Source organism: Kitasatospora arboriphila (assembly GCF_039528095.1).
Taxonomy (GTDB): Bacteria; Actinomycetota; Actinomycetes; order Streptomycetales; family Streptomycetaceae; genus Kitasatospora; species Kitasatospora arboriphila.
This window is the reverse complement of the sequence record NZ_BAAALD010000008.1, coordinates 1-57,671: the sequence shown is the minus strand read 5'-3', so window position 1 is coordinate 57,671 and position 57,671 is coordinate 1. Positions and strand designations below refer to the sequence as shown.

General features: G+C 74.2%; 45 protein-coding genes and 1 pseudogene (1 of these 46 running past the window's edge). 29 read left to right on the top strand and 17 right to left on the bottom strand.

The features are described 5' to 3' along the window. Positions 1–773, top strand: partial view of a sacsin N-terminal ATP-binding-like domain-containing protein gene (locus ABD353_RS06585; protein WP_344622525.1) — the final stretch only. The gene continues 2,518 nt to the left of window position 1, outside the view; 773 of the gene's 3,291 nt are visible here — the last part of the coding sequence; the start codon falls outside the window, past its left edge; its stop codon occupies positions 771–773. A 53-nt stretch (positions 774–826) separates the two neighbouring features. On the opposite strand, the gene ABD353_RS06580 is transcribed toward ABD353_RS06585, so the two are convergent. Beyond that, positions 827–3,256 carry an HAD-IC family P-type ATPase gene (locus ABD353_RS06580; RefSeq protein WP_344622524.1) on the bottom strand — a complete coding sequence of 810 codons (2,430 nt, stop codon included), beginning with the start codon at positions 3,254–3,256 and terminating at the stop codon, positions 827–829. Between the two features lie 53 nt (positions 3,257–3,309). Further along, a complete protein-coding gene (locus tag ABD353_RS06575) occupies positions 3,310–3,618 on the bottom strand; it encodes a DUF2530 domain-containing protein (RefSeq protein ID WP_344622523.1) in 309 nt (102 codons plus the stop codon). 263 nt (positions 3,619–3,881) lie between these two features. Here ABD353_RS06575 and ABD353_RS06570 point away from each other — a divergent pair, with 263 nt between their 5' ends. Beyond that, positions 3,882–5,348 (top strand): NCS2 family permease, encoded by a 1,467-nt coding sequence (locus ABD353_RS06570; RefSeq protein ID WP_344622522.1) that lies wholly within the window; start codon positions 3,882–3,884, stop codon positions 5,346–5,348. 389 nt (positions 5,349–5,737) lie between these two features. After that, entirely contained in the window at positions 5,738–7,429 is a 1,692-nt protein-coding gene (locus ABD353_RS06565; RefSeq protein ID WP_344622521.1) for a hydrogenase maturation protein, read from the top strand. A gap of 69 nt (positions 7,430–7,498) precedes the next feature. Here the strand turns inward: ABD353_RS06565 and ABD353_RS06560 are convergent, their stop codons facing one another. Beyond that, the gene (locus ABD353_RS06560; protein WP_344622520.1) at positions 7,499–8,467 is read right to left on the bottom strand and encodes an MHYT domain-containing protein; all 969 of its coding nucleotides are present in this window, start codon (positions 8,465–8,467) and stop codon (positions 7,499–7,501) included. Between the two features lie 268 nt (positions 8,468–8,735). Between ABD353_RS06560 and ABD353_RS06555 the strand changes: the two genes are divergently transcribed. From ABD353_RS06555 to thpR, 3 genes are all read left to right on the top strand, one after another. Further along, the gene (locus ABD353_RS06555) at positions 8,736–9,170 is read left to right on the top strand and encodes a MarR family winged helix-turn-helix transcriptional regulator (RefSeq protein ID WP_344622519.1); all 435 of its coding nucleotides are present in this window, start codon (positions 8,736–8,738) and stop codon (positions 9,168–9,170) included. A gap of 131 nt (positions 9,171–9,301) precedes the next feature. Next, positions 9,302–10,825 (top strand): MFS transporter, encoded by a 1,524-nt coding sequence (locus tag ABD353_RS06550; RefSeq protein WP_344622518.1) that lies wholly within the window; start codon positions 9,302–9,304, stop codon positions 10,823–10,825. 137 nt (positions 10,826–10,962) lie between these two features. Beyond that, on the top strand, positions 10,963–11,556 hold the full coding sequence (gene thpR / locus ABD353_RS06545; protein ID WP_344622517.1) for an RNA 2',3'-cyclic phosphodiesterase: 594 nt from the start codon (positions 10,963–10,965) through the stop codon (positions 11,554–11,556). A 165-nt stretch (positions 11,557–11,721) separates the two neighbouring features. Here the strand turns inward: thpR and ABD353_RS06540 are convergent, their stop codons facing one another. Further along, positions 11,722–13,497 carry a glycoside hydrolase family 35 protein gene (locus ABD353_RS06540; protein WP_344622516.1) on the bottom strand — a complete coding sequence of 592 codons (1,776 nt, stop codon included), beginning with the start codon at positions 13,495–13,497 and terminating at the stop codon, positions 11,722–11,724. A gap of 173 nt (positions 13,498–13,670) precedes the next feature. Between ABD353_RS06540 and ABD353_RS06535 the strand changes: the two genes are divergently transcribed. Continuing rightward, positions 13,671–14,525 (top strand): AraC family transcriptional regulator, encoded by an 855-nt coding sequence (locus ABD353_RS06535; protein WP_344622515.1) that lies wholly within the window; start codon positions 13,671–13,673, stop codon positions 14,523–14,525. A 178-nt stretch (positions 14,526–14,703) separates the two neighbouring features. On the opposite strand, the gene serC is transcribed toward ABD353_RS06535, so the two are convergent. Both serC and ABD353_RS06525 read right to left on the bottom strand, forming a co-directional pair. Next, on the bottom strand, positions 14,704–15,822 hold the full coding sequence (serC, locus tag ABD353_RS06530) for a phosphoserine transaminase (RefSeq protein ID WP_344622514.1): 1,119 nt from the start codon (positions 15,820–15,822) through the stop codon (positions 14,704–14,706). A 119-nt stretch (positions 15,823–15,941) separates the two neighbouring features. After that, positions 15,942–17,042 (bottom strand): citrate synthase 2, encoded by a 1,101-nt coding sequence (locus tag ABD353_RS06525; protein WP_344622513.1) that lies wholly within the window; start codon positions 17,040–17,042, stop codon positions 15,942–15,944. Positions 17,043–17,441: 399 nt separating this feature from the next. On the opposite strand from ABD353_RS06525, the gene pdxH reads away from it, so the two are divergent. The 7 genes from pdxH (at position 17,442) to ABD353_RS06490 (ending at position 28,294) form a co-directional block, all read left to right on the top strand. Then, positions 17,442–18,065, top strand: coding sequence for a pyridoxamine 5'-phosphate oxidase (gene pdxH / locus ABD353_RS06520; protein ID WP_344622611.1), 624 nt, complete (start codon positions 17,442–17,444; stop codon positions 18,063–18,065). Between the two features lie 190 nt (positions 18,066–18,255). Next, positions 18,256–18,438 (top strand): FxSxx-COOH cyclophane-containing RiPP peptide, encoded by a 183-nt coding sequence (fxsA, locus tag ABD353_RS06515; RefSeq protein ID WP_344622512.1) that lies wholly within the window; start codon positions 18,256–18,258, stop codon positions 18,436–18,438. A gap of 6 nt (positions 18,439–18,444) precedes the next feature. Then, positions 18,445–20,850 carry an FxsB family cyclophane-forming radical SAM/SPASM peptide maturase gene (locus ABD353_RS06510; protein WP_344622511.1) on the top strand — a complete coding sequence of 802 codons (2,406 nt, stop codon included), beginning with the start codon at positions 18,445–18,447 and terminating at the stop codon, positions 20,848–20,850. Positions 20,851–20,881: 31 nt separating this feature from the next. Then, the gene (locus ABD353_RS06505) at positions 20,882–21,790 is read left to right on the top strand and encodes an AAC(3) family N-acetyltransferase (RefSeq protein WP_344622510.1); all 909 of its coding nucleotides are present in this window, start codon (positions 20,882–20,884) and stop codon (positions 21,788–21,790) included. A gap of 92 nt (positions 21,791–21,882) precedes the next feature. Then, entirely contained in the window at positions 21,883–23,229 is a 1,347-nt protein-coding gene (locus tag ABD353_RS06500; protein ID WP_344622509.1) for a TIR-like protein FxsC, read from the top strand. A gap of 92 nt (positions 23,230–23,321) precedes the next feature. Further along, complete coding sequence (fxsT, locus tag ABD353_RS06495; protein ID WP_425555090.1) at positions 23,322–27,239, top strand: FxSxx-COOH system tetratricopeptide repeat protein; 3,918 nt, start codon at positions 23,322–23,324, stop codon at positions 27,237–27,239. A gap of 56 nt (positions 27,240–27,295) precedes the next feature. Further along, on the top strand, positions 27,296–28,294 hold the full coding sequence (locus tag ABD353_RS06490; RefSeq protein ID WP_344622508.1) for a 2-hydroxyacid dehydrogenase: 999 nt from the start codon (positions 27,296–27,298) through the stop codon (positions 28,292–28,294). Here ABD353_RS06490 and ABD353_RS06485 read toward each other — a convergent pair. The 3 genes and pseudogenes from ABD353_RS06485 to ABD353_RS06475 form a co-directional block, all read right to left on the bottom strand. After that, positions 28,257–29,098: pseudogene (locus ABD353_RS06485) on the bottom strand (alpha/beta hydrolase). The gene ABD353_RS06490 and the pseudogene ABD353_RS06485 sit on opposite strands and share 38 nt — an antisense overlap. A 17-nt stretch (positions 29,099–29,115) precedes the next feature. Further along, positions 29,116–30,087 (bottom strand): DUF4231 domain-containing protein, encoded by a 972-nt coding sequence (locus ABD353_RS06480; protein ID WP_344622507.1) that lies wholly within the window; start codon positions 30,085–30,087, stop codon positions 29,116–29,118. 242 nt (positions 30,088–30,329) lie between these two features. Next, entirely contained in the window at positions 30,330–31,085 is a 756-nt protein-coding gene (locus tag ABD353_RS06475; protein WP_344622609.1) for a sugar isomerase domain-containing protein, read from the bottom strand. Positions 31,086–31,276: 191 nt separating this feature from the next. Between ABD353_RS06475 and ABD353_RS06470 the strand changes: the two genes are divergently transcribed. Next, on the top strand, positions 31,277–31,966 hold the full coding sequence (locus ABD353_RS06470) for an iron-dependent transcriptional repressor DtxR (protein ID WP_030268918.1): 690 nt from the start codon (positions 31,277–31,279) through the stop codon (positions 31,964–31,966). A gap of 568 nt (positions 31,967–32,534) precedes the next feature. Here the strand turns inward: ABD353_RS06470 and ABD353_RS06465 are convergent. Continuing rightward, complete coding sequence (locus ABD353_RS06465; protein ID WP_344622506.1) at positions 32,535–33,236, bottom strand: bifunctional DNA primase/polymerase; 702 nt, start codon at positions 33,234–33,236, stop codon at positions 32,535–32,537. Between the two features lie 314 nt (positions 33,237–33,550). On the opposite strand from ABD353_RS06465, the gene ABD353_RS06460 reads away from it, so the two are divergent. Together ABD353_RS06460 and ABD353_RS06455 are read left to right on the top strand one after the other, a co-directional pair. Further along, positions 33,551–34,927: an NsdA family TPR-like regulatory protein gene (locus ABD353_RS06460; protein ID WP_344622505.1), complete on the top strand. Its 1,377-nt coding sequence runs from the start codon at positions 33,551–33,553 to the stop codon at positions 34,925–34,927. A gap of 274 nt (positions 34,928–35,201) precedes the next feature. Next, on the top strand, positions 35,202–36,296 hold the full coding sequence (locus ABD353_RS06455) for a hypothetical protein (protein WP_344622504.1): 1,095 nt from the start codon (positions 35,202–35,204) through the stop codon (positions 36,294–36,296). 105 nt (positions 36,297–36,401) lie between these two features. On the opposite strand, the gene ABD353_RS06450 is transcribed toward ABD353_RS06455, so the two are convergent. Beyond that, on the bottom strand, positions 36,402–37,715 hold the full coding sequence (locus ABD353_RS06450) for an ABC transporter substrate-binding protein (protein WP_344622503.1): 1,314 nt from the start codon (positions 37,713–37,715) through the stop codon (positions 36,402–36,404). Between the two features lie 264 nt (positions 37,716–37,979). Between ABD353_RS06450 and ABD353_RS06445 the strand changes: the two genes are divergently transcribed. After that, positions 37,980–38,417: an SCO4402 family protein gene (locus ABD353_RS06445; RefSeq protein ID WP_344622502.1), complete on the top strand. Its 438-nt coding sequence runs from the start codon at positions 37,980–37,982 to the stop codon at positions 38,415–38,417. 110 nt (positions 38,418–38,527) lie between these two features. Then, positions 38,528–39,394 (top strand): formyltetrahydrofolate deformylase, encoded by an 867-nt coding sequence (gene purU / locus ABD353_RS06440; RefSeq protein ID WP_344622501.1) that lies wholly within the window; start codon positions 38,528–38,530, stop codon positions 39,392–39,394. A gap of 44 nt (positions 39,395–39,438) precedes the next feature. Here the strand turns inward: purU and ABD353_RS06435 are convergent, their stop codons facing one another. Next, positions 39,439–40,551, bottom strand: a complete 1,113-nt coding sequence (locus ABD353_RS06435; RefSeq protein ID WP_344622500.1) for a zf-HC2 domain-containing protein — start codon at positions 40,549–40,551, stop codon at positions 39,439–39,441. Beyond that, a complete protein-coding gene (locus tag ABD353_RS06430; protein ID WP_344622499.1) occupies positions 40,548–41,189 on the bottom strand; it encodes a sigma factor in 642 nt (213 codons plus the stop codon). The genes ABD353_RS06435 and ABD353_RS06430 overlap by 4 nt, the downstream gene beginning before the upstream one ends. 581 nt (positions 41,190–41,770) lie before the next feature. Between ABD353_RS06430 and ABD353_RS06425 the strand changes: the two genes are divergently transcribed. Continuing rightward, positions 41,771–42,244, top strand: coding sequence for an ATP-binding protein (locus ABD353_RS06425; protein WP_344622498.1), 474 nt, complete (start codon positions 41,771–41,773; stop codon positions 42,242–42,244). Positions 42,245–42,540: 296 nt separating this feature from the next. Here ABD353_RS06425 and ABD353_RS06420 read toward each other — a convergent pair whose 3' ends face one another. After that, entirely contained in the window at positions 42,541–43,617 is a 1,077-nt protein-coding gene (locus ABD353_RS06420; protein WP_344622497.1) for a GlxA family transcriptional regulator, read from the bottom strand. Between the two features lie 86 nt (positions 43,618–43,703). Between ABD353_RS06420 and ABD353_RS06415 the strand changes: the two genes are divergently transcribed. From ABD353_RS06415 to ABD353_RS06395, 5 genes are all read left to right on the top strand, one after another. Beyond that, a complete protein-coding gene (locus tag ABD353_RS06415) occupies positions 43,704–44,957 on the top strand; it encodes an MFS transporter (RefSeq protein WP_344622496.1) in 1,254 nt (417 codons plus the stop codon). Between the two features lie 100 nt (positions 44,958–45,057). Next, complete coding sequence (locus ABD353_RS06410; protein WP_344622495.1) at positions 45,058–46,368, top strand: MFS transporter; 1,311 nt, start codon at positions 45,058–45,060, stop codon at positions 46,366–46,368. 59 nt (positions 46,369–46,427) lie between these two features. Then, positions 46,428–46,967 (top strand): GNAT family N-acetyltransferase, encoded by a 540-nt coding sequence (locus ABD353_RS06405; RefSeq protein ID WP_344622494.1) that lies wholly within the window; start codon positions 46,428–46,430, stop codon positions 46,965–46,967. A 117-nt stretch (positions 46,968–47,084) separates the two neighbouring features. Further along, positions 47,085–47,414, top strand: a complete 330-nt coding sequence (locus ABD353_RS06400; protein WP_344622493.1) for a DUF4229 domain-containing protein — start codon at positions 47,085–47,087, stop codon at positions 47,412–47,414. Positions 47,415–47,416: 2 nt separating this feature from the next. Further along, complete coding sequence (locus tag ABD353_RS06395) at positions 47,417–48,415, top strand: LacI family DNA-binding transcriptional regulator (RefSeq protein WP_344622492.1); 999 nt, start codon at positions 47,417–47,419, stop codon at positions 48,413–48,415. Between the two features lie 51 nt (positions 48,416–48,466). On the opposite strand, the gene ABD353_RS06390 is transcribed toward ABD353_RS06395, so the two are convergent. Further along, a complete protein-coding gene (locus ABD353_RS06390; protein ID WP_344622491.1) occupies positions 48,467–49,675 on the bottom strand; it encodes an MFS transporter in 1,209 nt (402 codons plus the stop codon). A gap of 345 nt (positions 49,676–50,020) precedes the next feature. On the opposite strand from ABD353_RS06390, the gene ABD353_RS06385 reads away from it, so the two are divergent. Both ABD353_RS06385 and ABD353_RS06380 read left to right on the top strand, forming a co-directional pair. Beyond that, a complete protein-coding gene (locus ABD353_RS06385; RefSeq protein WP_344622490.1) occupies positions 50,021–51,328 on the top strand; it encodes a dicarboxylate/amino acid:cation symporter in 1,308 nt (435 codons plus the stop codon). A 250-nt stretch (positions 51,329–51,578) separates the two neighbouring features. Beyond that, on the top strand, positions 51,579–53,633 hold the full coding sequence (locus ABD353_RS06380; RefSeq protein WP_344622489.1) for a glycosyl hydrolase family 28-related protein: 2,055 nt from the start codon (positions 51,579–51,581) through the stop codon (positions 53,631–53,633). 93 nt (positions 53,634–53,726) lie between these two features. On the opposite strand, the gene ABD353_RS06375 is transcribed toward ABD353_RS06380, so the two are convergent. Next, positions 53,727–54,866, bottom strand: coding sequence for a L,D-transpeptidase (locus tag ABD353_RS06375; RefSeq protein ID WP_344622488.1), 1,140 nt, complete (start codon positions 54,864–54,866; stop codon positions 53,727–53,729). A 417-nt stretch (positions 54,867–55,283) separates the two neighbouring features. Beyond that, a complete protein-coding gene (locus tag ABD353_RS06370) occupies positions 55,284–55,487 on the bottom strand; it encodes a cold-shock protein (RefSeq protein ID WP_030268950.1) in 204 nt (67 codons plus the stop codon). Between the two features lie 350 nt (positions 55,488–55,837). Here ABD353_RS06370 and ABD353_RS06365 point away from each other — a divergent pair, with 350 nt between their 5' ends. Both ABD353_RS06365 and ABD353_RS06360 read left to right on the top strand, forming a co-directional pair. Beyond that, a complete protein-coding gene (locus ABD353_RS06365; RefSeq protein ID WP_344622487.1) occupies positions 55,838–56,722 on the top strand; it encodes a menaquinone biosynthetic enzyme MqnA/MqnD family protein in 885 nt (294 codons plus the stop codon). Between the two features lie 72 nt (positions 56,723–56,794). Further along, the coding region (locus tag ABD353_RS06360; protein WP_344622486.1) for a serine/threonine-protein kinase at positions 56,795–57,671 on the top strand (877 nt) is incomplete at its 3' end.

Below are 57,671 nucleotides of genomic sequence, written 5' to 3'. Positions count from 1 at the left end.
TCCTGCACGCCCTCGGGGTGCGCACCACGCTGGCCGCGCTGCTCGCCGAACCGCACGGCCCGGAGGAGCTGCTCGACCGTCTGGTGGACGACGCCTCCGACGTGACCCACCGCCAGCTGCACGGCATCCACACCCAGCTCGCCGCGCTGCCGGCCGGGCGGGTCGAGCCGCTGGACGTCGTCCGGGCGCTCGCCCCGCTGGACCCGGAGACCGGCCGCCGCCCCGACACCACGGTGATCGTGGACGCCGCGCAGGCGGTCGTCGCCGACGCGCCGGACCTGGTCGAGCTGCTGCACGACCACCCGGTGCTGCCGGTCGCCCCGGAGCTGGCCGCGGCCCTCGCCGAGCGGCTGAACGTGTCGCTGGCCAGCGAGGTGGCGGGTGGCCGGGTGCTCTCCGACGGCGTGCTGCACCGGGTGCCGGCCGTGGTCCGCGAGCTGCTGCCGGGCTGCCCGGCCGCCTACGAGGAGCACGAGGAGCTGCTGGTGGTCGGCCCGGACGGCGGGGAGGCGCACGTCGACTGGCGCTGGGACGCGGCCGCCGGCACGCCGGAGGTGCCGTACGCCCCGGAGGACGCCGAGGCGGGCGACGAGGACGACGAGTTCGAGGTGCCGCCGGTGCCGGGCCTGCTGCACGCGGCCACCCCGGAGGGCCTGGCGGCCGGCCTCGCCTGGTCGGTCGGCCAGTGGCACCGCCGGTTCGAGGTCCTCGCCGCGCTGGCCGAGCCGGACCGCGCCTACGAGCTGCTGAACGCCCGCGACTACGAGTCCTGACCGGCGCCGTGCCGGGGCCCGCACCCGCGGGTCCCGGCCGGCCCGGACGGGCCTCAGTCCACGCCGTTCCCGGCGGGCTCGGAGCGGAGCACGATCACCCGCCAGCTGATCTCCAGCAGCACGCCCGCGATCCCGGCGATCACCACCCCGAGCCAGGGGTCGCGGACGCCGGCCAGTTCGAGCTGGAAGAAGTCGGAGAGCCAGGGCACCGTCAGCACCAGTGCGAACGCCCCTCCCATCGCCGCGATCAGCAGGATCCGCCACCAGGAGTACGGCCGGGCGACGATCGCCAGCACCCACATCGCCACCAGGAAGAGCGTCAGCGTCGCCACGCTGGTGTCCGCCTTCAGGTCGGTGCCGTCGTCGGCCCGGGCCAGCATGTACGAGGTGAAGGTGGCGGCGCCGGCGATCACCCCGCCGGGGACGGCGAACCGCAGCACCCGCCGGACGAAGCCCGTCCTGGCCCGCTCGTTGTTGGGTGCGAGGGCGAGGAAGAAGGCCGGCACGCCGATGGTGAGGGTGGAGAGCAGGGTGGAGTGCCGGGGCAGGAACGGGTACGGCACGTGGGTGAAGACGACCAGCAGGGCGAGCAGCACCGAGTAGACGGTCTTCACCAGGAAGAGGGTGGCGACCCGCTCGATGTTGCCGATCACCCGGCGGCCCTCGGCGACCACCGAGGGCAGGGTGGCGAACGAGTCGTCGAGCAGCACGATCTGGGCGACCGCGCGGGTGGCGTCGCTGCCGGTGCCCATGGCGACGCCGATGTCGGCGTCCTTCAGCGCCAGCACGTCGTTGACGCCGTCGCCGGTCATCGCCACGGTGTGCCCGCGGGACTGCAGCGCGCCGACCAGGTCGCGCTTCTGCTGCGGGGTGACCCGCCCGAAGACGGACGCCATGTCGGCGGCGTCGGCGAAGGCGGCCGGGTCGTCGTGGGGGAGGGTGCGGGCGTCCACCGGCTGGTCGGCGCCGGGCAGGTCGAGGTGGCCGGCGACCGCGCCGACCGCCACCGCCGCGTCGCCGGAGATCACCTTGGCCCGGACCTTCTGCCGCTCGAAGTAGCGCAGGGTGTCGGCGGCGTCCGCGCGCAGCCGCTGCTGGAGCACCACCAGGGCGAGCGGCTCCAGCCCGGCCGCCGGGTCGGGGTCGTCCAGCGGCACGGGTGAGCGGCCGAGCAGCAGCACCCGCAGCCCGCGGGCGCCGAGCCCGTCGGCCTCGGCCAGCGCCGGGTGCCCGGCCGGCAGCAGGACGTCGGGGGCACCGAGCAGCCAGCTGCCCTCGCCGCCCTGCGGTTCGGCGAGCCGGGCCGCGCTCCACTTGCGGGCGGACGAGAACGGCACGGACTCGACCACCCGCCAGTGGCCGTCCGGCGGGGGGCCGTAGGCCTCGATGACGGCCTGCATGGAGGGGTTGGGGCGGGCGTCCGCGGCGCCGAGCGCGCCGAGCGCCTCTCGGAGGGTCTCCGGTGCGCCGTGCCGGGCCCGGCCGTCGGCGAGCGGCCGCAGCTCCAGCAGGTCCATCCCGCCCTCGGTGAGGGTGCCGGTCTTGTCCAGGCAGACGGTGTCGACCCGGGCGAGCCCCTCGATCGCGGGCAGCTCCTGCACCAGGCACTGGCGGCGGCCGAGACGGATCACGCCGATCGCGAAGGCGACCGAGGTCAGCAGCACCAGGCCCTCGGGCACCATCGGCACGATCCCGGCCACCATCCGGCGGACGGCCTCCTGCCAGTCGTTGCGCTCCACCGCGAGCTGGCTGACGATCAGGCCGAGCGCGGTCGGCACCAGCAGCCAGGTGATGAACTTGAGGATCTCGTCGATGCCGCTGCGCAGTTCGGAGCGGACGAGGGTGAACTTGGCGGCCTCCTCGGAGAGCCGGGCGGCGTAGGCCTCCCGGCCGACCTTGGCGGCGGTGAACGCGCCCGCGCCGGCGACGACGAAGCTGCCGGACATGACCTGGTCGCCGGGGCGCTTGAGGACGGAGTCGGGTTCGCCGGTGAGCAGCGACTCGTCGATCTCCAGGCCGTCGGCCTCGGTGACGGTGCCGTCGACGACGACCTTGTCGCCGATGCCGAGCAGCACGGTGTCGTCGAGCACGACCGCGGAGGTGGCCACGGCCAGCGCGGCGCCGTCCCGGCGGACCTGCGGCTTGGCCTCGCCGATCAGCGCGAGGCTGTCGAGGGTGCGCTTGGCCCGCAGCTCCTGGACGATGCCGATCGCCGTGTTGGCCACGATGACCAGGCCGAACAGGCCGTCCTGGATCGGGCCGACCACCAGGATGATCGCGAACATCACGCCGATGATGGCGTTGAAGCGGGTGAAGACGTTGGCCCGGACGATCTCGCGGACGGAGCGGCTGGAGCGCACCGGGACGTCGTTGACCTGCCCGCGGGAGACCCGCTCGGCGACCTCGGCCGCCGTCAGCCCGCCCCGACGCCCGGACGGCCCCGGGTGTCCTGCCTCGGCCGTGCCCTCCGCGGGATGCGTCATGGGTCCGACTCTAGGTGGGGCCCCGGGCCGGTGCCGCTCCGCCGAGGTGGCGGTCAGTCCAGACGAGTGGCGGGGCCCTCGGGGCTCTGCGCGCCCGTCGCGGCCCCGGTCGCGGCCTCGGCGGCCCGGGCGCGGCGGATGGCGTCCCGGCGGGCGCGGCAGTACCAGAGGCCGATCAGGCCGAGCAGGCCGCCGGAGAGGCAGATCCACGGCCAGGTGCCGTGGCCGTGCTGCTCCAGGGTGCCCTTGAAGGGCAGCAGGGCGAGGAAGGCGACGAACCACAGCGCCGTGCCGCCGCCGACGATGGCGACGTCGTTGGCCTCCAGCGGCGGGGGCGAGGGGCGCAGCGGGGTCTTGGGCATGGCCCCTAGGGTACGGGGACGAGGAGCCTCCGGTGCAGGGGTGGCGGGCGCCCGACGACCGATTCTGCGGGTGGATGGCCGTAAGGGCCTTCTTCTACGCGCGAAGATGGCGTGCGAACGAGCGAAAACTCATACTTGGGCTTCCGGTTGCTGCTACGCGCGTCATTCCGCCCGTCCGGCAGGCCGCCGGTGGACCGGGTCAGTGCCGCCCCGGGTCCCGCCGTCACCACCCCCGTCCGTGCCCCCACCCGACGAGGACCCGCATGTCTCCGCAGGCCCAGCCGACGTCCGCGCTCGACGCGCCGTCCGTGCCCTCCGCCGCACCGCAGCCCCCCACCGGTGTGCTCGACCGCTTCTTCCGGATCACCGAGCGCGGCTCCACGCTGCCCCGGGAGATCCGCGGCGGCGTCGCCACCTTCTTCACCATGGCCTACATCCTGGTGCTGAACCCGATCATCCTGGCCAACGCCACGGACATGACCGGCGCGCACCTCGACAGCGGACAGCTGGTCACCGCCACCGCGCTCACCGCAGGCCTCACCACCCTGCTGATGGGCGTCATCGGCAACGTGCCGATCGCACTCGCGGCCGGCCTCGGCGTCAACAGCATCGTCGCCCTCCAGCTCGCCCCCCGGATGACCTGGGCCGAGGCGATGGGCATGGTCGTGCTGGCCGGCTTCGCGATCCTGCTGCTGGTCGCCACCGGCCTGCGCGAGCGCGTGATGAACGCCGTGCCGCTCGGCCTGCGCAAGGCCATCGCGATCGGCATCGGCCTGTTCATCGCCCTGATCGGCCTGGTCGACGCCGGCTTCGTCAGCCGGATCCCGGACGCCGCGCACACCACCGTCCCGCTGCAGCTCGGCGGCAGCGGCCACCTGCTGGGCTGGCCGGTGCTGGTCTTCGTGCTCGGCCTGCTGCTCACCCTGGTGCTGCTGGTCCGCAAGGTGCCCGGCGCGATCCTGATCGGCATCGTCGTCGCCACCGTCGTCGCCCTGGTGATCGAGCAGGTCGTCGGCCTCGGGCAGGGCTGGGGCCTGACCGTCCCGACCTGGCCGGGCAGCCCGGTCGCCGCCCCGGACTTCGGCCTGATCGGCAAGGTCGACCTGGTCGGCGGCTTCCACCACGCCGGTGCGCTCACCGGTGTGCTGTTCGTCTTCACCGTGCTGATGTCCTGCTTCTTCGACGCGATGGGCACCATCCTCGGCGTCGCCGACGAGGCGCACCTGCTCGACGAGAAGGGCGACCTGCCGGGCATCAACAAGATCCTCATGGTGGACGGCATCGCCACCGCGGCCGGCGGCGCCACCTCCTGCTCGGCCAACACCTGCTACGTGGAGTCCACCGCGGGCGTCGGCGAGGGCGCCCGGACGGGCTTCGCCTCGGTCGTCACCGGCGTGCTGTTCCTGTTCGCGCTGTTCCTGACCCCGGTGGCCACCATGGTGCCCGCGCAGGCCGCCACCCCGGCGCTGGTCGCGGTCGGCTTCCTGATCCTGGCCAACTCGATCAAGGAGATCGACTGGGCCGACCACACCATCGCGATCCCGGCGTTCCTGACCATCGTCCTGATGCCGTTCACCTACTCGATCACCAACGGCCTGGGCATGGGCTTCATCGCCTTCTGCGTGCTGCGCCTGGCGGCCGGCCGAGGCCGCGAGGTGCCCGCGGCGATGTACGCGGTGTCCGCGGTGTTCGCCTTCTACTACCTGATGCCGGCGCTCGGCCTGCTCTGACCTCCGCCGCCGTACGGGCCCTCCCACCGGATCCCCGGGGGAGGGCCCTTCGCGTTCCCGGCGCCGGCGGCGTGCGCGCCGCGCCGGCCCGGGGGGAGCGGACCGGCGCATTCGGGGGCGTACGGGTGGCGATCCGGCGTCGATTCGAGGGAGGGGTCGGCCGTTCCGGGCGGGTGTTGTGCAGGGGCCGTCGACCCGTCCCGATCTGGCAACTTGCGTGTGCATGACCATGCTTGGATGGCCCGACCCCGCCCGGCGGCGGCCCGTCCGGCCCACCCCGGGGCGCGGATCCGGTGACGCCGGCAGCGCTCCCGGGTAGGCATCTGCGTCATCCGGAGCCGACCGGCCGGGACACCCCCACCACCGTGACATGTCGTCGGAGGGCCACCTTGCGCATCCTGCTGGTCGCCAGCGCGTTCAACAGCCTCACCCAGCGTGTCCACACCGAGCTGCGCGACCGGGGCCACACCGTGGCCGTCGAGCTCGCCCTCGGTGACGAGCCCGTCCGCGCCGCCGTCGGACGGTTCGAACCCGACCTCGTCCTCGCGCCCATGCTGACCCGGGCGGTGCCGGAGGACGTCTGGCGCAGGCTCCCCGTCCTGATCGTCCACCCCGGCCCCAAGGGCGACCGCGGGCCGTCCTCGCTCGACTGGGCCATCCACGAGGGCGCCGAGGAGTGGGGCGTGACCGTCCTGCAGGCCGTCGCCGAGATGGACGCCGGGCCGATCTGGGCGTCCGTCCCCTTCACCCTGCCCGCCTGCGGCAAGAGCGAGGCGTACCGCACCGAGGTGGCCGACGCCGCCGTGGAGGCCGTGCTGCTCGCCGTCGAGCGGTACGGCAGCGGCTGGTTCGAACCCGAGCCGCTCGACTACGCCCGCTGGGACGTCCGCGGGAAGCCGCGGCCGTACCACGCACAGGAGTACCGGCGGATCGACTGGGCCGCCGACGACACCGCCACCGTGCTGCGCAAGCTGCGCTCCGGCGACTCCCAGCCCGGCGTCCTCGACGAGCTGTACGGCCGCGAGCACTTCCTGCACGGCGGCCACCCCGAGGACCTGCTGCGCGGCGCCCCCGGCACCGTCCTCGCCACCCGCGAGGGCGCGATCTGCCGGGCCACCACCGACGGCGCCGTCTGGATCCCGCAACTGCGTCCGCGCCGCACCCCCGGCGGCCCGGCCACCTTCAAACTGCCCGCCGCGCAGGTGCTCGGCAGCCTCCTCGACGGCGTGCCCGAGGTGCCCGTCACCCCCTACGACGCCGCCCGCCGCCGCACCTGGTCCGAGCTGCGCTACCGCGAGGAGGCCGGCGTCGGGTACCTGGAGTTCGCCTTCCCCGGCGGGGCGATGAGCACCGGGCAGTGCCGCCGGCTGCTCGCCGCCTACCGGGAGGCCTGCGCCCGGCCCACCGCGGTGCTGGTGCTCGGCCCGGCCCGGGACTTCTTCTCCAACGGCATCCACCTCAACACCATCGAGGCGGCCGCCGACCCCGCCGAGGAGTCCTGGCAGAACATCAACGCCATGGACGACCTGGTCGAGGCGGTCCTGACCACCACCGACAAGCTCACCGTCGCGGCCCTGGCCGGCAACGCCGCGGCCGGCGGCCTGATGCTGGCGGCCGCCGCGGACGAGGTCTGGTGCCGGGCCTCCGCCGTGCTCAACCCGCACTACCGGCTGATGGGCCTGTACGGCTCCGAGTACTGGACGTACACGCTGCCCCGCCGGGTCGGCGAGGAGACCGCCCACCGGCTCACCACCGCCGCGCTGCCGGTCGGCGCCCGGGAGGCCGAGGCGGTCGGACTGGTCGACCGGGCGCGCCGCGGCGGCGCCGCCGAGTTCCGCCGCTGGGTCGAACGGGAGGCCGCCGCGCTCGCCGACGCGCCCGAGCTGGGCGCCCGGCTGCTGGAGAAGAAGCGCCGCCGGGCCGCCGACGAGGCCGCCAAGCCGCTCTCCGCCTACCGTGCCGAGGAACTGGCCCGGATGCGGCGCAACTTCACCGCCCCCGACGAGCCGTACCACCGGCTGCGCCGCGACTTCGTGCACAAGGTCTGCCCGGCCGCGACCCCGGAGCACCTGCGCGGCTGACCCGGCGAACGGCCGAGGGCCGGCCCGCCCCCCGTGGCGGACCGGCCCTCGGCCGTGGGTGCTGCGTGCTCAGTACTGCGGCTTCCCGTCGGCCTGCGGGCCCGACCAGGCGGGCACGACCCGGCCGCTCACCGGCGCGGACTGCGCCGGACGGGCCCGGCGGCGGCCGCTCTGCGCGGTCTGCCCGGCACCCGGGACGAACAGGTCCGGCCCGGCACCGCCGTCCTGCAGCGGCCACTGCGGCCAGTCGTCCGGCGCGCGCCGGGCAGCGGAGGGACGGGACGGCAGCGGTGCGGCCGGCCCGGTCACCACCGGGCGGTGCTTGCTCGGCGCCACCGCGAAGGCCAGCGCACTGATGAAGACGTACGTGCCGAAGCCGACCGCGAGCGGGAAGACGAACTGCAGCGCGACCGGGCCGGGCGGGGCGTGCTCGGTGTCCGAGAGCCGGACGGAGACCGCCAGCATGCCGGTGTAGTGCATGGCGCACACGGCCACGCCCATCACCGGGGAGGCGGCCAGCACCGCCGCGGTGCCCCGGATGTTGAGGGCGGCCCAGAGCGCCGCCGTGGCGGCGAGGACGGCGATGCCGATCGAGGCGCCGACCAGCACCGGGTCGTAACCGATCCGACCGGGCAGCCGCACCGCCGCCATGCCCAGGTAGTGCATGGCGGCCACGCCGAGCCCGGTGGCGACGCCGCCGACCAGCACGGCGCTGCGCCGGTGGGTGCTCTGGCCCACGGTGAAGATGCCGATGCCGACGAAGCCGATGGCGACCAGCAGGCTGACCAGGGTCAGCGGGACGTCGTAGTGGATCTCGACGCCGCTGACCGCGAAGCCGAGCATGGCGACGAAGTGCATGCTCCAGATGCCGCCGCCGAGGGAGATCGTGCCGAGCAGCAGCCAGTTGCGCCGCGAGCGGCCTTCGGTGATCAGTGCCCAGCGGGTGCTGCGCAGCGCCACCAGGGCGCCGAGACATGCGACGAGGTACGAGAACGCCGGTGTCACCCAGCCGTAGACAGCGTGGTGGATGTGACCCAAGAGGACTCCCGGGGCGGAGTAGGGGTGCACAGTGCCGGCGTGCTGTGTTCCTGACAAGCCCGAACCCTAGCGACCCGCTCCGCTCGTGGGCAACGCCGGGAGATTCAGTGAACTCGCAGGTCAGTAGCGGTACTTCACGTTTGGCCCAAGATCTTGTCACCGGAGGTCGACACGATGTCCCGCCGGTCTTCGCACCGCGGCGGGCGGTGCGGCGACACCGGCGGAAAAGGATTTTCCTTAGCGAGAGTAATGACATAGGCTAAGGACCATGCCCGAGATGTCCGAGGACGATCTCGCAGCCGTCAGCCAGCTGCGGTCGTCCACGATGCGCCTTGCCCGCCGGCTGAGACACCAGCGTGTCGAGGAGTCGCTGAGCCCCACCGAAATGGGGGTCCTCGGCACCCTGGCGCGCTGCGGCAAGGCCACCCCCGGCGAGCTCGCCCGCCGCGAGCACGTCCAGCCTCCGTCGATGACGCGGATCATCGCGATGCTGGAGGAGAAGGGGCTGGTACGGCGCGAGCCGCACCCGGACGACCGCCGACAGGTGGTCGTCAGCAGCACCGAGCAGGCCGAGGCGATCCTCACGGAGAGCCGACGCCGGCGGAACGCCTGGCTGGCCGAACTGGCCGAAGGGCTGAGCAAGGAGGAGTGGGCGCTGATCCGCGCAGCGGCACCGGCCCTCTCCAGACTCGCCCACCTCTGACGCGCACCCCGACCGGCACGACGTCTCACGGCAACCGAACGAAGGAGCACCGCATCACCGCAGGACACATCCGAGAGAACAGCCGCGCGGCGACGAACCTGCCCGTCGCCGCGCCCCGAGGGGAGACCACCTTGACACCGCCGGCCGCAGCCAGCGCCGCCGCCACCCGCACCGACGACCTCGCCGCAGACCCCGCAGCCGACCGCGCTGCCACCGCCGAGAGCCAGGCGCCCGCCCCCGTGGGCCTGCCCGGCACCGGCGACGACGACCCCGACGAACGCCCCGCGGCGGTCACCCCCGCCGCATCCGCCCCCGCCGCCACCCGAGCGGGGGACGGCCCCACCGGGGCCCGCTTCACCCGGCCCGGAGGAATGTTCTCCTCCCTCCGGATCCGCAACTACCGGTACTACTTCGCCGGCCAGGTCGTCTCCAACACCGGCACCTGGATGCAGCGCATCGCCCAGGACTGGCTGGTGCTGAGCCTCACCGGCAGCCCCTTCGCGGTCGGCGTGACCACCGCCATGCAGTTCCTGCCGATGCTGCTGCTGGGCCTGTGGGGCGGCGTGCTCGCCGACCGGCTGCCCAAGCGCCGGCTGCTGCTCGCCACCCAGGGCGCGATGGGCCTGCTCGCCGCCGGGCTGGCCGTGCTCACCGTCACCGGCGCCGTCACGGCCGGGTACGTCTACGTCTTCGCGCTGCTGCTCGGCCTGGTCACCGTCGTCGACAACCCGACCCGGCAGGCCTTCGTCAGCGAGATGGTGCCCGCCAAGGACCTCGCCAACGCGGTCAGCCTGAACGCCGCCAACTTCCAGACCGCCCGGCTGGTCGGACCGGCCGTCGCCGGCCTGCTGATCGCCGCGGTCGGCAGCGGCTGGGCCTTCGCGGTCAACGCGCTCTCCTTCGCCGCCGTCCTCGGCGGCCTGCTCGCCATGCGCGAGAGCGAGCTGCGCCCCTCCACCCCGGTCGCCCGGCAGAGCGGCCAGTTGCGCGAGGGCCTGCGCTACGTCCGCGAGCGGCCCGAGCTGCTCTGGCCGATGGTGCTGGCCGGGTTCATCGGCACCTTCGGCTTCAACTTCCCGACGCTGCTCTCCGGCTTCGCCTACGACACCTTCAAGGTCGGTGCCGGCGAGTACGGGCTGCTGAACACCGCGATGGCCGTCGGCTCGCTGGCGGGCGCCCTGCTCGCCGCCCGCCGCGGCGCCCCCAGGCTGCGCCGGCTGGTCGGCGCGGCGGTCGCCTTCGGCACGCTGGAGGTGCTGGCCGCGCTCGCCCCCGGCTACTGGACCTTCGCCGCGCTGCTCACCCTGATCGGCGTCTTCGGCCTGACCTTCAACACCTCGGTCAACTCGGCGCTCCAGCTGGGCACCGACCCCGCCGTGCGCGGCCGGGTGATGGGCCTGCTGGTGCTGGTCTTCACCGGCGGCACCCCGATCGGCGCCCCGCTCGTCGGCTGGGTCACCGCCGCCTACGGGCCCCGGCTCGGCCTGCTCGCCTGCGGCCTGGTCTCGGCCGCCGCCGCGGCCGTGATCGCCGTGGTGCTGGCCCGCGCCGCCGACCTGAAGGTCCGGGTCGACCTGCACCCGGGTGCGGGCCGCCGGGTGGTCGCGGTGGTGCCGCGCACCCTGCCCAAGAAGGACCTGGCCACCGCCTGCTGAGGCCCGGCCCGGCTGGCCCCCGTCCACCGGGGCCTGCCGGGCCGCCGTCACGGTCGTCACCGTCCTTGGAGCCCCCGGTTCTGAGCCGGCCCCGCGGAAGGGCTCCGACCGGGAAGGCCGACGGGGAAGATGGGCCCATGAGGCTCTTTGTGGCGGTCAACCCGCCGAGCGAGGCGGTCCAGGAACTGGTCGACGCCGCGGCCGCGCTCCGCGAACGGCCCGGCGCGGACCGGCTGCGGTGGAGCGGGGTCGACGGCTGGCACCTCACCCTGGCCTTCCTGGGCGAGATCCCGGTCACCGAGGTGCCCGCCCTGGAGGCCGTCCTCGCCCGCACGGCCGGCGAGAACGGCGCCCACCGGCTCCGCCTCGCCGGCGGCGGCACCTTCGGCGACCGGGTGCTCTGGGTTGGCGTGGACGGCGAGGTCTGGGCACTGCGGCGGCTCGCCGAGGCCGTCCGGGGCGCCGTCGGCGAGGTCGGCGTGGAGACCGACCAGTACGGCTTCCACCCCCACCTCACGCTCGCCCGCGCGGGATCCAGCCGCGGGCGTCGGCGGGCGGAGCAGCGGGTCGCCGCGGCCGAGCTGCAGCACCTCGCGGCGGGGCTGGACGGGTTCCGCGGGCTGGAGTGGGAGGCGGGGGAGATCCACCTCGTCCTCAGCGAGACCGGCTTCGGCCCCTCCCACTACCGCACCCTCACCACCTGGCCCCTCGCCCACTGGCAGGCGGAATAGCCCCAGGGGCGCGGGGAACTGCGCAATCCGGACGTGGCGTCCTTTCGGGTCCGGTGGTGCGAAATCAGGGGCGCGGGGAACTGCGCACCTCGGATGCGGAGCACCTCGCGGGTATGACCGTTCCCGGATTGCGCAGTTCCCCGCGCCCCTGGGGGTTTTTCCCGTTCAGCCCAGGGTGGGGGTGGGGCGGAGTTCGATCTTGCAGGGGTGGGCGTCGCCGAGTTCGAGGAGGGTGAGCTCGTTGCGGCCGGGGCGGAGGAGGGGCTGCGGGCAGTAGAGCGTGGTCTGCGGGCCCCGGGCGTCGTAGCGGCCCAGCAGGAATCCGTTGACCCAGAGGTAGCCGCGCACGCCTCCCGGCACCGCGAGGAACGCGTCCCCGGTGTCCGTCAGGTCGAGCACCCCGCGGACGAGGCGTGCCGCGTCCCCCGTCCCGTCCGCCGGTTCCGGCCCGAAGTCCGCCGCCGGCAGCGGGTCGAGCCGCAGCGGTTCGGCCTGCCACCCGTGCAGGTACTGCCGTTCGTGCCGGACGCCGTCGACGCCCTTGGTCTCGCCCACCAGCGGCCCGTAGTTGACCCGGCCGAGCGATTCCGCCAGCAGCTCGACCGCGACGCCGCCCGGCACCGCGAGCTCCGGCCGGGCCACGCCGCGTTCCAGGTCGGCCACCCGGACGCCGTCCACCCGGAGCACGGCCCGGTCCCGCAGTCCTTCGACGGTGAGCGGCAGGTCCGGCCGTCCGGCCGGCACCCGGGCGGTGTAGCGGACGAGGCCGTGTTCCAGTCCGAGTTCCTCGAAGCGCGGCGGCACCGGCGCGTGGACGGCCGGGCCGAACGGCAGTGCGGCCGATTCGGTGAGGGCGACGGCCGGTGCCTCCAGCACCGGCGGCAGCTCGGGCAGTGCCGGTGCCCGGCCGTCGAGGAAGCGCGCCTCGTCGGGGTGGGCCGCGGCGAAGTCGGCCAGCACCTCGCGGAAGAGCGCGTACTTCGCGGTCGGCGCGCCGCGCTCGTCCAGGGGGGCGTCGTAGTCGTAGGAGGTGGTGACCGGCTGGTAGGGCGAGTGGGTCCAGGCGGTGGAGTTGAACGGCGGGTCGGCGTGGTTGGCGCCCGCGCCGGTGCCGAAGTTGGTGCCGCCGTGCGCCATGTAGAGGTTGACCGAGGCGCCGGCGGCGAGGATGCGGCGCAGGGTGTCGGCGGCGTCCTGCGCGTCGCGGGTGTGGTGCGGGCGGCCCCAGTGGTCGAACCAGCCGTTCCAGAACTCCATGCAGAACGGCGGGTCCTCGGGCCGGTGCCGGCGCAGGGCCGCGAAGCCGTCCTCCGGGGCGGAGCCGAAGTTCACGGTGGCGAGCACGCCGGGCAGCGTCCCGCCGGTGAGCATGTGGTCCTCCGGTCCGTCGGAGGTGAACAGCGGGACGGTGACGCCGCGCCGCAGCAGGCCGTCCGCGAGGTGCCGCAGGTAGCCGGTGTCGCTGCCGAAGGAGCCGTACTCGTTCTCGACCTGCACCATCAGCACGTTCCCGCCCCGGTCGACCTGCCGGGCGACCACGCCGGGCATCAGCTCGTCGAGGAAGGCGTCCACGGCCGCCAGGTACTCCGGGTCGGACGTCCGCGCCCGCCGTCCGACCCGTGCGGTCAGCCAGCCGGGCAGGCCGCCGTTGTCCCACTCGGCGCAGATGTACGGGCCCGGCCGGACGATCGCCCACAGCCCCTGCCGGGCCGCCTCGTCGAGGAAGGCGCCGAGTTCCGCCGTCCGCTCGTACCGGCCCGGCGCCGGCTCGTGCAGGTTCCAGGCGACGTACGTCTCGACGGTGTTCAGGCCCATCGCGCGGACGGCGGCCAGCCGGGCGGGCCACTGCTCGGGGCGGGTGCGGAAGTGGTGCACGGCGCCGGACAGGATGCGCAGTGGGCGCCCGTCCAGCCGGAAGCCCGCGGAGTCGTAGGTCAGCATGCCCCCAGCCTGCCGGGGCGCCCCGGCCGCGGCCATGGACAAACCCCGGGCGGGTGTTGGACTGTCGTCCCCGACCGTCGCCCGCGGTCCCCGTCCCCCGACGGCCGCCCGCGGTCCCCGTCCCCCGACGGCCGCCCGCCCGTTCCCCGACCGCCCGTCCCCGGAGGTGAGCCGTGCAGCGCTGGTGGCACTACCTGACCCCCGGTCCGGCCCAGCTGGCCACCGGGCTCGCCTGCCTGGGCGTCGGCATGCAGCGCGGCCCGCTGCCGGTGGTCGGGCCGCGCACCCTGGACCGCTGGGTGGCCGTGGTGGTCACCGCCGGCCGCGGCTGGTACGCCGTGCCGGACGGCTCCCGCCGCCCGGTGGCCGCCCCCGCGGTGGTCTGGCTGCGGCCGGGCGTGCCGCACCACTACGCGCCGGACGCCGGCGGCTGGTCGGAGTCCTTCGTCGACTTCACCGGCCCGGCCCTGGCCGGTTACGCCGAGCTCGGCCTGCTGCCGGACGAGGCGGTGGTGCCGCTGATCGCCGCGGACCGCGCCCAGCGGGTGATCGCCCGGATCGCCGGCGCGTGCCGCCGCGGCGGACCGCTGGTGGACACCGAGGCCGCCGCCGCGGTCCACGAGCTGCTGGTCGAGCTGCACCGGCAGCGGGCCGACCTGGACCCGCGCGGCGGGACCGTGCTGGAGGCGCTGCGCCGGGACGCCTTCCTGCCGCTGCCGGTGGCCGAGCACGCCCGCCGGGCCGGGCTGACGGTGGCCGGGCTGCGCCGGGCCGTCCGCGCGGTGGGCGAGACCGGCCCGAAGGAGTACCTGCTGGCGGTGCGGCTCAGCGAGGCCAAGCTGCTGCTCGCCGCCGGGGAGCTGCCGGTGGCGGCGGTGGCCCGCCGGGTGGGCTACGAGGACCCGGCGTACTTCACCCGGCTTTTCACCCGCCGGGTCGGCGTCGCCCCCTCGGTCTTCCGGGAGCGCGAGCAGCGGGGGGAGCTCCCGCCACGGGGCAGTGCCGGGGCCGGGGCGGCGACCGACTAACCTCGAAGCGTGGACCCGAAGACTCGCATGCGGATCGTGACCGGCGCACTGGTGCTGCTGCTCGTGGTGGTGGTCGTCAGCTCGCTCGTGGGCAAGTGACCGGAGCCGGGCCCGCCCGGCACCGGACGGCGAAGGGCCACCGCCCGGAGGCGGTGGCCCTTCGGTGCGTCCGCGGACGTCAGAGCCGGTCGACCACGTAGTCGATGCAGGCGGTGAGCGCCTGGACGTCCGACGGCTCCACGGCCGGGAACATCGCGATCCGCAGCTGGTTGCGGCCCAGCTTGCGGTAGGGCTCGGTGTCGACGATGCCGTTGGCGCGCAGCGCCTTGGCGATCGCCGCGGCGTCGATCGAGTCGTCGAAGTCGATGGTGCCGACGACCTGCGAGCGCTCCTCGGCCTTGGCGACGAACGGCTGCGCGAAGGAGGACTTCTCGGCCCAGGAGTACAGGATCGAGGAGGACTCCGCGGTGCGGGCCACCGCCCACTCCAGGCCGCCGTTGCCGTTCAGCCACTCCAGCTGCTCGGCGAGCAGGAAGAGCGTGCTGATCGCCGGGGTGTTGTACGTCTGGTCCTTCGACGAGTTGTCGATCGCCGTCGGCAGGTCGAAGAACGGCGGGATGTAGCGGCCGGAGCCGGCGATCTCCGCGGCGCGCTCCAGCGCGGCCGGCGAGAAGGTGGCCAGCCAGAGGCCGCCCTCGCTGGCGAAGGACTTCTGCGGGGCGAAGTAGTAGACGTCGGTCTCGGTGATGTCGACCGGCAGGCCGCCGGCGCCCGAGGTGGCGTCGACCAGGACCAGCGAGCCGGCGTCCGCGCCCTCGGGGCGGCGGATCGGCATGGCGACACCGGTGGAGGTCTCGTTGTGGGTCAGCGCGTAGACGTCCACGCCCGCCTCGGCGATCGGCAGCGGGTGGGTGCCCGGCTCGGTCTTGATCACCGACGGCTCGGACAGCCACGGGGCCGCCTTCACCGAGGAGGCGAACTTGGACGAGAACTCGCCGAAGTTCAGGTGCTGGGACTTCTCGCGCACCAGACCGAAGGCGGCGATGTCCCAGAAGGCGGTGGAGCCGCCGTTGCCGAGCACCACCTGGTAGCCCTCGGGGAGGGAGAACAGGCTGCTCACGCCCTCGCGCACGCGCTTGACCACGTTCTTGACCGGGGCCTGGCGGTGGGAGGTACCCAGCAGGGAGGTTCCGGTGGCGGCGAGGGCACTCAGGGCCTCGGGGCGCACCTTGGACGGGCCGCAGCCGAAGCGGCCGTCGGCGGGCTTGATGTCAGCGGGGATCTGGATCTGGGCCACGGCGGCAGCCTACTGCCCCGGGTGGTGCCGCGGGGGCGGTCGTCCGCCCGCTGAGATGTGATCTACGCACGGAACGGGCGGGTCCGGGCACGCCCGGACCCGCCCGAAAGAGCGAAGCGTCAGTGCGCGATCGAGTCGTAGCCCTCGATCTCGCGCGGGCTGCGCGGGCCCGGGCCGATGTAGCGCGCGGAGGGGCGCACGAGGCGACCGGTGCGCTTCTGCTCCAGGATGTGCGCCGACCAGCCGGCGGTGCGGGCGCAGGTGAACATCGAGGTGAACATGTGCGCGGGGACCTCGGCGAAGTCCAGCATGATCGCGGCCCAGAACTCCACGTTGGTGGCGAGCACGCGGTCGGGGCGGCGGTTGTGCAGCTCCTCCAGCGCGGCCTTCTCCAGCGCCTCGGCGATCTCGAAGCGCGGCGCGCCGAGCTCCTTGGCGGTGCGGCGCAGCACGCGGGCGCGCGGGTCCTCGGCGCGGTAGACGCGGTGGCCGAAGCCCATCAGGCGCTCGCCCTTGTCCAGCGCCTTCTTGACGTAGCCGGCGGCGTCGCCGGTGCGCTCGATCTCCTCGATCATGCCGAGCACGCGGGACGGGGCGCCGCCGTGCAGCGGGCCGGACATCGCGCCGACCGCACCGGAGAGCGCGGCCGCGACGTCGGCGCCGGTGGAGGCGATGACGCGGGCGGTGAAGGTGGAGGCGTTCATGCCGTGCTCGGCGGCGGACGTCCAGTAGGCGTCGACGGCCTTGACGTGGCGCGGGTCGGGCTCGCCGCGCCAGCGGATCATGAACCGCTCGACGACCGTCTCGGCCTTGTCGATCTCGCGCTGCGGCACCATCGGCAGGCCCTGGCCGCGGGCGGACTGGGCGACGTACGACAGCGCCATCACGGCGGCCCGGGCGAGGTCGTCGCGGGCCTGGTCGGCGGAGATGTCGAGCAGCGGCTTGAGGCCCCAGACCGGGGCGAGCATGGCGAGGGCGGACTGCACGTCCACCCGGATGTCGCCGGAGTGCACCGGGATCGGGAACGGCTCGGCGGCGGGCAGGCCGGGGTTGAACTTGCCGTCGACCAGAAGGCCCCAGACGTGGCCGAAGGAGACGTGGCCCACCAGGTCGTCGATGTCCACGCCGCGGTAGCGCAGGGCGCCGCCCTCACGGTCGGGTTCGGCGATCTCGCTCTCGAAGGCGACGACACCTTCGAGCCCGGGTACGAAGTCGGACATCAGACGGCTCCTTCAGTGATCCGATCCGGCGCGCCGCGATGAGTGGTGCGACGGGCCGGGTGACCGTGGGTGGTTGGCACTCGGTGTCAGCCTGGCAGGCACGGCGTGCATTGCGCCATACACCACGACGGTGATGTTTGCCCCAGACGACACCCGACGGTGCGGGCGCCCGGCGTCATCGGCGGACACCCGGGAGAAAACCGGTCCATACCGGACGGTTCCCGGGGCGGCCCCCGCCCAAGCGGTGGCGTGACACCTTAACTCCCCCCGGGGTTTGCCGGGACGTAGCAGCCCGCAACGCTTGTCGTACGGGATGATGTTGCCGTGCCTACCGCGGAGCGACCCCCGACTACCCTGACCACGCCGGCCGAACCCCGGCCGGGCCCGGACCTCGCCGTCATGCGCAAGCACTACCAGCACGAGGGGCTGTCCGAGGGCGACCTGGCCGCCGACCCGGTGACCCAGTTCACCACGTGGTTCCACGAGGCGGACGAGGCGGGCGTCGCCGAGCCCAACGCCATGGTGGTCTCCACCGCGGACGCGGCCGGCCGGCCCAGCTCGCGCACCGTGCTGCTCAAGGGGTACGACCTCCGCGGCTTCGTCTTCTACACCAACTACGGCTCGCGCAAGGGCGCCGAACTCGCCGTCAACCCGTGGGCCTCGCTGCTCTTCCCGTGGATCGAGCTGGCCCGCCAGGTGATCGTCTGCGGCCGGGTCGAGAAGGTCGGCCGGGACGAGACCGCCGCCTACTTCCGCACCCGCCCGCACGGCTCCCAGCTCGGCGCCTGGGCCAGCGAGCAGTCCAGCCCGGTCGCCGGCCGCGAGGTCCTGGAGCAGCGGTACGCCGACCTCGCCGCCCGCTACCCCGAGGGCGAGGGCGTGCCGGTGCCCCCCTTCTGGGGCGGCTACCGGGTCGTCCCGGAGACGGTCGAGTTCTGGCAGGGGCGCGAGAACCGCCTCCACGACCGCCTGATCTTCGTCGCGGAGGGTGACGGCTGGCGCGTCGAGCGACTGTGCCCCTGATCGGGCATCCTGTCGACCGGGGATGCCCCAAACGATTGGGATGCCCGATTCGGAGCAGTCGAAACGCTGATGGCGCGTCAAAGTCTCTGCATAATAGGGTCGGGCCACGGGCCCTTCCCGCCAAGGTCGGGCCGCGAGCTCATGCCGTTTTCCCCATTGGCGCTTTGACCTCGCAGAATCGAGACTTCCCATGGTCGCTGCACTCGCCACCCGGCCTGTCGACGACACGTCCGCCGAGGAAGCCGTCATCCGGCCCTCCCTTGCCGCGCTCGCCGCTCTGGGAACGGACGAACTGACCGCACAGCTGCACCGCGCGCTGCCCGGCGCGGATGCCGGCCAGGTGGCCGTGGCCGCGTTCAACTCGTCCATCTGACCGGGCGTGGCAGCGTCCGGCAGCCCGCACGACGCGGCTGCCGCGCCGGTGGTGCCGTTCTCGCAGTTCGTGGTCAAGGTCCACAGTCGCTGCGACCTGGCCTGTGACCACTGCTACGTCTACGAGCACGCGGACACCAGCTGGCGGGGGAAGCCGAAGGTCGTCACGGGGGAGGTCCTCACCCGGACGGCCGACCGGATCGCCGAGCACGCCCGCACCCACACCCTCCCCGCCGTGCACGTCGTGCTGCACGGCGGGGAACCGCTCCTGGCGGGCCCCGCGGTGCTGCGCCGGGCCGCCGAGGAGCTGCACCGGGCGCTGCCCGAGGGCTGCGCCCTGGACCTGCGGATCCACACCAACGCGGTGCTGCTGAGCACCGCCTTCCTCGACCTCTTCGCCGAGTACGGCATCAAGGTCGGCGTCTCCCTGGACGGGGACCGGGCCGCCAACGACCGGCACCGCCGCTTCGCCGACGGCCGCTCCAGCCACGCCAAGGTCCTCAAGGCCCTGGACCTGCTGCGCCGCCCCGAGTACCGGCACCTCTACGCCGGGCTGCTCTGCACGATCGACGTCGAGAACGACCCGATCGCCGTCTACGAGGCGCTCACCGCCCTGGCGCCGCCGCGGATCGACTTCCTGCTCCCGCACGCCACCTGGGACACCCCGCCCCCGCGCCCCGAACGCCTCGGCCCGCACCCCTACGCCGACTGGCTGCTCGCCGTCCACGAGCGGTGGAGCGCCGACGGCCGCCCGGTGCCGGTGCGGACCTTCGACTCGATCCACCGCACCCTGCGCGGCCGCTCCAGCCTCACCGAGTCCCTCGGCCTCGACCCCGCCGACCTCGTGGTGATCGACACCGACGGCAGCTTCGAGCAGGCCGACAGCCTCAAGACCGCCTACGACGGCGCCCCGGCCACCGGCTTCACCGTGTTCGAGCACACCCTCGACCAGGTCGCCGACCACCCCGGCATGCGCGAACGCCAGTCCGGCCTCGCCGGTCTGGCCGAGCAGTGCCGCGGCTGTCCCGTCGTCCGCTCCTGCGGCGGCGGCCTCTATGCACACCGCTGGCGCACCGGCGGCAGCGGTTTCGCCAACCCCTCGGTCTTCTGCGGAGACCTGATGCACCTCATCACCACCGTCCGTGACCGCATCGGCCCGGCGGCCACCGTGCCCGCCCAGGCCGCCCCGGTCGAACCCGACCTGACGGCGGAGCAGTTCGACCAGCTGGCCGCCGGCCACGGCGACCGCGCCACCGTCGAAGCCCTCGCCGCCGCCCAGCTCGGCCTCACCCGGCGCATGACGGCCGCCCTCGCGGACGCCCGCCCGGACGCCTGGCAGCTGCTCACCGAGCTGGACGGCCGCGCCCCGCACGCCCTGGACGCCGTCCTCGCCCACCCCTACGTCCGGGCCTGGGCCGCCCGCTGCCTGCGCGGCGAGCCCGGCGCCGACCTCGGCGGGCTCGCCGAGCTGGCCGCCGCCGCCGCGATCCGCGCCGGAGTGGAGGCGGACCTGCCCGTCCCCGTCCGGGCGGGCGCCGTCCACCTGCCCACGCTCGGCCGGCTGGTCGTCGGCGGGGCCGGCGAGGCCCGGCTGACCACCACCGCCGGGGGCTTCTCGGTGCGCGGCCTGCAGGTCGGCCGGGACACCCCGCCCGGCGCCGCCTGGCAGCCCGTCCGCCGGGTCGCGCTGCCCGGCTGGACGGTCGCCCTGGAGGACACCGACCCGCAGCGCGACAGCCACCAGTGGCCCGCCGCGGACCGGCTCCCCGAGGACGAGCTGCTCGGCTGGACGGGCGCGCTGCGCGAGGCCTGGGAGCTGATCGGCCGCGACCTGCCCGGGTACGCACCGGGGCTCGCCGCGGGCCTGTCGACCGTCACCCCGCTGCGGCCCGGCCCGCCCGGCCGCGACGTGAGCGCCGCCGCCCGGCAGGCCTTCGGCGCCGTCGGCATCGCCCGGCCCGCGACGGCGCCGATCCTCGCGCTGCTGCTGGTGCACGAGTTCCAGCACGTCAAGCTGGGTGCGGTGCTCGACCGGCACGAGCTGTACGACCCCGCGGACGACCGGCTGTACCACGCCCCGTGGCGGCCCGACCCGCGTCCGCTGGAGGGCCTGCTCCAGGGCACCTACGCACACCTCGCCGTGACCGAGTTCTGGGCCGGCCGGGTCCGCGCCTACGACGGCCTGCCCGGTGCGGCCGCCGAGCACGCCCGGCTCCAGCTGGCCCGCTGGCGGGCGCACACCGCCGCCGCGGTCGAGGACCTCGCCGGCTCCGGCTCGCTCACCCCGCTCGGCGAGCGCCTGGTGGCCGGCATGCGGGAGGCCGTCACCCCGTGGCTCTCCGTGCCGGTCGGGGCCGTCGCCGAGGCCGCCGTCCGGGACGAGACGGCCGCACCACCCACCGCAGTCCGCTGACGTCAGCCGTATCCCAGGAGGAACCCCCGTCGTGTCCACCACCGTCGCCGAACCGGGCACGCCGGCACCGCCGACCCTTCCCGTGGCCGGCGGGCCACCGGTGGTCGAACGGGTCGAACGGCCGGCCGGCGGGTCGCAGCGCGACCCGTGGACGGCCGCCGACCTGACCGGCCAGCTCCGCGCGATGGGCCTGGGCCTGGGGGACACCGTCCTGGTGCAGTCCTCGCTGCGGCGGCTCGGCGAGCTCGCCGACGGTGCCGCCACCCTGCTGGACGCCCTGCTGGAGACCGTCGGCCCGGACACCGGCACGGTGGTCGTCTACACCGCCTCCCCGGAGAACAGCGACACCTCCCGGCTGGCCCGCGAGCTGACCGTCGGCATGACGCTGGAGGAGGAGTCGGCGCACAAGCGGGCGATGCCGCCGTACGACCCGGCGACCACCCGGACCTCGCCGGTGCTCGGCTGGTTCCCCGAGCACGTCCGCTCGCACGCCAAGGCCGTCCGCAGCGACCACCCGCAGACCTCGTTCACCGCCGTCGGCGCCCGGGCGGTCGAACTCATGGCCGACCACCGGCTGGAGAGCCACCTCGGGCACCACTCGCCCACCCGCAAGCTGTACGACGACCCGGCGGCCCGCGCACTGCTGATCGGCCTGCCGGTGTGGTGCTGCACCGCCTTCCACCTCGCCGAGTACCAGCTGCCGCACCCGCCCTCGCAGGTCTACGGCTGCGTGGTGCCCGACGGGGACGGCGGACACCACTGGGAGCACTTCAACGCCGTCAGGCTGGTCGACGAGCACTTCATGCCGATGGGGCCGGTGCTGGAGAAGACCGTCGCCGGGCTCGTCCGCGGCACCCTCGGCGACGCGCAGTGCTGGCTGGTGCCCGTGCGCGCCGGTGTCGATGCGGCGCGCAACTACATCGAAACGTGCGCCCGTTGACACGTTCGCGCGCTGTTCCGCCGGGGAAGGTCACCTTCCTAGACTGATCCCGTTCGGGGGTCGAGGTACGAACGGTCTCGGGGGAGGCGCGTGTGAACAGCCCGGGGGGATGGGGGAAGGACGCCTCGCGGCCGTACTTCTTCCTCAGCTACGCGCACACCCCGCGTGCCACCGGCAAGGCTGGCGACCCCAACCACTGGGTGGCCAAGCTCTACGACGACCTCTGCGAGGCCATCACCGAGCTGACCGACGTCCCCGAGGGGGTGCCGGTCGGCTTCATGGACCAGTCCATGCACCAGGGGCAGTTCTGGGCCGAACGCCTCTCCCGCGAGCTCGGCGCCTGCCGGGTCTTCGTGCCGCTCTACTCGCCCCGCTACTTCAAGAGCCACGCCTGCGGCCAGGAGTGGCACATCTTCAGCCAGCGTCCGGTCTACCAGCGCTGGCAGGACGGCGAGGTGACCAGCGGCATCGTCCCGGTGCTCTGGGTCGCCATGGACCACTACACGCTGCCCCGCTGCGCCAGTGAACTCCAGTTCAACCACGGCAGCTTCGGCCCCGACTACGCCGCCGAGGGCCTGTACGCGCTGATGAAGCTCACCGCGTACCGGGCCCAGTACGAACTCGCCGTCCACCGGCTCGCGCAACGCATCGTCGAGGTCGCCGAGCGCACCATCATCCCGGTCACCCGTCCCGCCGCGTTCGAGGACCAGCCGAGCGCCTTCGCCGGCACCGAACCGCCCGCCAACACCCTGCGGATCTCGGTGTACTCCTACCGTCGCGGCGAACAACCGCCGGGCCGCAGCCCCGAGTTCTACGGCGCCCGGCGCACCGACTGGCAGCCCTACCGGCCGGAGTCCCGCCGCCCGCTCGCCGACGACGCCGTGGACGTCGCCCGCAGCATGGGCTTCCAGGCCTCCGTCCACGAGTTCGAGACCGAGGCCACCGCACTGCTCGGCGGCGCCGAGCCGACCTCGCCCGGCATCGTCCTGATCGACCGCTGGGCCCTCTACGACGGCCGCCGGCGCGAGACCGTCCGCCGCCTCGACCAGCGCAATCCGGCCTGGATCACCACCCTCGAACCGTGGAACACCGAGGACGAGGAGAGCACCGCGCAGGACGAGGAGCTCACCCGCCTCAGCGACGACGTGCTGCGCGCCGCCCGCGCCCGGCGGCCCACCCTCCGCGGCGGCGGCTCCGGCGCGCCCGGCAGCCTGGAGGCCTTCCGCGGCGAGATGGAGTGGGCGGTGATCCGCGCCAACCAGGGCTTCGAACGCCGGGACGGGCCCACGACCCCGCACCTGCCGGCCCCGCGCAGACCCAGCCTGCGGGGCGACTTCGACACCGGGCAACGGCCCCGCACCGTGCCGCTCGACTTACCAGGGGACGACGAGGACGGCGGAGGCACCGGAAGGGCCGCGCCGGAGGGAGGACAGCCGTGAGCAACAGCCGGACCTGGCCCGCCGCGGCGGTCCGCCGCACCGGGCCCGAACCGTCCGCCGAGACCCGCTCCGACGAGGACCGCCAGGGCCGGATCGTCACCTTCTACTCGTACAAGGGCGGCACCGGCCGCACCATGGCGCTGGCGAACACCGCCTGGATCCTCGCGGCCAACGGGTTCCGGGTGCTGACCGTCGACTGGGACCTGGAGGCGCCCGGCCTCGGCCGGTTCTTCCACCCGTTCCTCAACCAGGCCGCCGTCGACGGCACCACCGGCATGATGGACCTCTTCGCCGACTACTACGACGAGGCCCGCCGACCCGTCGAGCGCGCCGTCGACTGGCACGAGGACTTCGCCCGGATCCACCCGCACGCCATCTCGCTCTCCTGGCGCTTCCCCGGCACCGGCGGCCTCGACTACGTGCCGGCCGGCCAGGTCAACCGGGACTACTCCGCCAACCGGATCGACTGGGACGACTTCTACGAGCGCTACGACGGCCAGCGGTTCCTGCAGTCGCTGCGCCAGGACATGAAGCACCACTACGACTACGTCCTGATCGACAGCCGCACCGGCCTCACCGACACCGCCGACATCTGCACCGTCGAGATGCCCGACGACCTGGTCGTCTGCTTCACCCTCAGCGACCAGAGCATCGACGGCGCCGCCCGGATCGCCCACACCGTCGACGGCCGGTACGCCGACCGCGGGATCCGCATCCTGCCGGTGCCGATGCGCATCGACGAGAACGAGAAGGAGAAGGCCGACGCCGGCCGCGCGCACGCCCGGATCCGCTTCTCCGGCCTGCCCGCCGGCCTCGCCGAGCCCGAACTCGCCCAGTACTGGGCCTCCGTGGAGATCCCGTACCGGCCGTTCTACTCCTACGAGGAGATCCTCGCCCCGTTCGGCGACGCACCCGGCCAGCCCGCCTCGCTGCTCTCCGCCTGCGAGCGGCTCACCGCCGTGCTCACCCGCGACCGGGTCACCGCGCTGCCGCCCATGGACGAGCTCGAACGGCTCCGCAACCTCGACTCGTTCATCCGGCGCAGGCCCACCGCCCCCGCCGACCTCTACCTCAGCTTCGTGCCCGAGGACCGCGTCTGGGCCGACTGGATCGCCTCCGTGCTCTCCGACGCCGGCTTCCGGGTGGTCTCCCGCGACCTCGGCGTCGGCGCCGACCCGCGCTCCTCCACCGAGCAGGGCATCGACGCCGCCTACCGCACCGTCGCCGTGCTCTCCTCCGCGTACCTCGTCTCGCCGCAGGCCCAGGCACTGTGGGAGCGCGCCGTCGGCGGCGACCCGGCCGGCACCCGCCGCCAGGTCATCCCCGTCCGGGTCGGCGACGTCCGGCTCACCGCGCCGTTCAACAACCGCAACCCCGTCGACCTGGTCGGCCGCGACGAGACCCAGGCCGCCGTCACCCTGCTGCGTGCCCTCGGGCACACCGACCCCGCACCGGTCGAGCGCAGCCCCGGCAGCCCGCGCTTCCCCGGTACCCGGCCCACCTACTGGTCGGTGCCGCAGCGCAACCCGTCCTTCACCGGCCGCGCCAAGGTCCTCGACGACCTGCGCGAGCAGCTCGTCGGCGGCCCCACCGCCGTGCTGCCCACCCCGCAGACCCTGTACGGCCTCGGCGGCGTCGGCAAGACCCAGGTCGCCCTGGAGTACGCCCACCGCTTCATGTCCCACTACGACCTGGTCTGGTGGATCGACGCCGAGCAGGCCGAGTCCGTCGTCCTCTCGCTCGCCGAACTCGCCGACAGACTGGGCCTGCGCGTCGGCGAGAGCGTCAACGAGGCCGCCGAGTCCGCCCGCGAGGCGCTGCGCCGCGGCGCCCCCACCTCGCGCTGGCTGCTGATCTTCGACAACGCCGACGAGCCCTCCGAGGTCCGCCGGTACTTCCCCGGCGGCTCCGGCCACATCCTCATCACCTCGCGCAACCAGGGCTGGTCCGGCCAGGCCGGAGTGCTCGGCGTCGACGTCTTCACCCGCGGCGAGAGCATCGACCACCTGCGCCGCCGGGTCCGCGGGCTCACCCGCCAGGACGCCGACCGGGTCGCCGAGGCCGTCGGCGACCTGCCGCTCGCCGTCGAGGTCGCCGCCGCCTGGCTGGAAACCACCCGCACCCCGGTCGACACCTACGTCGCCCAGCTGCAGGCCGAGGCCACCAAGGCGCTCGCCGCCGGCGAGACCCCGGTCGACTACCCGACCCCGGTCGGCGCCACCTGGAACGTCTCCATCACCCGGCTGCGCGAGCAGTCCCCGGCCGCCGTCCGGCTGCTGCAGCTGTGCGCCTTCTTCGCCCCCGAGCCGATCTCGCTCACGCTCTTCTACAATGAGCAGATGACCCGGGCGCTCGCCCCCTACGACGACGAGCTGACCGACAGCTTCATGCTCGGCAAGGTGATCCAGGCGGTCAGCCGCTACGCCCTCGCCAAGACCGACGCGGCCAGCAACAGCTTCCAGGTGCACCGGCTCGTCCAGGCCGTCGTCCGCAGCGGCATGACGGAGGTCGAACGCCAGGACGCCATGCACGACGTGCACCGCATCCTGGTCAGCGCCCGGCCCTCGCTCGGCGACACCGACGACCCCGGCAACTGGCCCGCCTTCGAGAAGATCTGGCCCCACCTCACCCCCTCCCGCGCCCAGGACTGCGACGAGCGAGAGACCCGCGAACTGCTCATCGACCGCGTCCGCTACCTCTGGAAGCGCGTCGACCTCGACCGCGCGATGACCCTCGCCCGCACCCTCGACGCCACCTGGACGGCCCGCTACGCCGCCGAGGCCAACAACGCCGAACGCCGCTTCCTGCGCCGCCAGATGCTCAGCCTCAACTTCCAGCTCGCCAACGTGCTGCGCTCGCAGGGCGCGTACAGCGAGGCGCTGGAACTCGACCGCGCCACCCTCGCCGGCCAGAAGGAACTCCTCGGCGACCACAACGCCTTCACCCTGATGACGGCCGGCTCGCTCGGCGCCGACCTGCGCAACCTCGGCCGGTTCCAGGAGGCGCTGATCCTGGACATCGACACCTACAACCAGTTCCGCGACCTGTTCGGCGACGACAACCCGCGGACCCTGTCGGTGGCCAACAACCTCGCCATCGACCACCGGCTGGTCGGCAACTCCCAGCTCGCCCGCGACCTCGACCAGGAGACCTTCGACCGGCGCGCCGCGGTGCTCGGCCCGCGCCACCCCTACACCCTCTCCAGCAAGTCCAACCTCGCCCGCGACCTGCGCGAGATGGGCGACTACAAGGGCTCGGTCGAACTGCTCCGCGAGGTCACCGAGGTCCTCGACGAGATCCTCCAGCCCGACGCCCCGGAGAACCTCCGCAACGCCAAGTCCCTCGCCGTCTCGCTGCGCCGGGCCGGCGAGGTCCGCGAGGCGCGCCGCCTCACCGAGCAGACCTACGAGCGGTACGTCGACCGGTACGGCCCGGACAACGCGGACGCCCTCGCCTGCCGGCTCAACCTCGCCGCCGACCACAGCGCCGCCGGCGACAAGGAGACCGCCCGCGACATCGCCGCCGCGGCCTACGACGGCTACCGGCGGCTGCACGGCGACCAGCACCCCTTCACCGCCGTCTGCCAGAACAACCTCGCCATCTACCTGCGCGGCAGCGGCGACATCGCCGGAGCCATCCGGCACAACGAGGAGGCCGTCGCCGGCCTCGCCCACTCCCTCGCCCCCGACCACCCCTACACCCTCAACGCCACCATCAACCTCGCCAACGCCTACGCCGACGACCACCAGCTCGGCCGGGCCGAGGAACTCGGCCGCTCCGCCTACGCGGGCCTGCACAACCGCTACGGCCCCGGCCACCCCGACGCCGTGGTCTGCTGGCTCAACCTCGCCATCACCCTGCGCACCTCCGGCCGCCAGGAGGAGGCCGAGGCCCTGCGCCGGCAGTCGATCAGCGCCCTGATCGAACTCTTCGGCGACGACCACCCGACGATCGTCTCCGCCCGCGGCTGGCAGCGGATCAACCGCGACCTCGAACCCCAGCCCCTCTGACGGCCCCGGGCCGGCCGCACCGGCGGCCGGCCCGGCCGGGGTGTAGCGTGCGGCGGGTGAACGAGCACGCACCCCGGCCCGCCGTCCTGGTCACCCGCCGGCTCGCGCCCGGGGTGGCGGACCGCCTCGCCGCCGCCTGCGACCTGCGGTACCACGACAGCGAACAGCCCCTGCCCCGCGCCGAACTGCTCGCCGCCGCGGCCGGCTGCACCGCCCTGCTCACCACCCTCGACGACACCGTCGACACCGAACTCCTCGACGCGGCCGGCCCCGGCCTGCGGCTGGTGGCGAACCACGCGGTCGGCACCCACAACATCGACCACGCCGCCTGCGCCGCCCGCGGCGTCGCCGTCTCCCACACCCCCGGCGTGCTCACCGAGTCCACCGCCGACATGGCATGGGCCCTGCTGCTCGCCGCCACCCGCCGGCTCGGCGAGGGCGAGCGGCTGCTGCGCTCCGGCCGACCCTGGGCCTGGGCACCGACCTTCCTGCTCGGCGTGGAGCTCTCCGGCACCCCGCTCGGCATCCTCGGCATGGGCCGGATCGGGCAGGCCGTCGCCCGGCGGGCCGCCGGCTTCGGCATGCCGGTCGGCTACCACAACCGCAACCGGCTCCCCGCCGACCTCGAACGGGGCGCCCGCCACCTGCCGCTCGACGACCTGCTGGCGAGCTCCCCCGTCCTGGTGGTCACCGCCCCGCTGACCGCGGCCACCCGCCACCTGCTCGACGCCGAGCGGATCGCGCGGATGCCCGCCGGAGCCGTCCTGGTCAGCATGACCGCCGGCGTGGTCGACGAGGAGGCGGTGGCCGCGGCCCTCGCCTCCGGGCACCTGTTCGCCGCCGCCGTCGACAACTTCGAGCACGAGCCCGCCGTCCCGGCCGCGCTGCTCGCCCAGGAACGCGCCGTGCTCGCCCCGCACCTCGGCAGCGCCACCGTCCGCACCCGGCAGGCCATGGGCGACCTGGCCGTCGACAACGTGCTCGCCGTCCTCGCCGGGGCCGAGCCGCCGACCCGGGTCAGCCCGCCGCCGCCCACTGCAGCGCCTCGGTCATGACCTTGAGCGCACCGAAGTGCGCCGCCCCCGGCTCCAGGTAGAGGTCGGCCCCCGGGATCTGGTCCGCCAGCCAGCGGGAGTGGTCGACCGGGGAGAACTGGTCGTCCGCACCGTGCCAGAGCCGGGTCGGCACCCGGATCGACGAGACCTCGAAGCCCCACGGCCCGGTGAACGCCAGCACGTCGTCGATCCAGCCGTCCGCGCCGTGCCGGAACGCCTCCTGGTACGTGGCCAGCAGCATCCGCCGGATGCCCGCGTCGGAGACCAGCGCCCGGTCGGTCGGCGGCAGCTCCGGCACCAGGTCGTTGATCAGCGCGTGCGGGTCGTCCCGGATCAGCCCGGAGCGGAAGCGGAAGGTGTCGGCGAAGTGCTCCTCACCGCGCTCCACGTCCGTGTACTCCCGCACGTTGGACGCCGTCATCCCGCCGTACCAGTCCAGCCCCTCGGCGTGCCGTGGCGCCAGGCTCACCAGCGCGGCCACCCGGGCCACCCGCTCCGGCAGCAGCGCCGCGCAGGCCAGCGCGTGCGGCCCACCGCCGGACCGGCCGAGCACCGCGAAGCCGTCCAGCCCGAAGGCGTCCGCGATCGCCACCACGTCCTCGGCCGCCGGGTCGACTCGCCGTAGCCCGGCCGGTCGAAGGAGATCAGCCGCATCCCGAGCCGTGCCAGCACACTGCTGCGCGGCACGGGCCCCACCCTGCTGCCCGGCGTGCCGTGCAGCAGGAACACCGGTTTCCCGTACGGATCACCGGTGGTCTCGACCGCCAGCCTCCGCCCCCCCTCGGCCTCGACCAGTCGTCGCACCACGCAGTTCCTCCAGGTCAGTTGGGCACGTCCAGGCTGCGCACCTCGCGGCGGGCCTGCCAGGTGGTGTGTTCCCGCGAGATGGCGTCCTCGGCGTCCCGGGCCAGCCGGGCCCAGGTCTCCTCGGCGTCCTCGGAGTCCGGCCGGAGCTGGTCCAGCTGGCGCTCCACCAGGACGAGTTCGGACGCGGCCAGTGAATAGGCGGCCGCCTGCGGCCGGTACTGCCGCAGCTGGGCCCAGGCGGCCACCGAGGCGGCCACCGCGGAGACCGTGCCCAGCGCGTCGTAGCTGAACCAGCCGAGCGCCCGCAGCACCGCCAGCACCAGGCCGAGCATCGGCAGGGCGATCCCCAGCCGCCCGGCCCACCGGCCCGCGTTGGCGCACTGCCGGGCCTTGTTCTGGTACCAGGTGCGCTGGGCGTGCACCCGCTCGCGCAGGTAGACGTCCCGGCGCACGGTGAGCGGCTGCCCGCGCAGCTGCTCCATCTTCTCGGTGATCTGCGGGTGCCGGGCCGGCGCCCGCCAGCCCTGCAGCTCCGTCCGGACCCGGGCCATCTGCGGGATCACCCGGTCGGTCTCGAACTCGCCGAGGATGCCGTCCAGCTGGATCGCGTAGAGCCGCTCGGCGTCCGGCAGTTTCTTGGGCGGCGGCCGGTAGGAGTCGGCGCGCACCGCGTACTTCCAGGACAGCGTCTTCACCGACTCGGCGACCGCCCGGCCCTCGTACCAGAGGCCCTGCGGGTTCTGCACGCTGACCAGCGCGGCCATCAGCACGGTGCACAGGTACGCGGCGGCGGCGACCCAGGCCCATCCGGTGCCGTCGGCCGATCCGGTCGCGGCGGCACCGACCAGCAGCACCAGCTCCCACCGGGCGAGCAGCACGGCCCGCCGCTGGCCCTGCAGCGAGGAGGAGTCGGCGGCCCAGAACAGCTCGGGCAGCAGGTCCTCCTCGCGCACCCAGCCGATCGAACGTGCCGGTCCCGTCGTCATGTCGGCCCCCCACCGTCGCCCGAACCCCAGCAGCCCGCGCAGCCCCCAGCAGCAGCTGTTCTGCCCCGCCTGCCCACGCGGTACGCCTGGGGAACGGCCAGTATGGGTGCGGACCGTCCCGGACGGACAGGCACAGTTCGGACAGAAGCCGTGCCCGGACCGGCCCCGGACCGGCCCCGGACAGGGCCCGAACGGGCCCCGGAACCGGCCCGGACCTGCCTCCGGACCGGGCCGACGGGCCGTCAGAAGGCGTAGTAGATGCGCTCCCGGTTGTCCGCCATGACCTTGGCGTTCCACTCCGTCCCGCCGTCCACGTTGCCGGACCGGAACAGTGGCGGGGTGATCCCCCGCTCGGTCAGCCGGCCGACCGCCGAGACCACGACGGCCTGCATCAGCGCGCTGGTCACGATCGTGGAGACCGGGCCGAAGCTCGTCTCCGCCCCCGCGCAGGACAGCTCCCCGTCGCCGACCGCGATCTTGTTGTCCAGCACCACGTCGCAGTTGTCCTTGAGGTACGTCCCGGACGGGTGGTGGGAGGAGACCGCCCCCGGGTAGGCGAGCGAGGTCACCCCGACCACGCCCATCCCGCGCTCGCGGGCGTGCCGGGCCAGCTCGACCGGCATCACCTGGCGGCCGGAGAGCGAGATCACGAACAGCAGGTCGCCGGCGGTCGCCGGGGTGAGGTCCAGGGTGGCGGTGGCCAGCCCGGAGACCCGCTCCAGCGCACTGCCCAGCGGCGCCGGCATCACGTTCACCCCGGTCATCCCCGGCACGTTCAGCAGGTTGATCACCACCAGGCCGCCGGCCCGGTACACCACGTCCTGGGCGGCCAGCGAGGAGTGCCCGGCACCGAACGCGAAGATCCGGCGATCCTCCGCGACCGCGTCGGCGAGCAGCTCGGCCGCGGCCCCGATCGAGGCCGCCTCCTCGCGGCGGACCCGCTCCAGATGGGCCATGGCGGCGTCGAAGTACTGCCCGACCAGGTCGGTCATCGAAATCTCCGAATCTGTGCGGGGCCCGGTGGTCCAGACCGCTCATGGAGGAAGATACGGCGAGCACGGTGCTGCCTGCGGCGGTCCGCTGTCAACAGCGATGAAAAGAGCCGGGCATGTACCACGACCGGCCCCTGTTGACACTGCGGTACGCCAGAATTGGCGGTGAGGACACCGAAGAACGGAGACCAGCGGCGATGTCTGGCCTGATCGACACCACGGAGATGTACCTCCGCACCATCCTCGAACTGGAGGAGGAAGGCATCACCCCGATGCGCGCCCGCATCGCGGAGCGCCTGGAGCAGAGCGGCCCCACGGTCAGCCAGACCGTCGGGCGGATGGAGCGTGACGGCCTCCTGCGGGTCGCGGGCGACCGCCACCTGGAACTCACCGAGGAGGGCCGCCGGCTCGCCGTCCGCGTCATGCGCAAGCACCGGATCGCCGAGTGCCTGCTGGTCGACGTGATCGGCCTGGAGTGGGAGCAGGTCCACGAGGAGGCCTGTCGCTGGGAGCACGTGATGAGCGAGACGGTCGAGCGCAAGGTGCTCGCCATGCTCGGCCACCCGACCCAGTCCCCGTACGGCAACCCGATCCCCGGCCTGGACGAGCTCGGCGACACCAAGGCCGAGGGCGAGGGCTTCGACGCGGCCCTGCTCACCCTCGACTCGGTGGCCGGCAGCGGCAGCGCCAGCGTGGTCGTCCGCCGGATCGGCGAGCCGATCCAGACCGACGAGGAGTTGATGCGCACCCTGCGCCGCGCCGGTGTCCGTCCGGGCGCCACCGTCCAGGTCGCCCCGGCCGCCGGCGGCGTCCTGGTCGGCGCCGGCGAGGGCGCGGCCGAACTCGGCAAGGACATCGCCGCCCACGTCTTCGTCGCCCAGGCCTAGGCCCCGGGCCCGTTCCCGGGCTCCGGTCCGCGACCCGGCCGCGCCACGTGCGCCGGGCCGCTCTTCGGCGTGCCCGCGGTTCCTCACCGCATCAGGGGCCCGGTGCTCCCCGGCACCGGGCCCCTGGCGCGCCCCACCCGTCCCCCTCGGTTCCCTCCCTGCTCCCTCCCTGTTCCCCCGAACGACCACGGCACCGGCCACCCCGAGCCGGGACGGTGCCGCAGCCCCCGATCCCCCCGTCCCCGCGTCCGGCTTCCCCGACCGAACGCCCCTCCCGGCCCCCCGGGTCCGTGCCCCCTCTCATGTTGCCGCCGTGCGTCCTCCCGCCGGAATTTCTCCCCTCGGCAGGTCCCGCCAATCCTTGAGAGTTGTCACCCGAACGAGCAGGCTTGCCGCGCTGACCAGCGGGTACACCCCTGCCTCAGGGCATAGACGCGTCAGGCGGGCCCCGCCCCCTGTGAGGGGCGGGGCCCGCCGGATGCGCGCGAGGGTGTCGCGCGGTTCCCGCCCTCACCCGATAGGAGCAGGGCGGCGATCGGCGGACGGGTGAATTCCCGTCAGACCCGGTTCAGCGGACGGCCGCCACGGCCGGCCCCGGCTGCGGCCGGAGCGGCTGCAGGGCCTCCCGGCCGCAGGCGTAGGCGAGCGGATTGATCAGTTCGGCGGCGTCCGGGAGCCAGCGGTTCATCGCGGACGGCGGGCGCGCCCACTGGGCGAAACCGTAGGGGCCGATCCGGGACGGCGGCGCCACCACGTGGTCGCCCTCGCCGCGGGCCACCAGGTCGAGCCGGCCGGGTGCCCAGCCCAGCTTGCGGAGCATCTCCGGGACCTTGGCCGCCACCCCGGGCAGCACCAGGAAGTGCAGCCGGCGGCCGGCCCGCCCGGCCGCCGCCGGGACGGCCACCACCGGGCCGAGCTGGAGCCCCATCCGCTCCATCCGGGCCAGCGCCAGGCAGCCCGCCACCTCCGGCACGTCCAGCACGTCGAAGGAGCTCCCGGTGGGCAGCAGAACGGAGGCCTCGGGGCGCTCCGTCCACCAGCGGCGCACCACGCCCGGGCCCGCGCTGGCCCGGCGGCGCCAGTCCTCCTCCGCCGGGTGGGCGCCGGGCATCGCGCACCGGAGGTCGCCGCACGAGCAGTGCGCCGGTCCGTCGCCGTCGACCAGCCACGTGCCGGGGACGACCTCCCAGTGGCGGTCCTCCGCGTAACTGACGGCTTCGATGAGGAGCGGGGGCGGACCCTGCTCGCGGGCTCCTGGGCTGTTGTCCACGTGGTGCTCAACTACCGTGCGTGAAGGCGGTTACGGCTGGACGGCGGGTGGTCAGCAGGACGCCGCCGATGTCACCCTCGACGGTGAGCCGGCCGTCGTGTCGACCGCCGTTCCGGGGGCGGTAACGGGCGCAATGGGGGCGCACAGGGGCATTCATCAGGGCGCGTGGGGAGTGGATGCGTCACCCTGGGTATTCCGCTGGTGTCGCCGGGTTGCCGGCCGGGGGCAGGTCCCGCTCCCGCCGCCGGCGCACGCACCAGCAGCAGAATCGTCGCCCCGCGGTCAGGGCCGGGGGCGTTGGGGAGGCGAAGTCCATGGCCGCGAGACCACTCGTCGCACGAGAGCCCAACGAGCGCTTGCAGCAGCTGATCCAGGAGGCGGGCTGCTCGAACGCGGGCTTGGCCCGCCGGGTCAACCTCTGCGGCGCGGAGCACGGCCTGGACCTGCGCTACGACAAGACCTCGGTGGCCCGCTGGCTCCGCGGCCAGCAGCCGCGCGGCCAGGCGCCCGCCGTCATCGCCGAGGCGCTCGGCCGCAAGCTCGGCCGCGGCGTCACCGTGGACGAGATCGGCATGGCCGACGGCAAGGGCCTCAGCTCCGCCGTGGGCCTGCAGTTCGCGCCCAACCTGAACGCCGCGCTGGAGCAGGTCTGCGAGCTCTGGCGCAGCGACGTCGGCCGGCGGGACTTCCTGGCCGGGGCCGCGGTGGCGGCGTCCGCCCTGGTGGAGCCAAGCCGGGACTGGCTGATCACCCCGCCGGACCCGGTGGTCGCCCGGGCCGGCCCCACCCGGGTCGGCCCGACCGACGTCGCCGCCGTCCGGGCCACCACCCAGATGCTGGTCGAGCTGGACCACCGCTTCGGCAGCGGCCACGTCCGCCCGGTCGTGGTGCACTACCTCAACAGCGTGGTGTCCAACCTGCTCTCCGGCGGCTACCGGGACGAGACGGGACGTCAGCTCTTCGCCGCCGTCGCGCGGCTGACCGAGCTGGCCGGCTACATGGCGGTCGACACCGGCCAGCCGGGGCTGGCCCAGCGCTACTACATCCAGGCGCTGCGGCTGGCCCAGGCGGCCGACGACCGCGGTTACGGCGGCTACGTGCTCGCCGCCTCCATGAGCCACCTGGCGGCCACCCTCGGCAACCCGCGGGAGATCGCCCAGCTCGCCCGGGCCGCCCAGGAGGGCGCCCGCGCGGTCGCCACCCCGACCGCGATGGCGATGTTCTACGCCGCCGAGGCGCGCGGCCACGCGCTGCTCGGCGACGCCCGGGCCTGCGAGGCGGTGGCGGCCAAGGCCCAGGAGGCGATGACGCACCGCAACCCGGCGGACGACCCGGACTGGATCGTGCACTTCGACGAGGCGTACCTCGCCGACGAGCTCGCGCACTGCCACCGGGACCTCGAACAGGGCGCGAAGGCGGAGGCGTACGCCCGCACCGCGCTGGAACTGCATCCGGTGAGCCGGGTGCGCCGGCGCGCGGTGGACCTCGTCCTGCTGGCGACGGCGCAGTTGCAGCAGCGCGAGGTCGAGCGGGCCTGCGAGACGGGCACGCAGGCCGTGCGGTTGCTGAGCGGTCTGCGTTCGAACCGTGGGGTGGAGTACCTGCACGACTTCCGCAGCAGGCTGGAGCCGTACCGGGAGCACCGGGTCGTCCGGGAGTTCCAGGCGAGGCTCGCGGGGGAGGCGGCGTAGCGGCGGAGGGGGCGGCGGGCCCCCCGCTTCGTGAGGAGCGGGTGAGGAACGCCCTCCCTGCGTAGTCACCCGTGCAGGTGACCGGGTAGCGTGGGCGTGCTATGCAGCGTTACCCAGGTCGTCGAGCAGTTGTGGTCCGCCGTCAGCGAGCGCGCGGCACAGGTGAGGAATCGCGTTGAGCCAGCGCCGCTTCTCCCACTCCCATTCCTCCAACGACTTCAATCTGGACGATCTGTTCAGGCCGGAGTCCGGAGGGGAGCAGGGTCAGCCGGGCGTGCCCGCACAGCAGGCGCCGCCCGTCCAGCAGCCGGTGCCGCAGGCCGCACCGCCGACGCCGGGCCAGGGCGGCCCCGAGTACTGGGGGTCGCCGCCCGGCCCCGCCCAGCCCGCGGCCCCGGTCGAGCACGCGCCGGAGACGCAGTACCTGCCGCCGTACCCGACCGCGGACCCCTCGGTCGGCGGGGCCCCGCAGACGCCGGGTCAGGCGATGCCGGGTCAGCCCGGCTACGGCGGGCAGTCCTACGGCGGCCAGCAGACCTTCGGCGGGCAGCAGCAGCCGTACGGCGGCCAGACCTTCGGCGGGGGCTTCCCGGCGGAGGCGCAGCCGCAGCAGGCCGTGCCGCAGCCCGGCTACGGCGGCCAGCAGACCTTCGGCGGGCAGTCCTTCCCCGGGGCCCCGGCCGCGCCGCCGGCCGTCCCCGGCCACGGCGAGCCGGGCGGCCGGGCGGCCGCCCGCTCCAACCGGCCGTCCAACAAGATCGTCATCGGCGGTGTGATCGCGGGCTGCGCGGCGGCGGGCATCCTCGTCGCGGTGCTGATGAGCGGTGGCGACGACGACCCGTCCGGCACCGGGACGACGCCGGTGGCCAAGGCGTCCAGCGGCGCCCCGGCGACCGCCGGCACCGGTGGCATGACCCCGGAGGCCAAGGAGCAGGCCAAGGCGCTCTCCGACCTGCTGGGCACCGCCAGTGCCAGCCGGCAGGCCGTGGTCGGCGCGGTGGCGGCCGTCGGCAAGTGCGACAAGCTGCCGGAGTCGCGGGCGGCGCTGACCGACGCGGCCGCGCAGCGGCAGGGCCTGGTGACCAAGCTCGGCGCGCTGAAGGTCGACAAGCTGACCGGCGGCGCGGAGCTGGCCTCCCAGCTGCAGCGGGCCTGGCAGGCCTCGGCCACCGCGGACACCGAGTACGCGGCCTGGGCGGGCGACGCCGCGGCGGGCTGCGACCCGGCCGCGATCAAGAACAACCAGCACCTGAAGACGGCCACCGAGGCCAGCGGTACGGCGACCGGGGCGAAGGACAAGGCCTCCTCGCTGTGGAACGCGATCGCGGGCCAGGCCGGGCTGCCGACCAAGGACAAGACGGAGCTCTGAGCCCCGCGGGCCGGCGGTCCGCGGCCGGAGCTCACGCAGAACGCCGAGGGGCGGACGGGAGTGATCCCGTCCGCCCCTCGCCGTCCGCCGGGGTGCCCGCCGCCGTCAGGACGGGGCCTTGCCCCCGGCGAGCACCCAGCGGACGTCGACGAAGCCCTTGTGCTGCTCGACCAGGCGGCCGCCCTGCACGTGCTGGAAGGTGACCGAGGTGTTCACCAGCCGCGGCGAGTCCGCGCTGGCGAGCATGTTGGTCATGCCCCAGCTGAGCGGCGGGGTGGCGCCGTTGGTCTCGATCGGGTCGCCGCCGTCCAGCACGCCGCGCAGCGTCTTGGCGGTGAGCGGCTTGCCGGCTTCGACCCGGTTGGCGGCGGCCCGCAGCACCTCGTAGGCGACCCAGGTGGTCTGCACGCCGGGGTCGGCGACGTCGATCGCGGTGTCGCCGCTGCCGTACGTGCGGACGGTGCCGCGCAGCGCGTCCCAGACGGGCGAGGACTCGGGCGGGAACCAGCCGGTGGCGTAGGCGCCGCCGAGCGGCCCGCCGTCGCCGCCGGTGGAGTCCACCACGGACTGCTGGAAGCTGCCGATCACCGAGGCCAGCACGGTGTGCTTGGGGCCGAGCCGGCGGAACGGGTCCAGCAGGTTGGAGGTCGGCTCGGGGCCGAGCGCGACCGTGACGCAGTTGCCGTTCCGGTCGTCGCCGATGGCCTTCTGGGCGATCGGCGTGTAGTCGTTGGACCGCTCGGGCGCCTTGACGTCGGTCAGCCGGATCCCGGCGGGCCGCAGCGCGGCGTCCAGGTAGCCGACCAGGGTGTCGCCGGCCCGGGTGTCCGGGCGGATCAGCGCGACCGACCTGCAGCCCGCCTCGACCAGCTGGCGGCCGCTGCCGGCGATCAGCGCGGGCGTGCCGCCGGCCACCGGGTAGGACAGCGGGCTGCTGAACTCCGGCGTCGACAGGCCGTAGCCGCCCAGGTAGGGGATGCCGGCCTGCTCCAGCGTGGAGACGAAGCTGCCGCCGTACTGGCTGTAGGAGCCGACCACCGCGACGGCCTTCGCGTCGATCGCCTGCCGGGCGCAGGCGGTGACGCCGTCGGCGGTGTTGTGCTCGTTGCAGGTCAGCACGCGCAGCGTGCGGCCGTGCAGGCCCCCCTTGGCGTTGATCTCGCGCCCGATCGCCTCGGCGAGCGCGGTCATGCCGGGCCGGTCCGCCGAGCCCGTGTCGGCGGGCGCCCAGGTCATCACGGTCAGGTCGCCCGAGGCAGAGGCGGCGTCCGCCGGTCCGCCGCAGGCGGAGGTGGCGAAGACCGCGGGGACGAGGGCCGCCGCCGCGGCCAGGACGCCCGCTCTGCGGCGGGTCCGCCGGAGTCCGGTGCTCTGCCGGCCGGCGGGCCGATGGTCGTCGGGCGATCCGTTCCGCCTCATGGTGACTCTCCCCTCCCGGGTACACACCCACGGCCGCACTGTGATTCGGCCGAAATCAAGCCTTGACCTCGGTCCGCACGCCGAGAGGGACGAAAAGCGAACGTGAGGCCAACGGAGGCGGAACTCCGGGGGGTGACGCGTGTAGACCCGGCGGTCGGTGGCGGCACGTACGATCGAGGCACGATGTCCGACTCCACAGATTCTTCGTATCGGTCCGCCAACACCTCTTCTCGTGGCGGCCGCCGCTCCAGCACGATGGGCCGCATGCCGCTCAACGATCTCCCGTGGTGGCGCTGGCGGGCCCGCATCCGCTCGGCGCTCCACATGCTCTCCGACCCGTCCTTCCAGCAGCACACCTGGCTGGCCGGCCTGGACGGCTACGGCGACGTCACCGACGCCGTCTACCGCCTGGTCGAGGACAGCTGGCTGGACCGCTGGTCCGCCGAGAAGTACATCGGCACCGTCGTCCGGGACGCCGCCGAGGCCGCCGCCCTGGACGCCGCGGTGCTCCGGGTCCTGCGGGTGCTGCACCAGGTCGGTGCGGACGCCCCCGCCGTCTCCTACCTCGGGCACCAGCTGTGGCCCGAGGCGGTCGCGGCCGCCCGGGAGGCCCACGTCCTGTTCGCGGTCAACGACGGCGAGGACCCGGACACCCCGCCGCGCAGCCTGGAGGTGCTGCGGATCATGACGCAGGCGGCCTGACCGGGCCGCCCGGCGCGCGGCGGCGTCCCGCAGTCCGGTCAGCAGCGCGCCGGGCGTCCGGAATGTGACACGCTTGGCCGTCCGTCGTGAGCGAGTGGAGGAACCCGCACGTGGAAGAGCAGAAGGCCGGCGCCCAGTACGTCCTCACGCTGTCCTGTCCGGACAAGCAGGGGATCGTGCACGCGGTCTCCAGCTACCTCTTCATGACCGGGTGCAACATCATCGACAGCCAGCAGTTCGGCGACGCCGACAGCGGGCTGTTCTTCATGCGGGTGCACTTCTCCGCCGCCGGGCAGGTCACCGCGGAGAAGCTGAGGGCCAGCTTCGCCGCCGTGGGCGCCTCCTTCCACATGGACTGGCACATCCACTCGACCGCCGAGCGGATGCGTGTCGTGCTCATGGTGTCGAAGTTCGGCCACTGCCTGAACGACCTGCTCTTCCGCACCCGGATCGGCGCCCTCCCGGTGGAGATCGCCGCCGTGGTCTCCAACCACACGGACTTCCGCGAGCTCACCGAGTCCTACGGGATCCCGTTCCACCACGTCCCGGTCACCCGGGACACCAAGGCCGAGGCCGAGCGCCGGCTGCTGGACCTGGTCGCCGAGGAGAACGTCGACCTGGTGGTGCTCGCCCGCTACATGCAGGTGCTCTCGGACGACCTCTGCAAGGAGCTCTCCGGCCGGGTGATCAACATCCACCACTCCTTCCTGCCGAGCTTCAAGGGCGCCAAGCCTTACCACCAGGCGCACACCCGCGGGGTGAAGCTGATCGGCGCCACCGCGCACTACGTCACCGCCGACCTCGACGAGGGCCCGATCATCGAGCAGGAGGTGGCCCGGGTGACCCACGACGTGACCCCGGAGCAGCTCGTCGCGATCGGCCGGGACGTCGAGTGCCAGGCGCTCGCCCGGGCCGTCAAGTGGCACAGCGAGCGCCGGGTCCTGCTCAACGGCAGCCGCACGGTCGTCTTCGCCTGAGCCCGCCCGGGCGCTCGGCGCCCGGCCCGCGGCCCCGGCGCCCGTCAGGGCCGGGAGAGCAGCGGCAGTGCGTGCAGCACCTGCCGGATCGCCTCCCGGTCGCCCTCCCGCCCGACCGGGATCAGGTCCGGGTCGCGGTGGGCCGCCGCCAGGTAGCAGAACTCCAGGCCGTCCAGCGCCATCTCCGCGACCGGCTCGGCGGGCCCGCCCGGCCCGTCCAGCGGGATCAGCCACTCGCCGGCCGCCGGCCCGTCGATGACCAGCCGCAGCGAGCGTCCCGGCGAGCCGGCCGGGGCGGGCTGCGCCCGGCGGGCGGCGAACAGCCGGGGGAGTATCCGCGCGCCGAGGTCGATCAGCCGGTGCAGGTGCGCCGGGGCGGGCGGCGGATAGGGGTAGTCCACGGCGCGGGCGATGTCGTCGCCGTGGATCCAGCACTCGAAGGCGCGGTCCAGGAAGGCGTCGCGCAGCGGCAGCACGGCGAAGCCGTAGTCCACCGGAGCGCCGCCGTCGCCGCCGCCCGCCGAGGCGGCCCGCAGCAGCTCCCGGCTCTGCCCCCGCCAGCGCAGACGCACCTGCTCCGGGTCGTCGCCGCCGGCCGCGGTGATCAGGGCCAGGGTGCGGTCCAGCACGTCGGCGGGCCCGCCCCGCCCGGGCACCCGGGGCGCCGGCGGACGCCGCCCGACCACCGGCGGACGGGCACCGCCCAGCGGGTCGGGCAGGCCGACCGCGCGGGCGAGGTAGCCGTCCACCGCGGTCAGGTGGCAGACCACCTCGGCCGCCCGCCAGCGCTGCACCCCGCCGTGCCACGGCAGTTCGGCGACCTCCTGCCACTCGGCCGGGCCGAGGTCGCTCAGCAGGGCGTCCAGCTTGGCGCTCTCCGCGGCGTACGGGGCCGCCCAGGCCGGGATCGGCAGCTCCGCCGGGCGGCGGCCCAGGCACCAGTCGAGCACCTGGCGGCGCAGCGTCGCCGAGAGGTCGAGCGGCTCGTCGGGGGTGAGTTCGGCGGCGGCACGGCTCAGCCGGGCCGCCTCCTCGGCGCACTCCGGGCAGCCGGCGAGGTGCCGGTCGACCTCGGCGGCCTCCTCCCGCGGGCAGGCCCCGAGCGCCCACGCCCCCAGCAGGGAGCGCAGCGCCTCGTGCCGCCCGGGCGCCGTCACGGCCCCGGCCGTCCGGCCGCCGGTACGGGCTCCGGGACCGGCTCCGGACGGGCGCCGTCCCGGGCGTCCGCGTGGCTGCCCGTGCGGACGGCGCCGTGGCCGCCGTGGACGCCGAGGACGCCGCCGCGGCGGCCGTCGCGGGCCACGTCGTGGGAGGCCGCGAGTTCGCCGGCCACCAGTTGCAGGCCGAGCCGCATCCGGTGCTTGGCCGCGCTCTCGCCGATCCCGAGCCGGCGGGCGGTGTCCCGGTAGGTGCGGCCCTCGTGGTGGCCGGGGGCGATGGCCTCGCGCAGCGGGTCGGGCAGCGAGGCGACGGCGTGGTGGACGCCGGCGGCGGCGGACCGGGCGGCGATCTCGTGCTCGTCGCCGCAGCCCTCGCGCAGCCGCGCCACCGCGCTGCGGTGGGTGAGCCGGCCCAGCCAGGAGCGCAGGGTGCCCTGTTCGGGGTGCCAGCGGTCCGGGTCCGTCCAGACCTGGGCGAAGACGTCGCGGGTGAGCTGTTCGGCGGCGTCCTGGTCGTCGAGGACGCGCAGCGCGAGGCCGTGCACGAGCGGCGCGAACCGGTCGTACAGTTCGCCGAGCGCCGTCTCCTCGCCGCGGACGAGGCGGAGCGCGAGACGTTCGTCGGAACTGCTCATGCGGTGCCGCGCTCTCTGCTCACGAGGGTGTCCCTCCCCGCTCTCCCCGGCGTGTCGCCGACGCCGGCCGCACCGCGCCCGCCCGGGCACGCCGGCCGGCGGGCCATGCCTTCGACCACGGTATCCAAGACCGCGCACCCGCCGGGTGAAATGCGGAAATGAGGGGCCGGGAAGTTTCACTCCGTCAGATCCTGCCGGTACCCCGGCGGCGACGGCGGGTTCGGACAGATGTGGGAAGGGTGGTTCGCTCGTGGCGGGCGCCCCGGACGGCCGCTCTGGCGGTACCGTCGTTGTGCTCGTGCACAGGCCCCGACCCGGCCGGACGATCGTCGGTGCGACGCTCGTCAGGGTGAGCGGGACAGTATGCACCGAGCTGTCCCCCGATCGCTGGAATATGCCCGAAGCGCTTGCTGCGACCACCCGGTCGAATCATCCTGAGGCGTATTCGTGTCGAAGCCATGGGTAATCCGACCAGGCAGACCGGCCGAGCGCGGCCGGCCGACCGGTGTGATGAAGGCGCTGCCGCCCGGGCCGGGCGGCAGGGTGTGGGTGGCCGATTACCGAGTGCGGGTGGTGGAGCGGTGCAGGTACTTCAGGTGCAGCTGGCGGTCCAGGCGGACCCGGCGGAGGTCGGCAGGGCGCGCCGGTGGGTACGGACCAGGCTTCAGGGGCACGGGCTCGACCCGGACGCGCCGATCGCCGAGACCCTGGTGCTGGTCGTCTCCGAACTCGTCACCAACGCCGTGGTGCACACCGGCTGTCCGGCCGTGCTGAGACTCACCATGCCGGTGGCCGACGCCGCGTCGCCTGACGTCGCCTCATCGCCGGTGCGGGTCGAGGTCGCCGACGCCAGCCGGACGGCGCCCGCCCCGAGGCACGCCGGCCGGGACGCCACCAACGGCCGCGGTCTGGAGCTGGTCGAGCTGCTCTGCGTGCGCTGGGGCTGGTACCCGGAGGGCTCCGGCAAGCGGGTCTGGTGCGAGATCGACCCGGGCGCCGAGGCGCCCGTCCCGGCCGCGGTGCCCCTCTTCGACGGACTCGTCCGGCAGCTCTGACCGCCCGGCTGCCGCGGGCCGCGCCCCCGCCCGGGACCGCCGCCCGCACCGGTGCACCCGGGGCGCACGGGCCGTCCGCACCGGCCCGGGCGTGCTCCGCATTCCGGCCGATGCGCCGCAACCTCGCCGAATTTACGACAAGCCATTGACGTGACGTATCCGACTGATCACGCTTGGGTGCAGCTCCGTCGCGAGGGGACGCCGAGGGGAGCCCGGGTGGTGCCAGCACATCAGGGGGACCGGCTGCCGACCGCCCGCAGGCCTCCTCGGCGAGTGCGGAGCGCAGGCGCGCGGGTTCAGGGCTCGCGCGTCCGCTCGGGCGGTGTCCCGGCGTGCCGTGCTCGGGGCGTGCGCGGCGGGGCACCGTCCGGCGAGCGGCGCGGCGCGGGCTCCGTGGTGCGGAAGGTCCGCCGGTAGGCGCTCGGCGCGACGTCGAGCCGGCCGCGCAGGTGCAGCCGCATCGAGGCCGCGGTGCCGAACCCGGCCCGCCGGGCCACCTGGTCCACCGACAGGTCGGTCTCCTCCAGCAGCCGCCGGGCCAGGTCGGTGCGCTGCAGCGCCAGCCACTCGCCCGGGCTGCTCCCGGTCTCCTCGCGGAAGCGCCGGGTGAAGGTCCGCACGCTGGTGCCCGCCCGGGCGGCCAGTTCGCCCAGCGGCAGCGGCCGGTCCAGGTGCTCCAGCGCCCAGGCGCGGACGGCGGCCGTGCCGGACCCGCCCTGCAGCGGGTCGGGCCCGGGCGTCGCCACGTACTGCTTCTGCCCGCCCTCCCGCCACGGCGGCACCAGGCAGGTCCTGGCCACCGCGTTGGCGACCGCGCTGCCGTGGTCGCGGCGCACCAGGTGCAGGCAGACGTCGACGCCCGCGGCCACCCCGCCGGAGGTCAGCACGTCGCCGTCGTCGGTGAAGAGCACGTCCGGGTCCAGTCGCACCTGCGGGAACATCCGGGCGAAGCGCTCGGTGTACGCCCAGTGGGTGGTGGCCGGGCGGCCGTCGAGCAGGCCGGCCGCGGCCAGCACGAAGGCGCCGGTGCAGATCGACACCAGCCGGGTGCCGGGGCGGATCACCGCCAGGGCGGCCGCGATCCGCGGGTCGAGGACACCGTCCACCACGTCGCCGGGGTCGTCCTGCTGCGCCGGGACGACCACGGTGTCGGCCTCGGCGAGGAGTTCGGGGCCGTGGTCGACCGCGACCCGGAAGTCGGTGCTGGTGGCGACCGGCCCGCCGTCCACGGTGCAGGTGGCCACCCGGTACAGCGGGACGCCGTCCGGGCCCCTGGCCGACTCGAAGATCCGTGCCGGGATGGCCAGTTCGAAGGCGATCACCCGGTCCAGTGCGAGCACCGCCACCCGGTGCTGCCGCGCGGCCCCTGCCATCCTGGTCTCCCTTCGTGCGGGGCGGTGCCACATTGTGACCCGTAAACCACTGGCCCGCGGAAGTGGTCTGGACCAAAACTGCTGTCGTGCCCGAACTGAGACCCGCGCCCGCCCCGGCCGTCACCGCCCCCGCCCCGGATGCCGGACCGGCCATCTGGACCCGCAACTTCCGGCTCTACTTCACCGCCCGCAGCTCCGGCCTGCTCAGCGACGCCATGCTCCCGGTCGCCGTCGCGGCCGGCCTGATCGGCGCCGGACACCCGCTCGGCAGCGTCGGCTACGCCATGGCCTTCCTGATGGCCCCCTTCGCCGGCCTGGTGCTGATCGGCGGGGTGCTCGCCGACCGCTTCACCGCGCGCCGGCTGATGATCGCCGCCGACCTGCTCAACCTGACCACCCGGGTGCTGATGGCCTGGCTGTTCTTCACCGGCGTCGACCGGCTCTGGCAGCTGTACGCCCTGCTCGCGGTGGCCGGCACCGCCGCAGCGATGTTCCAACCCGGCGCCGCCTCCACCGTCCCGCTGACCGCCCGCGACGTACAGGGCGCCAACGGCGTGCTGCGCACCTCCGAGGCGCTCACCGCGCTGCTCGGCCCGGCGGTGGCCGGCCTGCTGGCGGGGGCCGCCGCCACCGGCTGGGTGATGGTGGTCGCGGCCTGCGCCTACGCGCTGAGCGCCTGCTGCCTGCTCGCCCTGCGGCTCGGCCCGGCGCCCGCGCCACCGCCCGGCGACAGCCTCTGGCGCAATCTGGTGGAGGGCTGGCACGAGTTCCGCGCCCGCACCTGGATGTGGGGCGTCATCGTGATCTGGCTGTTCTTCAGCGCGCTCTGCTACGGCCCCCTGCTGCCGGTCGCGGCCGGCCTGCTCGTCCCCGCGCACGGCTCCACCGCGTACGGACTGCTGAACGCCGTGTTCGGGGCCGGGACCGTGCTCGGAGGGCTGCTCGGCATCCGCGTCCGGCCGCGGCACCCGCTGCGCGGCGGGGCGCTGGCGATGCTGGCCTTCCCGCTGTACCCGCTGGGCATCGTGCTGGGGCTGCCCGTCCCGCTGCTCGCCGTCTGCTTCCTGGTCACCGGTGCCGGTGTCACCTTCTGGGGCGTCATGTGGGCGACCAGCGTGCAGACCCAGGTGCCGGCCGAGGTGCTCAACCGGATCCACGCCTACGAGGTCGCCGGGTCGGTCTGCATGGCCCCGGTCGGTGCGGCGCTGGCCGGCCCGGCCGCCGAGGCCTTCGGCCCGAAGGCGGTGCTCGCCGCCGGCGCCGCCGTCGCGCTGCTGGTGGTCGCCGCGCTGCTGCTCGTCCGGCCGATCCGGAACCTGCGCCGGGTGGCCGACCGCTGAGCCGGGGCGGGGCGGCCGGCCGGCCGTTTGGCCCGATCCTGACGAAAGCTGGCAGTCAGGCCACTCGTTCGCGGCCGTCCCCGCCCGGGACACTCGTCCGGTGACCGATCTGAGCACCCGCAGACCCGCCGCCCCCGCCGGCGCCCGCCCGCCCCGCCTGCACTACGCCTGGGTGGTGGCCGGCGTCGCCCTGGTCGTCCTGCTCGGCTCGGCCGGCTTCCGCTCCGCGCCCGGCCTGATGATGGACGCCCTGAACGCCGAGTTCGGCTGGTCGCACGCCACCATCGGCAGCGCCGTCTCGGTCAACCTCACGCTGTACGGCCTGACCGCGCCGTTCGCCGCGGCGCTGATGGACCGCTTCGGCATCCGCCTGATCGTGGTCAGCGCCCTGCTGACCATCGCCACCGGCGCCGGCCTCACCGTCCTGATGACGGAGAGCTGGCAGCTGATCCTCTGCTGGGGCGTGCTGGTCGGCCTCGGCAGCGGGTCGATGGCCGGCGCCTTCGCCACCACCGTCACCGGCCGCTGGTTCCAGGCCCGGCAGGGCCTGGTCACCGGTGTGCTGACCGCCGCCGGGGCGGCCGGCAACCTGGTCTTCATGCCGGTGCTCGCCGCGCTGGTCGAGCACCAGGGCTGGCGCACCGCGGTCGTCGTGGTCTCGCTGGCGGCGACCGTCGTCGCGGTGCCCGTCCTGCTGCTGATGCGCGAGCGCCCGGCCGACGTCGGCCTGCTCCCGTACGGCGCCACCGAGCAGCCGCCCGAGCCGGTGACCGACGGCAGCGCGCTGGCCCGCTCGCTGCGGGTGCTGCGGGAGGCCGCCCGGTCGCGGGCCTTCTGGCTGCTGGCCGGCTCCTTCGCGATCTGCGGCGCGACCACCGCCGGCCTGGTCGGCACGCACTTCATCCCGGCCGCGCACGACCACGGGATGCCGGTGACCACCGGCGCGAGCCTGCTCGCCCTGGTCGGCGTCTTCGACGTGGCCGGCACCATCGCCAGCGGCTGGTTCACCGACCGCTTCGACTCCCGGCGGCTGCTGGTCGTCTACTACGGCCTGCGCGGTCTGTCGCTGCTCTTCCTGCCGCAGCTGTTCGGCCACTCGCTGCAGCCCCCGATCCTGGCCTTCGTGATCTTCTACGGACTGGACTGGGTCGCCACCGTGCCGCCCACCGTGGCGCTCTGCCGCCGCCACTTCGGGGCCGACGCGCCGATCGTCTTCGGCTGGGTGCTCGCGGCCCACCAGATCGGCGCCGCCGTGGTCGCCGGGCTGGCCGGCGTCGTCCGCGACCGGTTCGGCGACTACGACCTCGCCTGGTACGCGGCGGGCGGGCTGTGCGCCGTCGCCGTGGTGCTCTGCCTGGCCCTGCGCGGCGGTGCCCGGACGGGCGGTGCGCCGGTCGCCCCGGCCGCCTGAGGGCGCGGCCGGCCGTCGTGAGGAGCGGCAGTCGTAAGGAGCGGATAGCCTCTTCGGCTATGATACTGTCCTTCACGCTGGACCCCGCCCTCACCCCCGGGCTGCGCGACGAGCTCGTGGCGCTGTGGACGGACGTCAGCAACGCCGGAGGCGCGGTCGGCTTCGTCCCCCCGGTCACCGCCGACCGGGTGCGGCCCACCGCGGAGGAGCAGTTCGCCGGGCTCTGCCCGGCCGGGCCCGACCGGCTGCTGATCGGCCGGGAGCGCACGACCGGCCGGCTCGCCGCCGCGCTTTTCCTTACCTCCATGCGCTTCGACCTCATGGAGCACTGGCGGATGCTCCAGCGGGTCATGGTCCACCCCGGGCTGCAGGGCCGCGGCTACGGCGCCGACCTGCTCGCCGAGGCCGAGCGCACCGCCCGCGCCGAGGGCCTCGCCGGGCTCCGGCTCACCCTGCGCGGCGGCCACGGCCTGGAGGCCTTCTACGGCCGCTCCGGCTACCGGGAGGTCGGCCGGGTGCCCGGGGCGATCCGGGTCGGGCCCGGCGACGACCGGGACGACGTCACCATGTGGCTGGACCTCCGCCCCGACATCGGCTGACCCCGTGCGGGCGCTGGCGTCCGGCATGCTTCACTGGGAGACCGGCACCCGGCGAAGGCCGCCCCTGGCGGCCCGCCCGCGCCACCCGTCGTACCCCAGCCGCGAAGGACGCCACCCGTGAGCAGCCGCAAGTCGCACGCCACGCTCCGCTACACCTCCCTGCGGGCGAGTATCTTCCTCGGCTGCCTGCTGGTGGCCGTGCTGCTCGGCCGCTTCGGCGTGATCCCGGTCGCCGGCAGCAGCGGTGTCGTCTTCCTCATCCTGCTCGCGCTCCTGGTGTCCGCCCCGATCAGCTACGTCGTGCTCAGCAAGCAGCGCGACGCGATGTCCGAGCAGATCGTCGACAAGGTCGGCGGCGTGCGCACCCGCACCGCGCAGCGGATCGCCGACCAGAACGCCGAGGAGGACGCGGCCGACGACGCCGCCCGCGCCGCCGTCCGGGACTGACCTTGGCCGAACCCGCGCCGCCGCGCCGCCCCACCGGGCGGGACGTGGCCCGGCTGGCCGGCGTCTCGCAGGCCACCGTCTCCCTGGTGTTCTCCGGTGCCGGCGGCCACCGCGTCTCCGACGCCACCCGCGAGCGCGTCCGCGAGGCCGCCCGCACCCTCGGCTACCAGCCGCAGGCCGCCGGCCGCCAACTGCGGCTCGGCCGCAGCGGCATGGTGATGCTCGCCGTGCCCAACCTGCTCGGCCCCTTCTTCGGCCGGGTGCTCTCCGGTGTCCACGAGGAGGCCCACCGGCGCGGCCTCGCCGTGGTCGTCTCCTCCGGCTGGGACGGCGCCACCCTCGCCGAGGCCGCCACCGCCGGCCGCTTCGACGGCCTGCTGATCTGCTCGCCGGACGACAGCCAGCTCGGTGAACTCCCCGCCGACACCCCCGCGGTCTTCCTCGACGCCGACCCGGCCCGCAGCCCGGGCCGCCCGACCGTCGAGCTCGACGTCGCGGCCGGCATGCGGGCCGCGGTGGAACACCTCGCCGCCCGCGGCCACCGCCGGATCGGCCATCTGCGCTCCACCCTGTCCGCACACACCTTCCGCACCCGCCAGGCCGGCTTCGAGGCCGCCGCCGCGGACCTGGAGGTCGTCGAGGCCGGGGTCAGCCTGAACGAGGGCGCCGAGGCCGCCCGCGCGGTCGCCCGTACGCTGCTGGAACGGCCCGACCGGCCGGCCGCGGTGATCTGCGACGACGACGTGGTCGCCTCCGGCCTGTACCAGGCCGCCGCCGAACTGGGCCTGCGGATCCCCGAGGACGTGTCGGTGGTCGGCATCGACAACATCCCGGTGGCCGGCCTGCTCGTCCCGCCGCTCACCACCGTCGACCTGCCCGGCGAGGAACTCGGCCGCACCGGCGTCGCCGCCCTCGCGGCCCTGCTCGCCGGAGAACCGGTCATCGTCGTTCCGCCGCTCCCCACCACCCTGGTCGTCCGCGCCTCCACCCGCCCGGCCTGACCGCGGCCCCGCCCGGTGCACCCGCACCGGGCGGGGCGGCGTGAGGGTCCGTCAGGCCGCCAGGACCGTGCGGGCCGGGGCGTCGGCCGCGGCGGGCCGGAACCATCCGCGGCAGGCGAACAGCAGCACCCCGCCGACCCCGATCCCGGCCGCCGCGCACACCGCGACCCGCAGCAGCGAGCCCTCCACCAGGGCGCCGGACACCGCGTAGCCCGCCGCGTTGCCGGTCGCGAACAGCGTGATCAGCCAGGCGAAGGCCTCGGTGACCGTCCCGGTCGGCGCCAGTTCGGCGATCAGCACGAACGCGGCCGCCAGCAGCGGCGCCAGGCCGATCCCGGAGAGCAGCGACAGCCCGGCCATCGCCCACGGCCCGGGCAGCGCGAGCAGCGGCAGGTAGGAGGCCGCCATCAGCAGCGCGATCACCCAGGTGCGGGTGGCGGTGGTGCTCCGCCAGCGGACGGCGCCGTAGCCGAGCGCGCCGAGCAGGCCGCCGAGGGCCGCGAGGGCCAGCATCAGGCCGGCCCCGCCGGGCAGTGCGCCGGGGTGCTGCTCGGCGTAGGCGATGAACAGCACGCTCTGGGCGCCGACCGTCCAGCCGGCGCCGGCCAGGCCGATCAGCAGCAGGACGAGGCCGGGGGAGCGCAGCGGTCCGAGGAGCCCGGCGGAGGCGCTGCGGGCGGGCGCCCGCCAGGCCCGGGCGGGTGCGGCGGTGGCGACGACCAGCGAGCCGAGCAGGCCGAGCGCGGCCGCCGTCCACAGGGCTGTGGACGGCCCGAAGCCGGCGGCGATCCCGGCCACCGCGAGCGGTCCGGCCACGTAGAGGATCTGCTGGGAGGCGGAGTCGAAGGCGTACGCGGTGTCGAGCTGCTCCTCCTCCACCACGGAGGGCCACAGGGCCCGCAGGCAGGGTTCGAGCGGCGGCATGGCGAGCCCGGCGAGCGCGGCGCCGGCCGGTGCGGCGACCGCGGAGCCGGGGGCGAGGGCGAGCAGGGCGTAGCCGAGGCCCGCGACCAGGGCCGTGGTGAGCAGCACCCGGGGCTGGCCGGTGCGGTCGACGATCCGTCCGAGCACCGGGCCGCCGATCGCGGCGGAGACGGCGTAGGCGGCGGTGGCGAGGCCGATCCGGCTGTACGGCGCGCCGGCCTCGCGCAGGGCGAGGGCGATCACCAGGCCGGTCATGCCGGCGGGGAGCCGGCCGAGCAGGGTGCCGAGGAGCAGCCGGGTGACGTGCGGGGCGCGGAGCAGCGCGATGTAGCCCATACCTGAAGTTATACGTATAACCACTCCGCCCGGTCAATCCGCGGCGGGCCCGGCCCCCGTGCGGCCTGGCTGGTTCGTGGCCATAGCTCAAACCAATACTTTGAACATCTCAAATGTTTACTGCTAACGTTCCGGCCATGACCACCGCAGGCGCACTCCAGGACGGACCGGGCACCCCGCCCGTCCGCCGCTGCGCCTGCCCGCGCGCCCGCCGCGCCTGCGGCTGTACCGGGGCGGCACGCCTCTCCTGACGGTTCCTCCGCGGCCCCCGCCCGGACGGACCCCGTGCGTGCCGCCGTGTCCGACCTCCCCCGTCTGCCACCCGACCCCCGGAGTCGCATCCCCATGCCCGGACCCCTGTCCGCAGTCCGCCGCACGCCCTTCTGGGCGCAGATCGCCGGAGGCCTCGCCCTCGGCCTGCTGCTCGGCTGGATCGCCCGCGCCGGCGACGTCGCCTGGCTCACCACCACCCTCGACACCGTCGGCAAGACCTTCGTCCAGCTGCTGAAGCTGGCCGTCCCGCCGCTGGTCTTCACCGCCATCGTGGTCAGCGTCGCCAACCTGCGGAACGTCGCCAACGCCGCCCGGCTCGCCGTCCGCACCCTCCTCTGGTTCCTCGCCACCTCGCTGGTCGCGGTCGCGGTCGGCCTCGGCCTCGGCCTGCTCACCGACCCCGGCCGCGGCGCCGGTCTCTCCACCGAGGGCCTCAAGGCCCCGGAGGAGGCCGGCAGCTGGGTGGACTTCCTCACCGGCATCGTCCCGACGAACATCGCCACCTCGTTCGTCGAGGTGAACGTCCTCCAGATCGTCTTCCTCGGCGTCGTCACCGGCGCCGCCGTGCTGAAGATCGGCGAGAAGGCCGAGCCCGTCCGCCGGATCGCCGAGTCCGTCCTCGACCTCACCCAGACCGCGCTCTGGTGGGTCATCAGACTGGCGCCGCTCGGCACCCTCGGCCTGATCGGCAAGTCCGTCGCCAAGTACGGCTGGGACCTGCTCGCCCCGTTCGCCACGCTCACCGCCGACGTCTACATCGGCTGCGCGATCGTGCTGTTCGCCGTGTACCCGCTGCTGCTGCGCTTCGCCGGCGGCCTCAACCCGGTGCACTTCTTCCGCGGTGCCTGGCCGGCCATCCAGCTGGCCTTCGTCTCCCGCTCCTCGGTCGGCACCCTGCCGGTCACCCGCCGGGTCACCGAGCGCCTCGGCGTCCCGAGCGAGTACGCGTCGTTCGCCGTTCCGTTCGGGGCCACGACCAAGATGGACGGCTGCGCCGCGATCTACCCCTCGCTGGCCGCGATCTTCGTGGCCCAGGTGTACGGCATCCACCTCGGCATCGGCGACTACCTGCTGATCGCCTTCGTCTCGGTGATCGGCTCCGCCGCGACGGCCGGCCTGACCGGCGCGATCGTCATGCTGACCCTCACCCTGTCGACGGTCGGCCTGCCGCTGGAGGGCGTCGGACTGCTGCTGGCGATCGACCCGATCCTCGACATGATCCGCACCGCCACCAACGTGGCCGGCCAGGCGGTCGTGCCGATCCTGGTCGCGGCCCGCGAGAAGACGCTGGACCGTGCGGCGTACGACAACCCCACCGGTGACCTGCTGACCGGGCCGGAGCCCGCCCGGTCCGCCGAGCCGGTGGCCGCCGCGGCCTGACGCCGAACGCCGCCCGCCTCCGCCCAGGCCCCTTCCCCGCACCGGGGGAGGGGCCTCGGCGTGCTCGGGGCGTCCTCTCGGCGTCCTCGGGTGGCCGACGGGAGGTTGCAAGAATTGATCTCCTGCTCTGCATCAAATCAACAGGCAATCGAAAATTACTTGCACTCCTCTTGTGGGGTGGAGTGCCGCAGCCCTACGCTCCGCCGCGGGCGACTACGGCCGCCACCACCCCGAGAGAAACGAGCAAGCGATGTCACGGAGCATCAGAGGAGCTGCGACGCGCCGGGTCGGCGGGCCGCCGCGACGTGCCGCGGCCGTGCTGGCGGCGGTGACCGCGGCCACCGTCGGATACGCCGGGCCGGCCGCCGCCGATACCGGGAAGCCCGCCGCCGGGGCCGTCGTGACGCGGGCGGGCCTGGCACCCGCGCTGGTCGCGGGCCGCGGCGCCGACCTGGGCGCGGCCGAGCAGGAGGCCGAGAACGCGCGGAGCACCGGCACGGTGATCGGCCCGGACCGTACCGCCTACACCCTGCCCTCGGAGGCCTCCGGCCGGTCCGCGGTGAAGCTGACGCCCGGCCAGTACGTCGAGTTCACCCTGCCCGCCGCGGCCAACGCGATCACCGTGCGCTACAGCATCCCGGACGCCCCGGGCGGCGGCGGCACCACCGCACCGCTGGACGTCGCGGTGAACGGCCGCAAGCACAGCACCATGACGCTGACCTCGCAGTACTCCTGGCTCTACAACCAGTACCCGTTCAGCAACGACCCGCAGGCCGGGCTGCTGCACCCGGACTGGTGGATCACCGAGTGCTCCTGCGTGCCGAGCGCCACCACCCCGGCCCCGGAGATCGCCAAGCCCTTCCGGCCCACCCACTTCTACGACGAGCAGCGCCTGCTGCTCGGCCGCACCTACAAGGCCGGCGACACCGTGCGGCTGACGGTGCCGCAGGGCAGCAAGGCCGCCTGGACGGTGATCGACCTGCTCGACTCCGAGCTCGTCGCCGCCCCGCACGTGAACCTCGCCGCCGCCAACGTGCTCGCCTTCGGCGCCGACCCGACGGGCCGCCGCGACTCCGCGGACGCCATCGACCGGGCGATCGCCTTCGCCCGCCGGGTCCACCTGCCGGTCTACCTGCCGCCGGGCACCTACCAGGTCAACCGGCACATCGTGGTCGACGACGTGACGATCGAGGGCGCCGGCAGCTGGTACACGATCGTCAAGGGGCACCAGGTCGACCTGGCCACCCCGGCCCCGGACAGCTCGGTGCACACCGGTGTGGGCTTCTACGGCAAGGACGCCGCCGCGGGCGGCAGCCGCAACGTCCACCTGTCCGGCTTCGCGATCGAGGGCGACGTCCGCGAGCGGATCGACACCGACCAGGTGAACGGCATCGGCGGCGCGATGAGCGACTCGGTGATCGAGGGCCTCTACATCCACCACACCAAGGTGGGCCTCTGGTTCGACGGGCCGATGAAGAACCTCAAGGTGACCCGCAACGTGATCACCGACCAGATCGCCGACGGCCTGAACTTCCACACCGGCGTCACCGACTCGGTGGTCTCCCACAACCTCGTCCGCAACACCGGCGACGACGGACTCGCCATGTGGTCCGAGAAGACCGCGGACGCCCGCAACACCTTCGACCACAACACCGTGCAGTCGCCGGTGCTGGCCAACGGCATCGCGATCTACGGCGGCACCGACAACACCGTCTCCGGGAACCTGGTCGCCGACCCGGTCCGCGAGGGCAGCGCGATCCACGTCGGCTCCCGGTTCGGCGCCGAGCCGTTCGCCGGGCACCTGTGGATCACCGACAACACCACCGTCCGCTCCGGCACCTACGAGCTGAACTGGAAGATCGGCCTCGGCGCGATCTGGTTCTACGCGCTGGAGAAGGACATCGCCGCGGACGTCCGGGTGACCGGCGACCACTTCCTCGACAGCACCTACAACGCGGTGATGGTGGTGGCCGACTGGCCGGTCAAGGACCTCTACGAGGTCACCGGCCTGCACTTCAAGGACATCCGGGTCGACGGCACCGGCACCTCGGTGCTCAGCGCCCGGGCGGCCGGCTCCGCCGACTTCGAGAACGTGGACGCCCGCAACGTCGGCGCGGTCGGCGTGAACAACTGCGGCAGCTTCCACTTCACCCCGGCCGGCTCCGAGTTCTCGGTGACCGATCTCGGCGGCAACGACGGCGGCACCACCACCGGCGCCTGGCTCGCCCCCTGGGAGCTGCCCAACACCATCACCTGCGACGACCGCCCGCCGGTGGTCGCACCGCCGGCGCCGTCCGCCTGGTGACGAAGCGCGGGAACCACCCCCTGAGACGACATCGGGGCGCCCGTCCGGATCCCCCCTCCGGACGGACGCCCCGACGGCGTTCGGGTCAGCGCGTCACCACTTGTCCCAGCTGATGTTCCAGCCGCTCAGGCCGTTGTCCGGCCGGACCTGCTGGCCGACCGAGTTCTGCACGGTGACCGGGTCGCCGACGATCGCGGCGTCGTAGAACTGGCCGGCGGACGAGCCCGGCGAGCCGTCCTTGGCGGAGGTGTCCTCCAGGCCGATGCAGCCGTGGCTGGTGTTGGTGCGGCCGAAGACGCCCGGGGCGTACTTGCCGTGCACGTAGGTGCCGGTGGGGGTGAGCCGCAGGGCGTGCGGCATCTCGACCTTGTAGGCCGGGCCCTCGTGGTTGACCACGGTGGAGGAGTCCATGACGGTCGTCCCCTCCTTGGCCATGACCACCATCGTGCCGTTGAAGGTGTTCTGCGAGGCGGGCGAGCTGGCACCCGCGCTGATCGGGATGGTGGCGTCCGGCTTGCCGTCCTCCTTGACCACCATCTCGTGGGTGGAGGCGTCGGCGACGCTGACCCGGGATCGGCCGATGGTGAAGCTCTGGTCGCTGTCGACCTCGCCGTACACGTCCGGGGAGGTCTCGACGCTCTTCAGCCGGTAGTGCACGGTGACCTTGGTCTGCGGCTTCCAGAACTTCTCCGGGCGGAAGTCCACCCGGTTGTTGCCGAACCAGTGCGGCTTGACCACGGTGCCGTCGGACGCCTCGAAGGTGACGGCCTTCTCGACGGCCGCCTTGTTCTCGACGGCCTTCTTGAAGCTCAGCGAGACGATCATGCCGACGCCGTACGTCTGCTTGTCCGAGATGTTGTCGTACGGGCCGGCGCCCTTGGCGGGCGTCAGGGTGGTGAAGCTGCTCTCCGAGGTGGCGGCCACGCCGGCGGCGTCCGCGGCCTGGGCGGTCACCTTGTACTCGGTGGAGACGGCGAGGTTCTGCGCGGGCGTCCAGCCGAGGCCGTCGGGGGTGATCGTGCCCGGGACCTCCTTGCCGTCCTTGCCCGTCACCTTGACCGTGGTGAGCTTGCCGTTCGCCACCGCGACCTTGAGCGCGCCGGACGGCTTCACCTTGGTGGCGCCGTTGGCCGGCTCGATGGTCAGCTGGGCCTGTGACTTCTTCTGCTCCTGCTTGTCGGCGCCCGAGGACGAACCCCCGCCGCCGCTGCTGCTGCACGCGGTGGTGAGCACCAGAGCCCCACCGAGCACCGCTGCCGCCACGACCCTGCCTGCCGCCCGCTTCACTGCCATACCCCTTCGCCGTGTTCCCTTCGATAGACGCGCGAAGGGCCCCGGCAGTTTCGCACCACGGAGACCGTCCGGTCACGAATCGACAACAGCCCCGGCAGCGTGGCGAGGATCACCCGATCGAGCGATGCCCGGTGGCTGACGGAGCAGTGCTCCCCGCACGGGCGGGTGCGCCCGTCCGTGCGGGTCCCGGCGCCCGGGACCGCGCGGCCGGGGCCGGGGCGGAGCGGGGCCGGAACAGGCAGGGGGCCCGCCACGACGTGGCGGGCCCCCTTGGTACTGCTCTTCGTGCTCGTGTGGCGGCCCGGGTGGCCACCGGCGGACCCGGAGGTCCGGAGCGATCAGATCATCAGAGGATCGTCAGACTGCGGTGACGTTCTCCGCCTGCGGGCCCTTCGGGCCCTGGGTGACGTCGAAGGTGACCGCCTGGTTCTCCTCGAGCGACCGGAAGCCGGTCGAGTTGATGGCGGAGTAGTGGACGAAGACGTCGGGGCCGCCGCCCTCCTGGGCGATGAAGCCGAAGCCCTTCTCAGCGTTGAACCACTTGACGGTTCCCTGAGCCATGCCGTTCTCCTTGCGAGGGACGTATTGGAGGCCACACCGTGTGACCTCCGGGTCCGCTGCGCTGATCGCCCTGCCTCCGGTATGGTCCGGAGTTTTTCGCACAGTGCTCAATCAATGCTCAATTGCGCTGAAACTGCTGAAAAACTACGAAAAGCCTGCGGTTACATGCTCCGCAGGCTTCAAGTACTGCAAGGGGAATCAAACTGCAACTGGAAGAGACGTTAGCACGCGGGCGCGGCCCCGACCAGGGGTGACCGAAGGGCGCGCCGGTGTGTCGCCCGCCTGGTGTCGGGACCTGAACGCGGCAGGCATACGCTGCGGGGAGAGTACGAACATCAGAGGGAGCGACGGTGACCGGTAGCGAAGCGGGCAGCTCGGCGGCGGTAAGGCCCCGGGTCGGACATATTCAGTTCCTCAACTGTTTGCCCCTCTACTGGGGGCTCGCGCGGACCGGCAACCTCCTCGATCTCGACCTCACCAGGGACACCCCCGAGAAGCTCAGCGACCGCCTGGTCGCCGGCGACCTCGACATCGGCCCGATCACCTGCGTCGAATACCTGCGGCACGCCGAGGACCTGGTCGTGCTGCCCGACATCGCCGTGGGCAGCGACGGCCCGGTGATGTCCTGCGTGATCGTCAGCAAGGTCCCGCTCGCCGACCTCGACGGCCGCCCGGTCGCCCTCGGCTCCACCAGCCGCACCTCCGTCCGGCTCGCCCGCCTGCTGCTGGAGGAGCGCGAGGGCGTCCGGCCCGAGTACTTCTCCAGCCCGCCCGACCTCGACGCGATGCTCGCCCGCGCCGACGCCGCCGTCCTCATCGGCGACCCCGCCCTGCGCGCCTCCCTGGAACAGGCCCCCAGCCAGGGTCTCGCCGTCCACGACCTCGGCGCCATGTGGAAGGAGTGGACGGGCCTGCCCTTCGTCTTCGCCGTCTGGGCCGCCCGCCGCGACTACGCCGAGCAGCAGCCCGGCACCGTCGCCGCCGTGCACCGCGCCTTCCTGGAGTCCCGCGACCTCTCCCTCACCGAGGCCGGCAAGGTCGCCGAACAGGCCGCCCGCTGGGAGTCCTTCGAAGCGCCGCTGCTGGAGCGGTACTTCACCGAGGCCCTGGACTACTCGCTCGGCGGCCGACAGCTCGCCGGCATCGCCGAGTTCGCCCGCCGGGTGGCCCACGACAGCGGCTTCGCCGCGGACGTGACGGTGCGCCTGCTGGAGTCCGTGCCCGCCGCCGGGTAACACCGGGCGTGCGGGGGCCCCGGTTGGTACTGTCCGGCGGGGCCCGCCGGGCCCGACGGGAGGCGGGGGCGGATGGAACCACTGGGTGCTTCGGACCCGGCACGGGTCGGCTCGTACCGGCTGCTGCGCCGGCTCGGCGCGGGCGGCATGGGACGGGTCTACCTGGGCCGCACGGCCGGCGGCCGGACGGTCGCGGTCAAGGTGGTGCGCGGCGAACTCGCCGACGACCCCGAGTTCCGGGCCAGGTTCCGCCAGGAGGTCGCGGCCGCCCGGCTGGTCGGCGGCCGCTGGACGGCCCCGGTGCTGGACGCCGACACCGAGGGCGACCACCCCTGGGTGGCCAGCGGCTACGTCGCCGGGCCCTCGCTGGACGCCGCCGTCCGCCGGCACGGCCCGCTGCCCGTCCCGGCCGTGCACACCCTCGGCGCCGCCCTCGCCGAGGCCCTGGAGCAGGTGCACGCCCTCGGCCTTGTGCACCGCGACGTCAAGCCGTCCAACGTGCTGCTCGCCCTGGACGGCCCGCGCCTGATCGACTTCGGCATCGCCCGCGCCCTGGACGCCGCCACCGCCCTCACCCGCTCCGGGTACGTGGTCGGCTCGCCCGGCTACCTCTCGCCCGAACAGGCCGCCGGCGAGGCGGCCGGCCCCGCCGGGGACGTCTTCTCGCTCGGTGCCGTGCTCGCCTTCGCCGCCACCGGCACCGCCCCCTTCGGCGAGGGCGTCAGCGCGGCCGTCCTGCTCTACCGCGTCCTGCACGAGGAGCCCGACCTCAGCGGGATCACCGGCCCGCTGCGCGAGGCCGTCCGGGCCTGCCTCCACAAGGACGCCGCCGACCGGCCCACCCCGGCCGCGCTGCGCGCCCTGCTGGCACCCGCCGCGTCCCCCGCCGCCGGGGACTGGCTGCCGCCCGCCGTCTCCGCCGCCGTCGCCCGCAGCGCCGTCGAACTGC

What these genes read in the sequence shown, in the direction of transcription:
- ABD353_RS06580 (WP_344622524.1), bottom strand. Translation starts at nt 3,256, where the DNA reads ATGACGCATCCCGCGGAGGGCACGGCCGAGGCAGGACACCCGGGGCCG.
- ABD353_RS06575 (WP_344622523.1), bottom strand. Translation starts at nt 3,618, where the DNA reads ATGCCCAAGACCCCGCTGCGCCCCTCGCCCCCGCCGCTGGAGGCCAAC.
- ABD353_RS06570 (WP_344622522.1), top strand. Translation starts at nt 3,882, where the DNA reads ATGTCTCCGCAGGCCCAGCCGACGTCCGCGCTCGACGCGCCGTCCGTG.
- ABD353_RS06555 (WP_344622519.1), top strand. Translation starts at nt 8,736, where the DNA reads ATGCCCGAGATGTCCGAGGACGATCTCGCAGCCGTCAGCCAGCTGCGG.
- thpR (WP_344622517.1), top strand. Translation starts at nt 10,963, where the DNA reads ATGAGGCTCTTTGTGGCGGTCAACCCGCCGAGCGAGGCGGTCCAGGAA.
- ABD353_RS06540 (WP_344622516.1), bottom strand. Translation starts at nt 13,497, where the DNA reads ATGCTGACCTACGACTCCGCGGGCTTCCGGCTGGACGGGCGCCCACTG.
- ABD353_RS06525 (WP_344622513.1), bottom strand. Translation starts at nt 17,042, where the DNA reads ATGTCCGACTTCGTACCCGGGCTCGAAGGTGTCGTCGCCTTCGAGAGC.
- pdxH (WP_344622611.1), top strand. Translation starts at nt 17,442, where the DNA reads ATGCGCAAGCACTACCAGCACGAGGGGCTGTCCGAGGGCGACCTGGCC.
- fxsA (WP_344622512.1), top strand. Translation starts at nt 18,256, where the DNA reads ATGGTCGCTGCACTCGCCACCCGGCCTGTCGACGACACGTCCGCCGAG.
- ABD353_RS06480 (WP_344622507.1), bottom strand. Translation starts at nt 30,087, where the DNA reads ATGACGACGGGACCGGCACGTTCGATCGGCTGGGTGCGCGAGGAGGAC.
- ABD353_RS06470 (WP_030268918.1), top strand. Translation starts at nt 31,277, where the DNA reads ATGTCTGGCCTGATCGACACCACGGAGATGTACCTCCGCACCATCCTC.
- ABD353_RS06460 (WP_344622505.1), top strand. Translation starts at nt 33,551, where the DNA reads ATGGCCGCGAGACCACTCGTCGCACGAGAGCCCAACGAGCGCTTGCAG.
- ABD353_RS06450 (WP_344622503.1), bottom strand. Translation starts at nt 37,715, where the DNA reads ATGAGGCGGAACGGATCGCCCGACGACCATCGGCCCGCCGGCCGGCAG.
- ABD353_RS06445 (WP_344622502.1), top strand. Translation starts at nt 37,980, where the DNA reads ATGCCGCTCAACGATCTCCCGTGGTGGCGCTGGCGGGCCCGCATCCGC.
- ABD353_RS06430 (WP_344622499.1), bottom strand. Translation starts at nt 41,189, where the DNA reads ATGAGCAGTTCCGACGAACGTCTCGCGCTCCGCCTCGTCCGCGGCGAG.
- ABD353_RS06420 (WP_344622497.1), bottom strand. Translation starts at nt 43,617, where the DNA reads ATGGCAGGGGCCGCGCGGCAGCACCGGGTGGCGGTGCTCGCACTGGAC.
- ABD353_RS06405 (WP_344622494.1), top strand. Translation starts at nt 46,428, where the DNA reads ATGATACTGTCCTTCACGCTGGACCCCGCCCTCACCCCCGGGCTGCGC.
- ABD353_RS06390 (WP_344622491.1), bottom strand. Translation starts at nt 49,675, where the DNA reads ATGGGCTACATCGCGCTGCTCCGCGCCCCGCACGTCACCCGGCTGCTC.
- ABD353_RS06385 (WP_344622490.1), top strand. Translation starts at nt 50,021, where the DNA reads ATGCCCGGACCCCTGTCCGCAGTCCGCCGCACGCCCTTCTGGGCGCAG.
- ABD353_RS06380 (WP_344622489.1), top strand. Translation starts at nt 51,579, where the DNA reads ATGTCACGGAGCATCAGAGGAGCTGCGACGCGCCGGGTCGGCGGGCCG.
- ABD353_RS06370 (WP_030268950.1), bottom strand. Translation starts at nt 55,487, where the DNA reads ATGGCTCAGGGAACCGTCAAGTGGTTCAACGCTGAGAAGGGCTTCGGC.